Raw genomic sequence first — 44,987 nt, 5'->3', positions numbered from 1 at the left:
GAAAGTTGGCAGCAAGAGCAGGCTTAGCTTGATAGGAAAAAATACAGCTCCCTCAACTTCTCTCATCAAAAGTTGGTCTAAGGCAAAAATGCTGGGTTCGATCGGATGCGAGGTGGGGTCTGTGGCTCAAAGAGCTGCGGCTGTTTTCAGCCGATGTGCCAGCAGGGTGTAGCGTTGCTGATCTCGAACTTGACTAATTGCTGTTGCGATTGCCTTTTGTCCGCCCACCAGAACGACCAGACGACGGGCACGAGTTAGCCCGGTATAGATTAGGTTGCGCGAGAGCATGATTTGATGCTGCGTGAAGATAGGAAGAATCACAACCGGGTATTCGCTGCCCTGGGATTTGTGAATCGTCGTCGCAAATGCCAGCGTGATTTCATCCAGGTCGGCGTAGTCATAAGTCACCTCCCGCTCTCCAAATCGCGCTAATAATTCCTGCTCCTCAGTGTCGATCGCGCTGATAATCCCCAGGTCGCCATTGAACACCTCGCGGTTGTAGTCATTTTTCAATTGCAGAATGCGATCGCCAACTCTCAGCGTCATGCCTCCCCGCACCAGCTCTGCTCTGCTGGGATGGGGTGGATTGACCAGTTGCTGGAGAACCTGGTTCAGGTTGCGGGTGCCCATCTCGCCCCGACTCATGGGACAAAGCACCTGGACATCGCGGGCTGGGTCAAATCCGAGCTGCGGAATGAGATGCGTCACCATATCTTGAATGCCAGCGACACCATACTCCGGGCTTTCAGCCACAAACCAGAGACAGTCGGATTTGGGCTGGTTGCATACTCGTTCTAGCTGTGGCAGGTCTCCTCCATTAATGCGGTGAGCGTTGGTGACGATTGCAGATTGCTGCGCCTGTCGAAACACCTGAGTGAGTCGGACGACGGGTATAAGTCCAGAAGCAATCAAATCATTGAGGACTGCACCAGGACCGACACTGGGCAACTGATCTGTGTCTCCCACAATCAAAAGATGAGCATTGGGTGCAACTGCCTTAAAAAGCGAATTGGCGAGGAACAAATCCATCATCGAAGCCTCATCCACCACGATCGCTTCAGCGGGGATTGGGTTGCCCTGGTCCCGCTTAAATTTCATTGTTTTGGGGTCGATTTCCAGCAGGCGGTGCAGGGTTTTCGCGTCCTGCCCGGTCATCTCACTGAGCCGCTGAGCCGCTCGTCCGGTGGGAGAAGCAAGCGTGATTGTCTTCCCCATCGCTCTCCAGAGGGCAACGATTGTTTTGCAGGTAAAGGATTTACCCGTACCGGGACCCCCTGTAAGGATCAGCACCCGATGGGAGGCTGCCATGATGACTGCCTGCCGCTGCTGCTGGGACAATTGAAGCTTAGTACTGGCAATAAAGCGATCGATCCAGCGCTCCACGCGCGGCACATCAACCGTGACAGGCTGGCTTAGCAAGTGCTTCACTCGGTTGGCTAAGCCCTGCTCAGTGTGGAAAAACGGCGGAGCATAGCAGAGGAATTGTCCCTGAAAATCAGCCGTTCCGCCCTGCATCATCAGTTCCCCATCCATTGCCATGTCGGTCGTAAGGGCAAGGATATCGCTTGCATCAATGCGATGATCCGGGAGAGCCAATCGTTCGACGGTGCGTTCCACCAGTTCAGATTGAGGCAAGAAACAGTGCCCCTCCTCGGCTGCTTCGCTCAGGATATGCAGCAGTCCGGCGCGATAGCGGAATTCGGAGTTGGGGTGAATGCCAAGATTCCGGGCGATCGCGTCAGCGGTGACAAAGCCGATGCCGTAGACATCAGTCGCAAGCCTGTAAGGATTTGCGGTAACAATTTGAATGGATTCATCGCCATAGTGCTTGTAGATCTTGACCGCATAGGTGGTCGAAACCCCGTGCGTCTGTAGGAACAGCATCACTTCTTTGATCGCCTTTTGCTCGACCCAGGCGGCTTGAATCATCTTGATTCTTTTTTTGGCGATGCCAGGAACTTCGACCAGGCGATCGAGATGGTGTTCGATAATGTCGAGTGTTTGTACTCCAAAGTGAGCAACAATGCGTTTTGCGGTAATGGGTCCAACACCTTTGATCAGTCCGCTGCCCAGATACTTTTCAATACCCGTCAAGGTCGCAGGCTTGGTTTCCTGGTACTGCGTCACCTGGAACTGGGGACCATACTTGGGATGCTCCCGCCAGGTGCCCTGCATTTGCAGCGTTTGCCCAGCCTGAAGGTTAGCGAAACTGCCAACGATCGTAACAAGTTCACTTGTGCGAGGTGCTTTCAGTCGCGCTACGGTGTAGCCTGATTCTGCTGAGTGATAGGTGATTCGTTCGACAACGCCTTGAAGTCGCTCTAGTGTCTGCTGTTTGTCAGGGGCAAGAGACTGCTGTATGGCATCAATTGTCATTTTTAGCTGTAGATAGCTTTTTTCTCTTGAACTCAGCGGTTATGGCTTCCGGTGGTTTTCTTCAGGTAACAATTCCTGAGTCAAATGCCTAATTAAGGTTTCAAATGCCACCCACTAAATATTTGCCAAGTAGCGATTCCTTTTCCTGAAGCAACTGCTTCAGTTCGGCGATCGTCGCTTCTAGTTGTTTCCTTTCCTCCTGAGATAACCCCTGGACAAATCCAGGATCATTCGGAATGAGGCTTTCAACCTGTTGCTTTGTCTTTGTTAGCTTTGATTGAATTTGGGCGACGGACTGGTGCTTAGTAGGTTTATTGGTTTTAACCAAGTTCCTGATTTGGCTGACGCTGAGATCTTCCGTAATCACCTTGTCTAAGAGTTCGCGTCGAGCTTGCTCATCCGTCACCTTTGCCAGTTCAAGAGCTTTTATCTGTCCAATTTGTCCCTTTTGGTACGCTTCCAGAATATCTGGGGGAAGATTGAGAAGACGTAGGCGATTCGCAATAAATGTAATTAGGGAGAGAGTGGGTTCTAACTCCTTGAAGCCCTCCTCAATAGCTTGCTTAATTTCAGGATCAATCGACGCTTTTCCTGCGGCTGCATTGCGATATTGATAGAGTGAAGCGATTACTTCCTCTCTCGTCTTTTTCAACATCAAGGAGAGCAGGTAAATGATCTCATTGGTGTCGTCCAGTTCGTTGAGATTCTGCCGACGATTGTTTTCAGCCCGACACAGCTTTGCAGCGGTCAGGTCATCGACTTCCATAATGTCCGCAGCGATCTCACTCAGCCCTGCTACCAGGGCTGCATCAGTGCGCGTTTCTCCACCAATGATCCAAAGTGAGCCATCGGGTTTCTTCTGAACCCAGATTGTGCCCCGAAAGCCATAATCTCGAATACTGGCTACCAGTGCTCCAAATTTCTGTGGATCGCGTTCGCTCCGTGACTTATAAGAGCGTCGTTGAAGCTCTGAGATTGGAATAGTGGCTTGGGAAATATTTTCTGGTGCAACTCGACTCAGAAGATCCTGTTTTCGCTGCGATAATTCCTGTTCTAGTTCCTGAATCTTCTGGGACATTTCAGCAATCTTTTGATCCTGCTGCTGACCCAATAGAGAACTTGAAAACAACGTGGAAGCACTGGTAGGGGGAGTTCGTCCCATTGCTGCTTATTCTCCTGCAAACTCTTGAATCAAAGTGGAAACGATTGGGGCGAAATCGCCGTTAGCAGCGTGTCCTGGGCGATAGCGAATTAAGGGAGCCACGCCACGATTCGCCGCATTTTCAAACTCTTTGGATTCTCTGACTCCTGTGAAACAGGGAATGCCTTGTTGCTCCAGGACAGGAGCGATCGTTGACGCATAGTATTTCTGGTCAGCGTTAGTCGCAACTTTCATCGGAACGCCCCCCAGAATTTTTGGAGCAGGTTCAAGATCAAGGGATTGCTCTGCATCACGTAGCCAAATTAGCAGACTATCCAGCCCAGCTGCTTTGACGCTCATTGGGAGAGGAAGAAAGATATGAGTTGCGACCGCCATCGCGCAATAGCTCATCAAATCCATTGAGGCTGGTGAGTCCAGAATGATCAGGTCGTAGTCTGGTGGATATTTCTTGAATGCCTTCTTCAGCACGTATTCCTTTGCTGGGCGAAGTGCCAGTTCTACCGAAAGCGAAATCATCGCGTCTCCGCCAGGGCAAATGTCAAATCTACCTCTGGAATGAGGAGTTCCCCAATCAGGCGTAAGAATGGGGTATGAACCGTTAAAGTCTTTGTCAAACAATACGGCAGTTGTCTTATCAGGCGGCTGAATAGGATTTTGCCCACAGAACCGAGCAGCAGATCCATTCGTATCTAGGTCAACCAGCAATACTCGTGCGCCTCTGAGAGCCAGCAGGTATCCCAAGTTCACTGCAAGCGTTGTTTTGCCAATCCCGCCAGCGTTGGCGACGATCCACAAAACGATTTGCCGATTAATTTGAATGCTGCCTTGCTGCCGTCCCGAATTTGTTGCAGGGAGGGAAGAAGTTGCCATCTGTATGTGATTAGGGAGGTAGAATTTTAGGCGTAACGTTACGCCTAACTGTAGCTACTAAGTTTAAGCACAACGTTACGCCTAATGATAGCGTCAAGCGCAACGTTGCGCTTAACATTGACAAAAGTTTTTAGGTGAAATCCTGGCTGGAAGAGTCTAAACTTACAGCTACGCTTAAAGCCTCAGTCAATTACTTTGAATGCCTAATGCAGCGCTCCATTCAGCTTCTTAGTGGCACAGGAGAGATTGTCGCTGGACTACTGTGTAGTATGAGCGATCGCCACTTGGAAGACTTCGAGACAATTTGGAAAGGAATTTTGAGAGCAACAGAGCAGCTAGATAGCTATTGGAGTTGGAACTATAAGCTACGGCAGAGCAAGCAGGATGCTCGTTATGAAGCCTATTCGATTGAGGTAGATAGTCTCACTCAAGGATTGATGTTTCTTGAAACCCAATGGCATCAGTCGCAACTGCCTCAACGTTACCCGCTGATCTATATAGAGGCATTAGCGGCAGCACCTTGGAATCGACGGCAACTGGAAGACCCGCCTTATTTAAGAGGAGTCGGGCGAACATTGCTGCTGTTTGCACGGCAGCGAAGCATGGAGTTGGGGTATGAAGGCAGGGTCGGGCTACACGCTTTGCTGAGTTCAGAAGGATTCTATCGCCGCAATCAGATGCTGGCGTATGGCGCAGATCCAGAAAAAGAAGGCTTGATATACTTTGAGTACGGCGTATTGCGTCGAACGACTTACCCCTGACGCTCTAGGAAAATCTAATGGACGATTCCACCCTTGCCGCACAATATGCTCAGAGCGGTGACCTGATGGACCTATGTAGCAACGAGGCTTGGCTGAGGGATTCCGCCCACGTTGAAGATTCGGAGCAGGCGGAAGCGGGACTGGCGATGAAAGAGTATAGCGAGTCAGTTCAGGCACTCACGGTTGAGCAAATGCAGCAATTACGCCAGCAGGTGAAAGTCCAATCGATTCTTTTCGTTGCTCTGCGGGAGTGGATGGAGTCGTGGGATCTAGGAGCAGGGCTAGAGGCTACTTATACGATCGCTCGCCGCTTGGTTCGTACTCGCCTAGCAGATTTAAATCCGCAGCAACAAGGAGCGATTGAGGAGCTATTGTCAAGAGAAACCATACCGGGAAGTATCAGCAAGGTTACTAGACAGCAGACCGTAGCAATCTTATCTGGGATATTTACACAGGAGGATTGGCAGGCAATGGCAGAAGCCGCATCGCACTCTATCTCATCGCGAGTGCTGAAAGCAGGACAAATACAAACTGAGACAGCAGCAGTGTGAACTTTGGATCTTCCAAGATTCAGGTCTACTATTATCTTGACTCAGATAGATCTAAGACAACTGTTGTCTTAAAGAATGCTCAAAGCTGGAAAGCTTGCTGACGAACATCAAAACACTATTGACGTAGTAATCAACGATCGTCAGCCAGATGCAGTCGATCGCCAAGCAGTGCATTGCTCGATCTGGAATTCGCTAGAGTTAAACCTTGTATCGCGATTTTGAGGTTCGGCAAATGGTGCGTGAACAATTTCCTCAAGCGCAATCGACTCCAGTGCCGGATTGCCCACCTTTGCAAAGCGGCGACCATCTAACGCGCCCGGAATTTGAGCGACGCTATGCCGCAGCCCCTCATATCCGAAAAGCAGAACTGATCGAAGGCATTGTTTACGTAGCATCCCCTTTAAGGCACGAGCAGCATGGCAAACCCCACAGTCGCATCATCACCTGGCTCGGTGTCTATCAGGCAATGACTCCTGGCATTGACCTGAGCGATGCGCCAACTGTGAGGCTCGATCTTGATAATGAACCGCAGCCTGATGCAGTACTGTTTATTGAGACAGCGGCAGGGGGGCAAACTCGAATCAGCAGTGACGGCTATATTGAGGGAGCGCCCGAACTTATTGTCGAGATTGCAGCCAGCAGTGCTGCTATCGATACGGGCATTAAAAAGCAGGTGTATCGGCGCAACGGGGTGTTGGAGTACATCGTTTGGCAGTCCTACGAGAACCAACTCGAATGGTTTGTTCTCACGGAGGGGGAGTATCAACGGCTCCCCGCAGATTCAGTGGGGAGTATCCGCAGTCAGGCGTTTCCAGGATTGTGGTTAGCCGTGTCAGCCCTTCTAAGCAATCAGATGGCACAGGTGCTGGAGACGCTACAAAGGGGATTGCAGTCGCCGGAACATCGGAAATTTGTAGAGCGACTGGAAAAAGCGAAATAATGTCTTTCAGTTTCTGTCCCTACATTACAACTATCCAAATGCCAGCCGTATACGCACTAATAAATTATTCAACGCTGTTTTTGTAGAGGGAGCTTCCGGCAAATGACTGCGATCGCTCTCTGCTTTCAAAGTTTCTACCAGCCGCTGATACTCCTGCTGGTGGAACGCCAGATCGGCTTGACTCAGAAGTGCTTTTTCGCTGCTGCTCAGCTTTCGGGCAATCAGATCGGCAAGGTAAGGAAGCTGAAACTTCTCATTCAACTTCACCAAATTTGCCTCAATCTCGCCTGTTTGCATCAGGTGAATGCCTGTCAGCAGAACACGATAGAGATAAAGTAGCGGTTTGACACGGTGGGGTGTTTCCTTCTCAAATAGCCGCCACTGCGTTTGAGCAAACCCCAGGTAGTGATGGCTGTGATGGCGCGTGATGCAGCCTTGGGCGATCGCCTTCAGTTCCTCATGCTCTGCGATAGCGTAGACAACGTGCGGCGAGTAAAGCTGCTCCAGGACATAGCCGTTTCGCTTCAATAGCAACCCACAAAACTTCTTGAGGTCATGGGTGACGAGATCAAGCTGTAATCCGTCTTGAAGCTGTGAAACCTCGGTCGTTTCCTGTCCCATATCCAGTCCAATTACCTGCTTGAGCGGCAGAATGTGAACGCTTCGCAGATCATAGTCGGAGTCAGGCGAGGGAAAGCCATAAAGGTGTGCGCCGCTAATTGTGGCAAATAGAAGCGGATAGGGTTGTTGTGTCGCGGTAGTGAGCAGTTGGGCTGGGAGTGAGTTCATGGTTCAGTGGCAGCCATGCTGCGACGTGCTTCAATCAAAAAGGCATTTGCCTTCTCGTAGTTTGGACGTTCGGGAAGTTTCGTGTTGGCAAAGGCGCGATCGAACGTTTGATGCAGCTGAAGCCGCCATTCGTTGACTGCATCCCACGACATCTCCTGATGCCGGATGGCTAAAAGCTGCGATCGATAGTCTTCAACCTGCACCGGCACAAACCCTTCTTTGAGTACAGTGATGCCAGAGAGCAAGAGACGAATCAGGTGCATTGCGTGCTTCCAGCGAATCTCGCCTTTGCTGCGGAGATCCTGCTCCATCTTCTTGAACTGCGACAGCACATAGCTGTTATAGGTCTGATACACCAACTGTGACAGGAAAATTGCCCGGATCTGCAACAGTTCTGTCGCGATCGAGGTTGCTGTTTCAACCAGGGGCGTGTAGAGGCACTCCAGCACATTTGGATTTGCCTTCAGTGCCAGGATCAAAAACTTTTGGAGTTCCCAGTAGCATTCCTGGGTGGCAGCGTTTTCTAGCTGCTCTGGAATGCCGTAAAGTGACCAATGCAAGGTGGCAGGGGGTAAATAAATTCCCCGACGATCGATGTCCGAGGCTTCGTTGTCTAGCCCATACGCCCTGGAACCGACGATACAACGATAAATGACAGCATTGTACAGGTTATAGTCGTTCAGCACTGCCTCAGAAGTCTGTAATCCCTCATTCTGGTAGTGTTTGCGGATGCTGAACTCATGCCGTCGCAAATTGACAGTAGACCCATCCGTCAGTTGAATTTGATAGGCGTGGGAGTTATCGGTGGGGGATTTGACGATCGCGCCTACTGCTCCCCGCAGACAGACGAGTTTTCCGGTCGAGGTTTTAACCTCCACACGGGCGACGACCTGCGTCCCCACAGGCAAGATCAGATTGTAGGCAGGAGTCCCCTTTTGCATCATGCTGCCTTTCTAGTAAATGATGTTTGTAGTATATTGTAGTATGTCGTTTGGAAACAAACTCATCAGGCAAATAATGCTTCCTGCATCAATATGCCCATTTACTAATCAAAACTGCGTTGCTTGCCTGTGTTACGCAGTGGCGGATTGCTGCGATCACCAAAGCAGTTCATTCAGTACAGGCAATCCTGGTGCGCTAGTGGACTGTGCGAAGTGGGCTGGTGATTGACTGTAGAACTACAGGTGTCTGCGTGCAGATAAGTCGCAAGGAATTGCCAAAGGGTTTGTATGCCTCATATCACTGTCAAGAATCTCAGCAAGACTTTCTTTGTGTCTCAGCGAGCCTCGGGTCCTTGGGGTTCAGTCCGAGGCTTAATGCAGCGACAAACAAAACCGGTTCAGGCATTAAGAGGCGTTTCATTTTCGCTAGAACAGGGAGAATTGGTGGGCTACATTGGTCCGAATGGAGCCGGTAAATCGACCACGATTAAAATTCTCAGCGGCATCCTCGTGCCCTCCAGTGGCACTTGCGTGATTAATGGACGAACGCCCTGGAAAGACCGGATTCATCATGTCGGGCAGATTGGCGTTGTGTTTGGGCAGCGGACTCAGCTCTGGTGGGATTTGCCGGTGATAGAGTCTTTCGACTTGCTACGGGACATTTATCGGGTACCTCACGCGCAGTACCGACGGACCCGCGATGAAATGATTGATCTGCTGGATCTAGAGGACTTGCTCTCGACCCCGGTGCGGCAGCTCAGCCTGGGACAGCGAATGCGGTGTGACTTTGCTGCTGCCATGCTGCATCGACCGGACATCCTGTTTCTGGATGAGCCGACGATCGGACTGGACGCCGTCTCCAAGCTTGCCGTGCGGAAATTTATCAAAGCTCTGAACCAGAGCCAACAGGTGACGACGATCCTGACAACTCACGATATGGATGACATTGAGGCGCTGTGCGATCGCGTCATTATTATTGGGAACGGCGAGATTCTCTGTGACGGTTCGTTGACAGCTTTGCGTTCCCAGGTGTCCTCGCGTCGATATTTGAGAATTGATTTGAAAACGGATGAATTCAAGTTTGAATCAGCCGGAGTGCATCTTCTGACTCGAGTAGGGCGAACTGTCACCCTGGCGTTTGATCCAATTCAAATCTCTGCTGCCGCCCTGATTCGTCAAATTACGGCTCAACATGACGTGGAAGACCTTTTTGTGGAGAATCCACCGATCGAAGAAATTATTGCCGAACTATATGCAAAGACAGGAGGGGGATAGGATGCAAGCTTACCAGTCGCTATTTTATGCTCGATTGGCCTTGCTGCTGCAATATCGAGCGGCAGCGTTTGCGGGAATTGCAACGCAGCTTTTCTGGGGTGTGGTGAAAGTGATGGTGCTCGCTGCATTTTTTAGCCATAGCACTGTAGCTCAACCGATGACCCTGCCGGAGGCGATCAGCTATGTCTGGCTGGGACAGGCGTTTATCATGGCGATCGTCCCTTGGTCCGGCGATCGAGAGGTTCAAGAATTAATTCGCTCTGGCGCGGTAGGATACGACCTGCTGCGACCGATCGATCTCTACAACTTCTGGTTTACCCGTGCCCTGGCAATGCGGACGGCACCCCTGATTCTGAGGGCAATTCCGATTTTGAGCTTAACCCTGCTAATTCTGCCGCTGGTCGGGTTAGCTCAATGGGCGCTGGCAACACCACCCTCGCTGGCAGCACTGGCTGCGTTTGGGATGTCTTTTACGGGTGCAATCCTTCTATCTGCTGCCCTAACGATGCTGCTCACTGTCTCGATGCTGTGGACGCTCTCTGGAGAAGGCATCAATACGATTGTGCCAACTCTCGTCATTATGCTGTCTGGCATGATTGTGCCGCTGCCGCTGTTTCCCCAGTGGGCTAAACCACTACTGAATTTCCTGCCTTTCTCTGGATTGCTCGACCAGCCGTTTCGTCTTTTTACAGGCAACCTTCCCCCCGATGCCTTGGGGCGTGTGCTGATGCATCAGACAGTCTGGATTGTCATCGTGATTGGGTTTGGGCGGCTTTTGGTACGTCGAGGCGTGAAGCGATTAGTGATTCAAGGAGGCTAACTTGTGAATTCACTGCGTCTCTATTTGCGGTATATCTCGGTCTCGTTCAAGGCGCAAATGCAATACAAGGTGTCTTTTGTGCTGCAAACGGTGGGGCATCTTTTCGGTACCGCGATCGAGTTTTTTGGCATCTGGGCATTGTTTAGCCGGTTCAACAGCATTGGCACCTGGACGTTAGTGGAGGTGGCACTCTTTTATGGCATGGTTAATGTTTCCTTTGCCTGTGCTGATGCACTGGGACGCGGGTTTGATACGTTCGCCAAGCTGATCAAAAGCGGTGAATTCGATCGATTGCTGCTGCGTCCTCGCAGTACGGTTTTACAGCTTTTGGGAACTGAATTCACGCTCAGACGCATGGGGCGGTTCTCCCAAGGGCTGATGGTTGGGGGATGGGCACTGGCAACGCTTCAGATTCCTTTAACGCTGCAAACTGCCTGGTTACTGAGTGTGTCATTTGTTGGCAGCGTTGCGCTGTTTCTGGGGATCGTGATTGTGCAGGCAACGCTCACCTTCTGGACGATCGAGTCACTCGAAATCATGAACATCCTCACTTATGGAGGGGTTGAAACGGCTCAATATCCTTTTTCGATTTATAGCCAGTGGTTTCAGCGATTCTTCACCTTTTTGATTCCGCTCGCCTGCGTCAGCTATTTCCCCATCCTGGCAGTGCTGAATAAAGCCAGCGTCTTCTCAGTGCCTTTATGGTTTTGCTTTATTTCCCCGATTGCAGGCGTTCTATTCCTGCTCATGGCACTGCAACTTTGGAAGACAGGAGAACGGTATTATTGTTCTACTGGAAGTTAAGAAGCAGCCATTTGATCCTGGGAAGGCGATCGTTCCCTTATATCCTACCCTTAAAGAATTATTTGAATTAGCGGTGTGGAGAATGGATTGGCGATCGAGTTTTGATGTTTACCATGAGTTTGGAGCTTGCTGCACTACTCCAGCTACACCTTCGATCGGTTCTGGGGATGTTGTTGCTCTAGGTAAGAATCCTTTCCCAGAACTGGTGTGAGAATATGGTTAAGCTGGGAAAGTAGAAACGGCAATTTATTCAGAACTTAGTCAACAATGGCAGTTGCGATAGAACCTCTAAGAGGCAAAGCTCTTTTGAGCAAATTAAAGGAAATTCCAACCCTTTCCAAGTCAGAGAAGGCAAAAGCCTGTGGCTATGTCACGAGAGCGAAGGATAAGGAAAGGGCGAATTTATCAGAGTTTATCGAAGCGATCCTGGAGGCTCAAGGCTTAACGGTAGAGCCAGAGCAAACAGGAGGAAGGGGTAGAACTCCGACGTATCGCGTTTCTGTCCATGCCAACGGACAGATTGTGATTGGAAAAGCCTACACGGAGATGATGGGTCTAAAGCCAGGGGACGAGTTTGAGATTAAGCTGGGCTATAAGCACATTAAGCTCGTTCAGATTCAAGCCGAAGGGGACTTGACCAATACCGAGGTTTGATTTCCCAAGTCATAGATAAACCGTACACAGGCTTAATCAGCAAAAGAGGTAGAGGATTGGTCGTTTGGTCTTCGTCGATCTTTTGGTCTGGATTATTCTTTAACCTCTACAGGCTACAAGAAACCCAGAGCAGACCTGAAACTCAAGGGCATTCTGACTTCTACTATCTTAGCTAGAGAGAATAATCCATGATGCAGGGCGATCGGGATCAGCGTTAAACAAGCAAAGCCGATCACGCCGACAGCTCCCTGCGCGACACAGCACAGTCCATAGCTAAACAGCTCAACGCTAGAAACAGTCTCAGTCGTGTCAGCATCGATCGCAGTCAATGCAGCAGTAGCAGGCAACTTTTCTACCTCAGTTGTAAGGATTGGGCTGCTACTTTCGCCACACCCGCACCATGATTGTGATTCGACTGGTCAGGATGACGCGAAGTTGTAATGCCTGCAGCAATTACGGGTAACAGTTGCCGATGGTTGACAACTTCACTAGCATTGCGTAACAAACTCCAACTGCTTGCACTCGTCGCGCTCTAGCGGTGAGATCCTCCATGCCATTCAGCGGAACGGACTTAATCTGGAGCAATCTATCCGCATCGCGGGAGATTTGGAATTGGAACCCGAATCTGCCCAGCGAGGAATTTTCTCTTTTTGCAAATTGCTGTAAGTTTCAGGGATAAGTCGCTTTGCCGTTGCAACCGACGGACACTACTCCCCAGGCTCAACCTCCCTCCCACGAAACCAACGAAAATACGCCGGACATTGGTGGTGGGATTCCAGTGATTGAATATTGGGCAAAGCATACGCTATTCCCGGAGGGACCAAAACTCTGGAAAACGCTGTTTCATCACAGTGCTTGCTTGTCATGCTCCTGGGGCACAGGGGGACAGAAGGGCGGTTTCACCAACGAGGAAGGGGAAAAACTGCAACGCCGTATGAAAAGCGTGGAAGCGATTTCCGCTGAAATTCAGCCCCTGTTCCAGCTCACTTTTTTGACACCCACTCAATCGCCCAGCTGCAAAAACTGTCATCCCTCGAAGCCGATCGTCTGGGACGGCTCAGTTTTCCGCTGATTCGGCGAGCAGGCAGCGATCGCTTTGAACGGATTTCCTGGGATGAGATTTATGCGATCGCCACCGCTGCATTTCAGAAATCGCCAGAGCGAGTTGCATCCTACGGTTGTGTCGCAAAAACGGGTCAATGGTAAGGTAGGACAAGCCCGACTCCCCTGACTCGCTCTCCAATGTCTACGTCCTCCCTGTTCAAATGGCGGCACTTTTTGCCTGAAATCATCCTGCTGAATGTGCGGTGGTACTGTCACTACTCCCTGAGCTACCGCGATTTAGAGGAGATGATGCAGGAGCGAGGCATGGGAGTAGATCATTCGATGATCAACCATTGGGTGTTGAGGTACACCCCAGAATTGGACAAACGCATTCGACCGCACCTGAAACCGACGAACGATTCGTGGAGAACCGACGAGACGTATTTCAAAGTCAAGGGCGTATGGAAGTATCTGTATCGCGCGGTTGATTCAGCAGGTAACACCCTAGACTTCAGGTTGAGTGCGAAACGGGATGCGAAAGCTGCCGCACGCTTCTTTCGCAAAGTACTCAAGGGTCAGCACACCCAGTCTCCACGGGTCATTACCGTAGACAAGAATGCCGCTTATCCAGTGGCAATAGACGCTCTCAAAGCAGATGAAACGATTGAAAAAGAGACTGAATTAAGGCAGAGCAAATATTTGAATAATGTGATTGAGCAAGACCATCGGCACATCAAGCGTATTGTAAAGCCGATGATGGGATTTAAGACGTTCAACAGTGCGAGAAGAACGTTGAGCGGAATCGCAGCGATGAATATGATGAGAAAAGGACAAGTGAAAGGAATCGAACCAGGAGATATTGCCTCTCAAGCGAAGTTTATTGAAGCAATCTTTGGAATTGCTGTTTAAGGGAATGCAAACGTTACCGATCGGTTGTCCTTTATAAGTTTTTGCGACACAACCTTGGCAATCTAGCTCGTTATCTAGATGTAGAGAAGGGGGAAGCTGACCAAGCATTGCTATCTGTTTGGGGTTAAGCCAAAAGATTACTCAGATTTGTTTTCACTCAATTTTTAAGGTTAGGAATTGCTTGAACTTCATGGACAGTTTGTTGCTGGCATAGGTATGTTATCAACACAAAGGCAACACTCTAAAACAACAGGTTCTTCTACTGTTTGGGAACTGGCTGTTTGAGAATCATTGACGATCGTTGAATCTGCATCTTCCCTCGCTTCTGCTTCGATAATTTTCTGAATCAATCCAGGGTTGCAGTCTTCAATTGCTTCTTTCAAGCCACGAATTAGGACTACGGCTGGATCGCTGGAGCTTTGCTGTTCCTGAGCTAAATTACCTGAATTTTGTCGTGCTTCGTTAATTAAATATTGTGCTACCTTTGCTGGGTCTATAGTTACCCCAAACGGCTCAAGAGTTAAATTAAGAAATCTTGCCTTTTCAAGCAACTCACTCTGTGACTTGACCACTTCCTCAAGGCACTTACTTAAACTCTCCTCTAAGTCAGGAGGTAGTCGGTTTACATTACGATCAGTTGTGCTAGTAGAACGGTTTAATTGCTGATACTCAATCTGTGTCGTCTGGGAAGGTTGGAAAGGTGCAGTAGAGGGGGCAAAGCCTAAAAAAACAGCTACATCTGCTGACCAAATCGCTGCTGCTGTTACAAGAACCGCACCTATAAGAATTGGTTCTGGGACAGAGGATTCAGGTCTATCATCTTGCCTAGACTGTCCTGCTTTATTGACTGCCCCTAATTCAGAAGATGAGGAGCCTATAAAGAAGATTCCTACATAAAGGTCATTCTTTTCATTAATCAAATTGTGTTTTGAAGGATTCTCATCAATGTACACATGTCCACTAGGAAGAATGCGATCAACAATGTACTCTCCTGGAGGTAAATCTCGAAATGTATGTTCTCCAGGGGTATCAGTGGTGGCGACAACAGTGGCAGAATCAATCTTCTTGCCCATTTTTTCCTGTAAAATGATATCAATTGAAACTTCTTCATTTGGCATCATATTGCTGAGGTTAAATAGGATCGAGCTAAGTTTAGTCTTATTGATTATTCATAAGAAGCTAGTCTGCCGCTCCGCCCGTTCTGCCTTAGTAAAATAATTGAAGAGATGCCATCATAATTCTAACTACATCTACTTGAACAGTTACTTCAACAACTTCTTTCACTTATAAAAAAGGAAGCCTACGTGCAATCTGAATTCCTGTTGGTAAGAATCCTTCTAACGCATATTCAGCCGCAGCATCTGCATAATAGGTTGTAATAGGAAGTCGTATAGTTTGAGTCGATCCAATATGCATCTCGCTCAACCAGTAGACCTGAGCGGCAAGAGTGCCCGGAGTCGTGTTTCCCATACGACGACGGATCGTAATGGGACGAGGAACAAAGTTAGTTCCACCCTTAATCTCTTTAGCTCCGGTGGTCATGAGAGCAACTTCTTCATCTGAGAGAGACCAACCCCAACCCCGCTGGGGGTTCTCCCACATCTCGGTTCTGTCGTTATATTGGCCTGCTCGGTCATAGCCCGATTTCAGCACCTCGACGACATCAACCTCTTTTACTCCGTTAGCGTGTAGCTCAGGCATCAATTCTGAGAAAAGGCTAAACTCGTCATCTTGAAGAAGTCCGTCGCGGTGGATTACCAGATGTTCTAGCTGCTTTTGTTCGTGTTGTTCAAACAGGTTAATTAAATCGAAAATAATTTTTCGCAGGGAATTGGAGTCAAAAGTTTCTCGATGAGCCTGAAAGTCGGCTGCTGACCAACCAATCACCCTCCCTAGCTGGTTAACAACGAAAGCTGCTGCACCAACGGCTCTGCCGTCTTTTCGTCCTACATCTAACCCGACAAAAGCCTGAGCATTACCTGGCATCTGCCGCAGTTGCCAGGGAGAATGCCCCAATTTACCAAGCACTCCAAGCAGCAAGTTGTTCCCAGTACTGGGTTTGAAAGGACTATGGATTGTACTAAGTTCAATTCCCTGAGAGGGTAGCATTGCCTGAACAAACTGACGTTTTAGAACAGGGTAAGGATCAGCAATGAGATTATTACGATAGCCTTCCTTATCTGGAACGCACATTAAAACTAAATTAGCCTCCTGTAGATTGCGGCATTCCCTCTGGATTCCTAAAGTATTTCCCAATGGATACGGACGATAACCTATCAGGTCAACACCAATATCAAAACTTTCAATATATTGAGTAAAGCTTTGGCACCAAGCCTTCACGTTTTCTCCTTCAGGATGAAAAACAATTGCTTTAATTTGAGCAGGCTTGTCTAAAAGCTGTTTCCGATTCAATCCTTGAGCAGGGAAGCTTCCTATTACGTTGTTACCAAAATCGAGATTCCGTTCGTAGTTCTTTTTCTTAGCAAGCTCTACAAAATTAATCTGCCGCTGCGGGCGATAAGGAGAATCCTCAAAGGAGATTGCCTGTTCAAGAACTATCAAACCACCAACTTCGTTTAGCTTCGCGATAATTTGAATGGCTTCTTTAAACCTTTGGTCGATCGTCCAGACCTGCTCATTAAATCTCCGCGCATCTACATCATCCCTGGAGAATGCCTTTTTAAGAAGTTGAGGAATATGAGGATAAATTACATCCCTGCCCTGAGAGCCATAGTTAGCCCAAATTGCTCTAGTCTGTGTAGGAATTGCATTTAAGATACTGGGCGAGATTATTCCTTTTCGTCGATGGTATTCTACAAGGCTAATGTTGCCAAGGCTTTCTAGTGGCTCAGAGACAGTGAAGTCTGAAATACCCGAAAAGCGGCAACCTGCACCATCATAGGTATGGATTAAAGGCTGATTAATAGAAATTGTTTCAGCACCTCGCTCGTGAACAGTCAAGCGATCGTTATATTCGCTGCTGTAATCAAGGGAGAGGCAAATGTGATTTTCGCTGTCAACGCGAACATCCCACTTTAAGTATCGTTGTGCCTCAATATCATTGGAGATAGGCACTGTCTTCCTAGCAAACGCTTCGCGGTGGTAAGCGTTGACCTTTAAGTTTCGACCTTGAAAGTATCGAACGACCGAGCGGTTAATGACTTGCTTTAGTGAGAAGCTATGTTCTAGTGAGGTGAGATCAATCCTTTCTGTTTCAATTACTCGAAAATCTAAACAAGTCTGTAACGGAGACGAACTGAGTAAGCTTCCACGCCTTCCGGCGACAACTTCATAACCTGTATCTTTACGCAATTGATTTGCCAATTTGCCTAATTCACTGGGCAAATCTCTGGGCTCGATCGCCCGTAGAAGATCGACTTGGTGGAGGTTGAATAGGATACTTCGGATCGCAACCGTGGAGCGAAAGCTAAGTTCGTAGATTACCATTAAGTTTCCACCTGACCAGTGCATTTAGCGTACTGCACACTAGGTATAGAATTAATCAGTAATTCTATCACTACACCTAGCAATTAGGGGAGTACACTAAATGTTTTATCCGCCCCTGGTAAGCTGCGGTTGCACGAATGTCTTCTAGAACTGAGATTAATCCACCTACCTGCTCTGGGTCGAACACACCTTCTGGTCCTTCAGGGCAGATGTTTGTGAAAGGAGATTCGTAAAGTAAAGCAGGCTCCATAATGCCGTGGTGGGTTAGGTAGTCGATGATCAGGTTGATGAATTCAATCTGGTTTGCGGACGTGGCAGAGCCGGAGAGGAACTGCCCAAAGGCTTACTTTGCAGCTTCCCGGTTTAACCCTACTAGCGATCGAATAAACAGACCTAATCCTTGGCTAGTCTCTTTGAGATATCCCAGATGCTCTAATGTGCCGAAGCAGGATTCTAGCAGAGTACGCTCCAGCTCACTCAGGTCGGTTGGGGTCAGGGGTTGGTTAAAGCAGAGTTTATGGATCGTGATGTGATCCTCATATGTTAGGGAGAACTACCTTACTTTTGCCCGGGAGGATCGAACTCAGTGCCGAAGCTGAAGATTTTGATTGAATGTGCTGAATCAGCACTCGCTCATTGTGCATCTAGGCAATCTCTATTTGGCGGAAGCCGTGCGTACCGGCTCCCTCAATTCTTAACCGCTTGGAGCCTACCCCTAGAATGGCTTCGGCAGAGTCCAGGCAAAAGTGTCCTCTCGCCTAGCAACATAAAAATAGACAGGGACGGTTGCTCCAATCTCCTTTCAGCAGCTACTTCAACTCCAGTGACACCGGGGACCGATCGCGTCTCCTGATTACCTTTCGTCATTCTCCGTTGGAAGGTAATGCGATCGCGTATTCCCCCACCTACCCCATACACATCAGCGATATGCAACGAACACGCCTCATTGATCCGCGCAGTGGTGTAGAGGCATATGTCAAACAATGCCTGATCGCACTCCGCTAGCAAACCCTCTACATAAGAGAGCAATGACAGGGAGGCAATCGCCTCCACCCCTTTCCTCCATCCCAGTCAAAGCAGCAGCCAAAATAGCTTGAAATTCGATACCGGTCCAAGTGTTCCGTTAAACAACCAAGAGAGTTCCTGCGGCGAGAGGAGCTTGGCTTGGTCATGACGACTGATTTTCACAAGTTGAGCAGTACAAGTGTTCAGACGATTTACACTAGGAAATACCAATTTCCTCACCTAATAGCGCAAACCCTTGCTCAACGGTTGTTTTTAGCTACCATGATGAGTAATTAACTGCACTTATCTCTATCTGACAATCCTAAGACAACTTTTCCTCCCAATTCTCCCAAATTCCCTCTAATCAAGCCTTTGAAGGCGATCGGGATCCTGCTAAACCTCAGTTCAACTTGATGCGTGTCAAAATAAGGTCAACCATTATGAATCTGACACGCATCAAAACTGAAATACCCAGAACTGAAAGCCAGACTCGCAGAGCTAGAAATAGAGATCGCTGCCCTTCAAGCAGCGGGAGATGTTTTGCTCAATGCGCGGATTGACTCCTCAGTGCTAGGCGGAACAACCGTGCGAGGGTGTCCTTCTGTGCAGTATCAGCTGAGAGTTCAGGGGCAAAAGGCGCGCTACTTGAAAGCTGCCCAAGTGGCAGAAATGCGAGCGGCGATCGAGCGTGGCAAGCAGCTCAAGCAATTAGAGCGAGAACAGCAAAGACTGAGAGCAAAAATGGCGCAATTAGTAGCAAACACAGCGGAGCTAGGGTTGGAGCTACCCGATTAAGCTTAGCCTGCATCATCGTTTTGATGCGTGTCAAAATCTGACTCAATGCTTTCAAACTTGACACGCATCAAATTTTCCTCATACTTGCGCAAGTGATCGAGCATCCTCATTTTGTCAGTCCTGACCGATTTACATCATTGTCAGCCTGACACCACTAATCGTATTTCCAACATCGCCCATCGTTTTCTGAATCCCTTCTTCTTCCGTTGACTGTAGCGATCGCACAGATAATTCACTTTGTCATGCAGCGGCAAAGTAATTGTAAAGCTCTTCCATCACATCCACTACCCGATCGCGGTACGGTAAATCCTTCGCCGTCTTCATGAAACTCCTGATAGGCTTTTGCCACCGACAAGTAGTTGGGAATCGTGAACATCCGCACCCAGCGTCCCAGAATCCTCATTGTGTTAACCGTGTTGAAGGATTGCGAACCCGACTGACCTGCATCAATGCTAGCGTTCTGCTCTATGTTGGTCTAATGGCTCTAAGTCCGAGGGGAATCTAGTCAATTTGATTTTTCATCATGCTTCATTATCATTAACAGCTTGTCGAGTCGGTCATTTGCCTCACGAGCAAATTTCAAACAGCTAATAAGCGGTGCTGTTCCGCCAGCAGTGGCAATTGCACCTTCAGGAATTTTTCCATTTGCAAGAAGAATTCCACCTGTAATAGCAACGGCCGAACACACTGCTGTCATCGTAAAAGCTAAGTTATAGCCGTGTCTAGCTTGTCGAATACGTTCATGTGCAATCTCTAGCTCTATAGCTTTAGATACCAATTGGGTGTGCCATTGCCAAAGTATCAGATTCTTCTCGAAGCCGTGCTGACTAATAATCTCATTGTGGATGTTCATGGTTTGTATGACTTTAGATTTACAATGTCATACAATTTTAGTGAACTCAATTTCTTGTAGTCTGTATTGAAAGATACAGAATATGCTAGAGAAGTCTTTGATAGTGGTCAAAGATAAAGGACTCTAGTATTTCATGAAAAACTCTTTGCGGATTAGCCACACTGTGTTTATATTTATACAGAAGATATACAAAACTCATCTTTTGTATAGCATTCTAGATCTCTAATCTCGTAGAACTACCCAGTAAACCTTAGTAAGCCAATGTCAGACAAAAACAAAACAACAAAGCTCTTCAGCTTTCGCCTTGATGTAACACTCATGGAAAAAGTTCGCCAAAGGGCTGAACAGGAGGAGCTTACAGTCACTCAATTGGTACACAGATACTTGAAGGCTGGAGTCGGCGAAGCTCCTCAAAAAACGAATTCTGTCCATTCAAGTAAAGCTGCGATTTTGACCCAGTTGGTGAAGTTGCTCTCGGACGGTGAAGGAGCGGTACCGGATGAATACTCTCCAAAAATTCAAGGTGAATTAGAAACAATTACTCAGCAAATTGAAAATATTGGTCAACAAATGAATTCTTTGAGCCAGCAAGTTGCACAGTTAACCGCCAGCGCAAACTCTAATGAGTCTCCTGACCTGTCATGTCAACCAAACTCCTCATCACACCAAATGCTTTGATTAACATTTATGTCTCAGCCAGGAATCCATATAGGACTTATCTCCACTCCTTCAGACGCCTGGTTGAACAAATCGAAAATCAAAGAGTCAAGCTGTACATGACGGAATTTGACTTCGTTCTCTCATTTATCTTGCCAAGAATTTTTGGATACGATTCCACGGAATACGAACTGGAAAGAATCATACAAAGCATTACAATTCTTTCAATTAATGAGGATGTTCTTGATACTGCATCTAAGCTCACAATCAATCCATCAGATGCTGTGAGAATAGGTGCGGTCATAGAACACTGTCTAGATGGGGTGATTACTTGGGAACCAGATCATTTCCTTCCTTCCTTTGGAATGAATGGTATGAGCAGTTGCTGTTGCTATCACAGAATTAAGTATGAAGAACTCTCTGCAGAGAGTGGAGACCAAAAAGCCGAAGATATCCCTAGCAGTATTGAAATCGATGTATTTTCTGTCAGCGCATTTTTGTTGTATTGTACCAATGAGAATTCCCCAGAATTGAGTTTTATAAATTATCAAGAATATCAGGCTAAAATTCCTGTCTGGCGTATCGCTGAATTCCACTACTCTGGTAGATCGTCCCGTAGGGCTGAGTTAATAAGCTATGTATCCGTTGAAATAGAGTTCGATTGTGGAAGATTTGAGAATGGTGTTGTGGAAGGAACTGAGGGCTTGATAGAGACAATTATCATGGCTATCAATGGTTGTGTAACTCAATATTTAAGCGGTTCTTGGAATTCAGAATCTATTGCTGCAATTGAGATAGCTGTTCCACCAGTATTACTTACTGACAGTTGGGGAGAAGTTCTCATAACCCTTGCCACGGAGGAGTATAAGTTTTTTGGCAGAGGATACCAACATGATTTTCCTAGAGCAGTAGCAGATGCTTATCTAAACGCATTAGCTGCCATCATGAACAGTCGTATTTTTCAACCCTAACTCTTGAACCCGTCACGAAGTGTGTAAAACAAAGGGTCGGATACTGTTGGCGAACCTCGATTGAGATCACATCAGCTATCCTGAAAACAAATCTCTATATTGCTGAGGGTGACTTGCCATGTCTCTCGCGTTTGAGCCAATCCCTCCCGTTCCTCCTGAAACAGTGCGTGTCGCTAAAGCTGCATTCCCAAAAGGTAACTTGTACATAACGCTGAGAGACGAGTTAGGTCCTATTTTCGGGGATGCAGATTTTGCCCACTTGTTTTCCAAAACTGGACAACCCGCGATTCCGCCCTGGCAACTGGCACTGATTACGGTGATGCAATTTCGAGAAAACCTCTCTGATCGGCAAGCCGCTGATGCCGTCCGTTCTCGAATTGACTGGAAATATTTGTTGGGTTTGGAGTTAACGGATGCAGGATTTGACTTCAGTGTATTGAGCGAGTTTCGTCAGCGCTTGATTGAGGGGCAAGCGGAGCATCTGTTACTGGACCGATTGTTGGAACACTGCCGTATCTTAGGGCTGGTCAAAGCTCGGGGCAAGCAGCGGACTGATGCCACTCGTGTGTTAGCCTCAATCCGAGCCCTCAGCCGATTAGAGCTAGTTGCAGAAACATTTCGAGCTGTTTTGAATGAACTCGCAACGCTGGTTCCTGAATGGACAGCACAAGTTGCTTTAGAACCATGGTATAAGCGTTACGGTCGTCGAATTGAAGATACTCGATTACCGAAAAGTACAACAGAACGAGATAAATATGCACAAACAGTAGGCGATGATATTGACTATCTATTGAAGTGCCTTGAGGAGTCTAATCTTTCAATTGATTGGGAGAACCTACCGAGCATTATTGCTCTAAAACTGATTTGGCAACGGCATTATGAAGTGATGACCGATGATCAAACAGGATTTAAGCAGGTCAGATTCAAACCTAAAAGTGAATTAACCAAGGCGGCTGAGGCAGTTGAATCGCCCTATGACAGGGATGCACGTTATCGCAGCCGGCATAGCCTTCATTGGACTGGATATATGGTGCATTTCAGTGAAACCTGTGACGATGAGGATTGCCATTTGATGACTCAGGTCATGACAACACCTGCAACGGTGCATGAGGTGAACTGTACCGACTCGATTCATCAAGCCTTGATTGATAAACAATTGCCACCCGATGAGCATTTTGTCGATTCAGCTTATGTCGAAGCTCATTTACTCGTGGAGGCTCAAGCCCAGGGTATTACGATGGTTGGACCCGCTCGTCCCAATCCCACTTGGCAAACCAAAACAGAGAATGCGTTTGACTTCACTCAGTTTGTGGTGGATTGGGAACATCAGCGGGTCACCTGCCCACAGGGCAAGCAGTCTATTTCCTGGTCCCCTTTGATTGGGCAGGATGGGCATCTTGTTTTCAAAGCCAAGTTTTCGACGCTGGACTGTGGACCTTGTGCCGCCCGTTCTCACTGTACTCGAGCAAAACCGCCTGCTGCGCGCAGTGTCCTGCTGATGCCACAGCCGCAGTATGCAGCGCTCAAGGCGGCAAGAGCGACCCATGCCAGTGCTGAAGGACAGCAACGGTACAAGCGTCGCGCTGGGATTGAAGGAACGCTCTCTCAAGGAGTTCGAGCGTTTGGACTCCGGCAAACCCGATATCGAGGACTAGCTAAAACCCATTTGCAAAATACTGCGGTCGCCACTGCAATGAACTTTGAGCGCTTGGTCAACTGGGTGACGGGTGTGCCAAGAGCAAAAACTCGGGTTTCTCGTTTCGCCGCTCTAGCGCCAGATTAAGGGAAGTGTGATCCTCGTCGAGCTTCGCCAACAGTATCGGGTCGTTTTATTTACAAACCCAACTGGCACACCGCAAATCGTCACTTCGCCAACAATAAATCCTAAAAGCTTCTGCCGCGATCGCAGAAGCTCCTACCAACAGCACGTTGCAGAAAGACAAGAGAATTCAACATTGCCGAATTTAGTTATCTTCGGCGATTGTAGAGGTGGCAACGGTTGTGTTCAGCGGAGGCAAATAATCTTTAAACTCGGCACCAAGGTCTTTGTTCTGTCCGCTGCAACGCGCTGGTTAGGCGAACGCAGTCGACCACCTTCGAGAATGGATAAGATCCGCGATCTACAACTGTTTGTAGGAGCGAGCCTGCGGTTAGCTGGAAAGTACTGGGTAACCGAGGTTGCGCACTAAACTCTCCAGAACGTCCCGCGTGCCCGCATCAAGTTCGCCCGTTTCGCCGACGAAATCCGACGTGGTTGCCTGATTCCAAGCACGTTGGAACTTCAGGATAGCGTTTTGGGTGAGCCGCCCGTTTCGCCCGTCCGCGGGTCCAGGGTCAATGCCGACCACGATCAGCGCACGCTGCACGCCGAGCACAGTGTTGATGTCCAGCGTCGGCAGTGGTACGGCCGTGGCCAGTTCAATGAACTCCGCTTCTTCCTTACGGCGTGACCCGAACGCGTCCCCGAAATTCCGGAACTCATGGACTGCCTCCGCCCAACGCTGCTCAGTCAGATATTGCCAGACTCTGGGGGTTCGAACCGGTAGGTTGGGACCGTACTGGTAGGCGAGATCGATGATCGCCGTTCTGACCAGATCCGGCAGGCGCGAAAATTCGCCCGGCGTACCGCGCGCCGCGTCGTAGCGCTGCTCCACTGTAGAGGCGATCCGCGCAAGGGCATGCTGGTTCAGGAGGTCGGCTTCATGGGAAGTGATCGTCACGCCCGGCACGATCGCCACCTCCTGCTTGGCCGCGTCCCCTGTCTTGCCCAAGAACCGCCGGAGCTTGTCGATGGTTTCCTCAGAAAGGCCCGCGGCGCGAAGGTCTGCCTCCGAGTACGCCCCGAGATCGACGCCGCGGGCGACGGTCGGACCCGTACTGCTTTGCGCGTTACTAGGAAAGTAGACGTTGGTAAGCGACCCACCCTCTTGTCGATCAATGACATCGATGAGGTGTTGACTAAACTGCATTAGTATCTCCTTGCGATCAACTCGTTTTGCTCTCGTTGTTTTAGCATCGGATTTCAATCCGGCGCGTCCTCCGGTTCATGATCGCCACATCGAAACCGGCGGTATAAAATCACCACGGCACTGTTCCGGCTGCTTTAAAGGGCGCTCATTGGGTCGGTTTTTAGCGACGAAGATCAAAGAGATCACTGTAGTCTGGCCTGATCCTATTGCTAGGCACCCATTGAATCGACGGATCGATTTCCGAGCGGCTCACCCTCAGCCGGACGACCGCGGGCCTGTCAGTAATTTCGCCAGGGTTCGGACTTTGGGACTCGATGTCGCAAACCGATATCGAGAACAAAGCACCAAGGTCACCACCCTGTTCGTCGCGCAACAGGACGTTGTGCTCTGTGGCGAGTTGCAACAGGGCATTGCCGGATCGTCTTGAGCCAGTGAAATCGGGAATCACGACCCTCCCCGAATCGGCACGCAGTATTGGGCGGGGAGTGAAATCCGGTACGTCAACGTGGACAAAGCGACAGGCCAGCGGATCGCGGGCGCAAGCCTTAGCGTTGTCCGTGAGGGTGTTGATGTTTTGAGTAAGCAGTTCGTGCAATGCGTTGAGCCGCGGCACATCGACATCGACGAACTCCGTCTGATGATTGAGCACGTACTTGATGCTGTTGCGCAGCTTCGTCTGCCGAGCGATGTTATCCAACGTTTCGCGCATTACCTGGTTGGCGTTCTCCATATCGATCCAGGTGAGGTCATCGTACGGCAGTGCCAAGATTTGATACGGCTGCGCGACGACACCAAAGGCGATCGGGGCATCACGCGCAATGATCGGCATTTCGCGTGCGCGCTGGAACGCCTGTTCGACCGTTTGTGGTTCTTCACGTCGGTTACCACCTCGCGTCCACGACGTGACCCTCATTTCATTGGTAGCGATGCTCCGCATCCAGCCTTGGAATGAGTCGAGAGTTACGTTCGCCGCAAAGACCCCGGCATCGGCCCCGGCTCTGATGCTCGTTTTGGTGGATTCCATCTCTGCGCTGTTGCGGGCACGGAACTCGAACACCGCGGTGTATTCTCCGCCCGTGATAATCGTCGAGACAAAGACATGGCCGAAGCGTTCGTGGAAGCGCGATAGGTTGCGCTGCTCCAGAAGGTGGCGGGCTTCGTCGGTCAATTGAGGATTATTCAGCCGGGTCGGGGCGTTAATGGTGCGTTGGTAGATCGCGACGAAGTTTGAGTACTCATGAATGTTGACCGACTTCGTGAACTCCACTTTAGCGCTGGCGCTGAAGATGAAGTACCGGGCCTCGACGCCGGCACTGAATTTGGTGATCTGGTTGAAGTCGGTTTCTGACTTGATGTGGCTGGCAGTGAGGAAGCTGTCTTGACCTGGAGCAACCTCCAACGGTACGGCTTCACCCACAACACCGACGCTCAGCGGTGCGCTGGTAACATAATCGAGACCGATGCCGAGGTCCATCGACGGGTGAAACTCATAATTCTCAGTTAGTGGGATGCCAGGCATGACAGCTTTCCTCCTTTTCGTTGCTTAAGATGAACTGCAAATGCACTTACGACCGCTAGCCGTCAAATTTTCGACAACAAGCTAGTTCTCCTGGCGGCGGACGTGGGTCAGCTATGCAACTGGAACGCAAGAACCAGCTTAAGCCAAGCCAACAACTGCGATCGGTTTGGGATTTCTCCGCCGCCTAGCGACGAAATTGAGCGGCTGCAAGCATTATTAACGCACTAAGGAGAACTGGGTCAGTCTGCTCTAATGACTTGTTAGCTGAATAGAGCTAGAGATCGCCTCAACTACGACCTCATCGACGACCTTCCCTCATCCTCTCAACCTTCAATCCTCTTCAAACACTGACCTCACCAGACATCTCCTGGACGATAACTTGATAGTGCATCAAATTAATGTGGGATAGGTGGCAATATCATGCCAATTCCATGATCGTGTCGCTAATCCTGCACGTTGAGCAGCAGTTGTTTTGAAACGGCTATGCTGCCAAATCCAGTTGAAATAACTCACCACTAATCGAGTTGTCACCTTCGTTTGCTCCCAGACTTTGCCAAACTTGTTTTGTCTGCGATGCCACCTTCCGGTTTGTTGTCTGACAATTCCGTTAGTTCGCTCTAATCGTTGCGTTTTGTCTTTGCCGATATGGTGCAGAATCTCCGGAGGCAAGACTCGTTCATAACCTCCCCAATCATCACTGTTGAACCGTTTACAAGCCGTTTTCCCCTCACTACTAACGATTAATTCCTCAATTAACTCATCCGTATGCTTTCCCAATCGTGCCGCCAAAATCAGTCCACTTGAATCAGCTAAACTCACAGCAATCCAGCAATCCCCCACGGTTAATTCCTCTGGGAAGCACTGCTTTTGTTTTTTGCGACAAATGACCACAGCTCATCCGCACTCACTTCCTCAGTTAGCACAGATTGAACTTCCGCATTGTGGACTAATTGTGCCTGCACACTGGCAGCACGAACAATACTCACGACGGTGTTGTAGGCAAGTCCACTCGTCCTGCTAATGCCCCTCAAACTGCTTCCTTCGCTATGCGCCTGGAGTACTTGTCGAATCTGTTCGGGTGTGACGTGGCGATGATAATACAAGGTGTCAAACCGTTCATTAAACGTTTGCTTGCATTGGGGGCAGAAATACCGTTGGCTCCCATTCGGAGCTTTACCATGTTTGTGAGTGCTGGGATGACCGCACAGGCGACATTCCATAGGTCTTGCTGGGGAGTAGCTGTCCCTCTAGTTTACCTAACCCACTACAACTTGATGCACTACCGACTAACTCTTCATGGCTGTCTGAAGAAATTGGAAAATGCTTGCCCAAAGTATTATATGCATAAAAAATACGACTTGCGATTCCAGTTACCCACTCTGAAGCCGTTTGCTGTTCACTCATTGCGGTCAAAGCAAGCAAGCCAATTGCAATATCAATTGCATGATTATCATAGAGTGGTGTCCAAGCCGATGGATTATTGTTGATCAGAACTGCGAGCATCTTGGCGATCGCAGTGCACTGTTGTAAGTAAGCTTGTTTGGCTGCATCCTCTCTAAACGCCTGCGATGCATACCAATAAGCTAAGCCAATGCTTCCTAATATTCCGATTGTCTCGAAAGTTCTTAAGGGATATTCCACCTCATCTGCCATGTTGTAGCCAAATAAACCATCGCGGATATAACAGTAAGGCTGGAGTTTTCCTGCGTACCGATCACCAATTGTTAAGTAAGTGGATAATAGAGAGCCATATCCTGCTACCGTTTTTTTACACTCAAACAAGTTATTCTGCCTTAGCCAGTCCCAAGCTCGAAGAATCAAATATTCAGCACTTAAAAGTGCGGGACGGAGGTTATCGGCTTCCTCGCTCCAATGAAATACAATGTTCAGGCTGAGATGCAGAAGGCGTAGAACCTTTTGGCGCTTCTGCACCGAACCTGGTTTCTTATCAGTTGGCAAGTTGTCATCGAATAGGGTTTCGTCGATCAATTGGTAAAAATACTTCGGCTGATCGTCATTCTGGTCAACCAATGCGATCGTCTTTCGTAGATTTTTCCGGGATTTTTCTTGAAATAGATACTCATCCAGTAAATACTCTTCAATCAGGGGCGCTAGCTCTTCGCCACCCCAGAAAGCAAACTCAATCTCCCCATATTTAGGATGGATTCGCGTGTGTTCGTGAACATAGTTAGTCCAGTTCTGAGCAACATTCTGCTTTAAGGCTCCACCTGTCACTAAAACAATTTTCTTCGGAAGTTTTGCGTGTCCTGGTCGAACACGAGTTCGTAGGTAGCCTTCTAGTATTTCATTTAAAGATGCTCTGATTCCATTTGGAGACGCATCCCACTCCTGCCGTGTGATATCTCCACACTTTGCTGTAAATAGAAACAGCTTCCGCCTTCCGTCCTCAGGATCGTTCCCTATAGCAGGAATATCAACACCATCCTGCCTGCCCCCACTTTCAGCCCGATTCAAAGGGATAATTTTCATGTTCATGAGTAGGTCGAAGAGCAACGAATCGAGTTCGCCTGCTTCTTTCAACATACTTAGATACTCACGAATCACTAACTTCATACTTCTGGCTCTGCCGAATTTGTTTCAAAAGTATCCGTAGCTTGCTCAAACCCTACTAACCTCCATCGCCAACGTTGATAAGCACGACCAACAGGATCAATAGCATCGCTTTGGGGCACATCATATCTGTAAGACAGGGGTGCAAAACGCATAGGTTCAGAGACTTTTTGGGCCGCTTCATCAAAATGAGCAGATGCCTTTCCATATTTGATTGGGATTTCCCGTCCAGCGAATATAGTCCGGAAGATTGAGCGTTCTTTAGCCTGTTCTACAATGTCTGCATTTTGTTTCCATTGGGCTTGGTAATAAGCATAGATTCTACTGGGAGGTGCTTGTAGTTCCTTTAGAGGAGGCAATGATTGCCGAGCTTGGAAATAGCGATCAAACCGCTTCAATGATGCTTGAATGATCTGCCTTTCTACTTCTGTAGTTGTCTCTTCACTAAGCCGATTGTTTAAATACTCCTTTGCTCTGACTGGATAATCGTAGACAACATAATCACCTAGCAGTATTACAATTTGCTCTGCAAGCGATCGAGAAATAGGCTCCCGCCGGGCGGCAGATAAAATTAAAGCAGCAAGTGAAATTCCACCTGTAACATAGCCTGCAATACGAGATAGTATCTGTTGAACAGTGAGTTCATCAAGGGAGTCGAGTACAGGTTTGCTAAGTAGAATTGATGGCTTTAGATTGTTATCAGCACTTTCACTGGAATTGTTTGATGGTATTGATGCAAAGAAATGCTCAATCTCAGATGCAGCATGATGTAAACGAGGGATTCTTGAGGCGAACCACTGGGTTAGTGCAGAGTTTAACTCATTACGGTAATGGTTGAATAACTCTGTAAGTGTATATCGCGTAATGTCAGATAAAGTATTGTCAGTATTGTTGGTGTAGTCCCAATTTAGTGCAAATACCTCAATAACTCGGATTGCAAAACCAGGTTCATTGTGAACATAGTGGCGAATTGCAAAGTCTAACTGCTTTAGAATTTCTAGATGCAAGAGTGGTTTTTGTAGAACTGCCAAGAGGGCTTGCTTATACCAATCTTTCTGAAAAGATTCCTCCGCTCGGCGAAATAGAACTTGGGCTGCTTCCTGACGGATAGTCAAATCTGATCGAGAGGATAATTCTACAAATTTAACGATCGCCTCATCTGAGTGGTCTAGCAGGTCTCCGTAAGCTTTGGTCAATATCAAATCTAACTCGGTGTTCTGTTGTAATAGGAATTCATTGAAGCGATCGAGTGTTTTAGCCAGTAAATCTGATTGTCCAGCAGCACTATAATTAAGCCGTCCCAATACAGCGATTCCTAAATTAGCTTCTACTGAATCACAAGAGCCAGTGAGTGACAATGCTCTCTGGTGAGCCGTATAGAAATCAAACTGACTTAGGATAAGTAGCGTTGTGAATATGAATTCAATAAAGAGTCGATTGGAGCGGCTTGTAAATTCTTGGTAAAATGCCTCAACAATTTCTTGCGATTGCTTCAGTAAACCCTGTATCTCATATTGAATTTTTCCGGCTCCAAGGTTAATGCTCGCAATAACTTCCAACGCATCAACTAAAGGCTTTGGTTCGGGTCGAAGGTCAGGTAATGCTGCACAAAATATCTCGTACAAGTGCCAGAAACGATCATGAGAAATATCTTCTGTGCTTCTTAATGTAGCAACTTCAATGATACGGGTAATTAAATCCTTACCATGCTCGTGCACTAGACTGCATATTGATCGTGAGCCAAGAGCGAGATTGTAGTTAAGTAGAATACTACAGCGATAAAGATGAGAAATATTCTTTAAAAAAACGTCTACATTATCCCAAGCCGCGACCAATTCATTAACAGCATATTCGACCAAATAGTCAGCTTTTAGGGCTGATTCGACAAAAGTAACTTCGTCTTCCTGTTGTTTTAAGAAACCGAGGGCAATCGCTCTTTCAACTTGAATTTTCTGTTGGTCTATAGGAACAGCTTCTTTTGCTTCTATATAAATAGCCTTGGCAACTTGTTGTAAGATCTCGTGAACTTCTGGTAAATCTGCACTAGTGGATTGCCAAGAACCTGGTATATTACTGTTTTGCGTCATAGCTTTGCACAGAAGCTGTTGTCAGGAGTTCCTTGATGATTCGGTTTTCCTTGTTATACCAATCGAAAATGAGCTTGAGCAGAATTAACCCTTATTGGGCAAGACTTTCAGGTGTTTAGTTATACTCACCTTCATATTGGATTGGTATTAGGCACAATAGTATTCATCATTGAATTAATTTCTGATTATGAGCAAATAGTGGAACAGTATGTGCAAGGTAGAACAACAAAACTTTCTCCTGCTTGATTTGAAGCTGAGAGTATGAGCCAGTAGTAGGGGTGATTGAAGGGTTCCTGTCATGAAGTGCAACTAGACTGAAAACATTTCCGAGCAAGAGTTTGGAAATGTAGCTATTGTACTAAAAATTCTGTTGCACCCTCAAATTGCCTCTACTGGTTAACAAATTTACGTTGTTTCGGGCTTCGGATTAGCTCTGATTGCATCTCATGACAGGAACCCTTCAATCACCCCTTTTAGAAGAATTCTTTATTGACAAGGCTTTCAGGAATTTTTTGCACTATTAAGGCTAACTGAGAGAGAACGGGCACTATTCGCTGTCCGCTTCCCCAATCGCCTTGAGATATGCCTCAGCCGCCGCCTGCTTAAACACGCCTTTGGTGTACCGCTGAAAGACTCGATCGCTCTTGATCCCCATCAACTCCTTCCCAAACAAAGGATCAACGCCCCGCCGCGTCACTTCCGTACCAAACGTATGACGGAAGCGGTGCGGATTAATGTCTTCCACCCCAGCGACTGCTCCCAGCTTTCGCACCATCTTATGCAGCCCCTTGTAACCTAAACGCTTACCCTTATTCTTCGGGTCCTGCGCCAGAAACATGGGACTTTCTGACAGTGGTTCAAACACGCCTCCCTGCTCCCGTCGCCATTCTAGATAAGCTTCCAGATGCGATCGCGCCTCTCGGCTCAACGGCACTTCACTCACGTTCTGCCCCTTCGATCGGCGCACCTTCAGGATTCTGCCGTTCCAGTGCTCCATATTGAGAGCAGAGGCTTCTGAAGCTCGCAGTCCATGACTTAGCACCGCCACGATTGCTCGGTCGCGTACCCGTGTCGCATCATCAAAATTCAATGCTTCCCATAGCTGACTCAAATCCTCCGTCTCCAGATGATCCGCTTGGGGTTCCTCCTGTCGTTCGAGATCGATCGCATCCGTGGGCAGCGGTTGATTCATTGGATAGCCGTTACTCCGGCGCAGCCAACCGTAGAACGATCGCAGCGTGTTCAGCACATGGTTAATCGATGTCGGCTTCAACCCCTTCGACTTTAGCTCTCGCCGATACTTGCCGATGTCGCTGGGAGTGACATCCAGCCAAGACTTGTCGCACCAGGCAGCAAAACGGATCAGTTGTCCTCGGTAGGTGCGCTGGGTATTCTCCGCTTTCCCGGTCTGCCGCAAGAACTCCTCGATTTGCCAATGGCGTAAGTCTGGTGGTTCTGATCGTCGAGGTTCCTGCTTCTTGCCGCCCTCAATGGACACGATCGCGAGTGGGGAAACGGGGTCAGTGGGGGAATCAGGCATGGTCAATCGGCAAGTTGTGTTGATTTCAGGTAGAGATAACGTGACTTATCTCTACCTGACAATCCTAAGACAACTTTTCTTCCCAATCTTCTCAAATTCCCTCTAATCAAGCCTTTGAAAGCAATCAGGGGATTGGAACAGGATACGTGTAAAAACCTGCAAGATAGCCCTCTAAGCCTTAATTGTCATAACTTTTAGCGATTCAGCATTAGATGGAATGAACATCCGGTGTAGCTGCTATGTAATGCAACTATTCAACGAGAGAATGAGGGTTTCAGGCTCTCTAAGGGCTAGTAAAGGCAGGGTGTACTAGCAGTTTTCGGGTAGTACGCATTCCAGAAGTAGTTCAAACCTATACTACTGCAAGGTTTCAAGGATATTGTTTGAAGCAGCAAAACCTGGAACATAGATATGGCAAGCATTTGAATCTTATCTTACAGGTTTTTACACGTATCCTGTCGCTATCCCCGCTAAGCCTGTAACCCTTGCAGCGCAGTGACTTTACCAGAGTTCAGGATACGTGTAATTTAGTGCTACCAAACGAAAAACGCTCACTAGGCAAGCGATCGAGGCTATCTTGGAATTTATTACGCTTATCCGATGCTGATATCACGTCTCAGGCTTTTCGTCCTCTTACACAATTAGGTGACTTCGGAGCTGGAAACTTCTTGGAGCTTTGAATTTACGTTGAGGTTTTCGGAAATCGCCCCCATTCACCAAATCTGCGTGAAACCCCGTTTATCGAGAGACGCGACAGCACGTCAACATCGTTTGTCGAGAGATGCGACAGCTTTTCTGACTTAAGGCAGATTGCCTCTTCATCTAAATCAATCAAAAGTGGGAAAATTAAAGGACTTTATAAAGTGATATATGCCTTTCCACCAAGACTATGTGCGTGTTGAACAGCCTGCCTTTGGGCAACTGATTCGGGAACTCCGGCACACGCTGAAACTGACCCAGGAGCGGTTCGCAGTTCAGCTTGGGGTTACATTTCCCACAATCAATCGCTGGGAAAACGGTCATGCCACTCCTTCACCCCTGGCACTGAAGCAAATCGACCTCCTGTTGAATCAGATGGCTCATTCTGACGATGCCACACTCCAGCGATGCAGTCAGGAGATTCGCAGCAAATACTTCTTCCAAAGGAACTAAGAGCGTGAGAGCAGAGGATTACGAAACGGCTGAAACTCTGTTTAGGGGTGGCGGCGAGATGGGTGCGTTGCTCCGATCGCTCGATTGGTCCCAAACGCCTTTAGGGACAGTTGAAGCTTGGTCAGACAACCTGAAGACAGCCGTGCAAATCCTACTGACCGAACTCGATCGAGCAAAGCCGACCGAAACAACGACGCGAGAGGCTGACCCGCAACCGGATAGCTCTGCCCTAGTCACTGTACACCTAGCGGCCCAACTCAATGCCTTCTGCATCAAACTGACAGATGCGCTTCGTCCATTGACAGATGCAACAGAGATCCTGGAAGTCGCTGCTCGCATTTTAGGGGAAGCTTTAGAAGCCACTCGTGTCATTTATACCGAAGTCGTGTCCGGTGAGCAAGAGGTTATTGTTCATTGCAACTACACCAATGGGGTTGCTCCATTGAGTGGGCGATACCGTTTGGAAAACTATCGCCGCAATTTGACTGCTGACCACCAATCTGGGCGCACTCAGGTTGTCACTGACATTCCGAATAATCCTGGTTATACGGATGCTGAGAAGGCGAAATATGACGCGATCGATATTGCTGCCCATATCGATGTGCCGCTGATCAAAAACAATCAATTCGTTGCCCTGCTTGCCGTTCATCAGTCCACACCGCGTCAGTGGACAGAACTTGAGGTTAAACAAGTTGAAGAAACCGCAGAACGGACGTGGGCAGCCGTCGAACGTGCTCGCGCTGAAGCCGCCCTGCGCGACTCCGAAGCAAAGTACCGGATGCTGTTTGAGTCGATCGACGAAGGCTACTTTATTGCCGATGTCATTTTCGATCCAGACAATCGCCCGATCGATGTTTTCTATCTTGAAGCGAATCCAGCCGTTAAGCGCATTACCGGACTCGACCTGGCTGGACGATCGCTGCGGGAGATTGACCCAAACTACGAATCTGCCTGGTGGGAAGCCTATGGTCGGGTGGCTCAAACCGGGATTGCTGAACGACAAGAGCTATACACCGAGCCGCTCGATTCCTGGTTTAGCTTCTACACCTTCAAAATTGGCGATGCAGACAGCCGCCGGGTCGGTTGTGTTTTCCAAAACATCACTCAGCGCAAACGCACCGAACAAGCTCTGCGGGATAGTGAGCAGCGATATCGCACGCTGTTTGATTCGATCGACGAGGGGTTTTGCGTGTGCGACCTGCTGGTGGACGAAACGGGTAAACCTTACGACCATCGAGTTCTTGAAGTCAACCCCGCCTTTGAAATCCTGACCGGATTACAGCAAGTCACCGGTAAAGCCGTGAGCGAACTCATTCCCACGCTCGAACCTTTCTGGCTTGAAACCTATGCCCGCGTCGTCAGAACGGGTGAATCGACTCGATTTGAAAGCTACTTGCAGGCGTTGAATTGCTGGTTTGACGTTTATGTGACACCGATCAATGCTCCCCAGGGTCAACAGTTTGCCGTCTTATTTAGGGATATTACCGATCGGACACGGGCAACCCTAAACGCTGAATTCCTGGCAACCGTTCGCGATGGATTGGCTGAAATTACAGAAGTGGGCGATATTGTGCAAATGGTGGGCGATCGCCTGCATCGCTATCTCAACATTTCAAGCTGCGCTTTTGTTGAAATTAATGAGCGGGCTGACGAAGCTGTCATCCACCATCACTGGCATCAAACCGACATACCAAGCTTGGTTGGTGTGTATGCCCTGCCCCAATTTGTCGCCGAGGAATTTCTGCATATGGCCCAAGCCGGACAACCGATTGTGGTGCGAAATGTGGCTACCGACTCCCGCATTGTTGATTCAGGGAAATATGCTGCCCTGAGCATTGGGGCAGAACTGAACATTCCGCTCATTCGGGACGGCGAATGGGAGTTTTCGCTCACGGTTTTTCATCCGGTTCCGTATGATTGGCGCGATGACGAGATCGCCTTGATGCAAGAATTGGCAAGCCGCATCTGGACAAAGCTGGAACGCGCCAGGACAGAGGCAGCCTTACGCAAAAGTGAACAGCGGTTTCGATTGATGGCAGATGCTGTGCCGCAGATCGTCTGGATCACCGATACAGAGGGGCGGGTTGAGTTCTTCAACAGGCAATGGAGCGACTACACCGGCGTTCCTTATGAACCGACAACTGCCGCAGAAGTCGCTGCTAATTTCGTTCATCCAGACGATGGCGATCGCACAATCGCAGCATTCAACGAAGCGCGACGGACAGGGGGCGTTTTCTCGGTCGAACACCGGATTCGCTCCGCGGCAGGAACCTATCGCTGGTTTCTGGTTCGCGCTGAACCCTACCGGGATTCGCAAACGGGAGAGATTATTCGCTGGTTTGGCGCATCCATCGATATCCACGATCGCAAACAAGTCGAAGACGCACTGCGCCAGAGTGAAGCCCGCTTTCGCCGCATTTTTGAGTGCGAAATGGTGCCAATGGGTATTTATACTCCAGCCGGTGACATTGTTGAAGCCAATAATGCCCTACTGAATCTCATCGGCTATACGCGGCAGGAGTTAGAAGCGGGGCAAATTAACTGGCAAGCCCTGACTCCACCGGAATACCAAGCACTGGATGGAATTGCGGTCAATGAGGTCGTAACCAAGGGCGTGAGTACCCCTTATGAGAAAGTCTACCTTCACAAAAACGGCAGAAAAATTCCGATTCTCATCGGTGCTGCATTGCTGCTTGAGGATGGCAGCAGTGGTGTTTTCTTTGCCATTGACCTGAGCGAACGCAAACGAGCCGAAGCAGAACTCCGTGACAGTGAGACCCGTTATCGGCTCTTGGCAGAAGCGATTCCGCAGTTTGTTTGGATTACTGATGCAGCAGGACACAATGAATACGTCAACCAGCGCTTTTGCGACTACACGGGCTTAACCGCTGAGCAAATGCACAGCTTAAACTGGCTATCCATTATTCATCCCGATGACTTGGAGAGGACCCACGATCGTTGGCTGGCAGCCGTGGACAGTGGTCAATTCTACGAAATTGAGTATCGCTTTCGTCGCCATGATGGGAGTTACCGCTGGTTCTTAGGGCAGGGGATTCCGCTCAAAGATGAGCAAGGTCGCATTCGTCAATGGTTTGGCACTTGTACCAATATTGAACCCCAGAAGCAGATTGAGCAAGCCCGTTTGCGGCTCCTTGAACAGGAACAAGCTGCCCGGGAGCAAGCCGAGAACGCCAATCGCATCAAAGATGAATTTCTCGCTGTGCTGTCTCACGAACTGCGATCGCCCCTCAATCCTATTCTGGGTTGGTCAAGGCTACTCCGCAACGGCAAGCTCGATTCCACCAGAACCGCTCATGCCCTGGAAACCATTGAGCGCAATGCCCAGCTACAAGTACAGTTAATCGATGATTTGCTGGACATCTCTCGGATTTTGCGCGGCAAATTAGTTTTGACCGTAGCACCCGTTGATTTAAGCTTCGTCATCTCTGCCGCATTAGAAACCGTTCGGCTCGCTGCTGAAGCAAAGTCACTGCAAATTCATACGTTCATTTCACCTATCATTGGCACTGTAAATGGCGATGCTGGACGGTTGCAGCAGGTTGTCTGGAACCTGCTGTCTAACGCAGTCAAGTTCACGCCAATTGGAGGGCACATCACCATTGACTTGTCCTCAGTGGGTACAAATGCACAGATTCAGATTAAAGATACTGGAAAAGGCATTAAACCAGACTTTTTGCCCTACATCTTCGAGCATTTCCGCCAAGAGGATGGAGCCACCACGCGCAAGTTTGGAGGCTTGGGGCTGGGGTTGGCAATCGCTCGTCAAATCGTGGAGCTGCACGGCGGTCAAATCAGCGTAGACAGTCCAGGAGAAGGACAAGGGGCAACCTTTACCGTTCAAATTCCCCTCGCACCGCAATCAAATGAATTACCTTCTCCTAAATCTGCCGCAGTTGCAGTTGAGGGAGGCTTGCAGGGTATCCGTATCCTGGTTGTGGATGATGAATTAGATTCACGCGAGTTTGTGGCATTTGTGCTAGAGCAGGCAGGGGCGATCGTGACAACAGCCGCATCGGGTCATGAGGCATTACAAACACTGACCCTGACCAAGCCAGATATTTTGCTCAGTGATGTGGGAATGCCAGAGATGGATGGCTATACGTTGCTTCAGCAAATCAGAGCTTGGGAAGCAAAGCAAGGAGAAACGGAAACGCCCATCCGAGCAATCGCCCTCACAGCTTATGCAGGTGAAGTCAATCAGCAACAGGCATTGGCAGCCGGGTTTCAATCCCATCTCTCTAAACCCGTCTCACCAGAGATATTGATTGATGCAGTTAATCGTTGCAATTAGTGAACCCAAATCACTCAGGGGTTGCAGTTTTGTTCAGGCAAAAACATTGCTGTAAACAGAGACGTGCCACGCAGGGTAACCATCCAGAACTACAAAGCCCTGAAGTTGCTGGAACTGCGAGACGCGATCAGCTCGGCCTTGGGCGCTAGCTAAACCACTAAAGGTCGGAGAAAGTTGAACCTCAGTTTTCTCCGAGTTTCAATCAAGATCGCAGCACAATATAGAGCTAGTGTCCATAACGTACAACATGAAAGGCTTTCAGCGTTTCGTGGCACTAAATTACACGTATCCTGATTACACGCACTAGTGTTCTTCTCTTGCCATCAATAGGTGTGGACTGAATTTGGATTAAATTACCGTTGAGTTATGCTCTGAAATCCTTGATTTCTCGTTGAGCTGATAGTCAAGAACTACGTAAAATCGGTTAAATAGTTGCTAGGTCCGGCAAATAATCAATTCCCAGGCACTTCTTGAAAGTCTTGTGTATTCAAGGTTCTAGCCTTAGCGTTGTTTATTGTTCCAATGCTATCTAAACCCGATGTACTGCTGCTATATCAGAACTGGTGAAAACTGCTGCATTTTGAGACATAGATTTATTGACGGGTTTATTTACAGTACCAATGGTGGAACAAGGGCAGCCGCCCTTGATAGGGGCAACTGTAAAATAGGGGACCGTTTCTGAGACACTACCAACTGTCACACCGTAGATCGCTACTTTGCCAAAAACAGATACTGCACCTTCAAAAAAATTTTCTTCGTGGCTGTTGAGAACCTTGCAGCATCCTGATCAGTTGCGATCAATCAACTGCACTAGAGGTTATCTGAGATGACCTGTATAGTTTGAAATATCTCATCCAGCATTCATGACCCGTCTTCCCAACTTATGTCTTTATCCTTTGATGCTGCCCCTACCGAAGCACGGGTCGAACAATGTTGGCGGCTCTCCGCCAGTTTTGGAATGGAGCGCAATGCTTACCATAATTATCTCAATGAAATTGTCCGAGATCGCTACACGCTCATCAAAGGGCTGCAAATCTTGCGGGATGAACTTCAACTGGCTGTCTCTAGTCCTACAAACATAAACACCTGCGGCGCTGACATGACCTTACCCAGCGTTGTGACCACCCTGGCTTATACCAACTGTGGCGATCGCATCCATCAAGGCGAGGCGACCAAACGCTATCGTGATGTCGTCGCCTCTCGATTTGCGACGCTCTCTGAAATTGGAGAACTCAAGTTAGAAGCTTTTTTCCCAGCAGGTGGAGGCACTGACAACGGGGCGACCTTAGCCCATGTCACCGTGGCGCATGAGTTAGACGAATCCTTAAAACGACAAGTGTATGCAGGCAATCCTCAATCGCTTTCGCTTGTGGCGATCGATCTGAAGACTCATGTGGGGCGATTACGCCAGGATGGGCAACAGATTTACGGCAAAACCCGTGAATCTCCTTGGCGAGAGCCGCGTGCGGCCTGTGGCGCGATTGTGGGAACCTTAACTCATTACCATCCCGACAATTTAATTCATCGCCGCATTCGCAGTGACTTGGGAGAACTCAATTTTCAATTCTTATCCAACAACTCGATCGTAACGGATGATGGTGTAGACATCACTATGGCCGTTGCCGCTAACATTGTTGCGATTAGCGGCATTCGCAACACGGCCATCGCCTTAGCTCAAGAAATGGATGAGCGAGGGTTAGCTCACTTGACCGCAAGTACCACTGTGAATCGTCCTTCCCGAGATGACCTGGTAATTTACCTCGCTCGCGCTACTGTCTTCAACGGTAAAATCCGAATTCAAAGTCTAGGGACTGAGACCAAGCTGTATGGTGGAAGGTTAGTGGAATATGCAGGGGAGCAGCGGTTACAGCTTCGTTATAGTGACTGGGACTGCAATGATTTGCCCATCGAAGAAATTCCTTATAAAGTTCGATTATCAGGATTATAAAGAGGCGAGAGCTAGCGCCCTTCAAAAGGTGCAAGCAGTCTAGAGATACTGTATCAAAACTCGTCGAACTGAGGATTTTGAGACATCGAGAGCCAGTAGAAATCCTGATAGTTCTGGTTTTCAAGCCGCAAGCCGTTCTCCAGCAATTTGTCAAATAAAAGGTCATTTAATTTACACTTTCCCACTCGTTCTTTGATGGGAAGCGAATGGCAATAGCAAAACGCAGCCGGTTGTGATTCCGACTGCGCTGATTTGAAGAGGATGAATTCTTAGGCTGGATAGATTCTGAGTCTGCGATCGGGCTCGTCACCGACACTATGAGAGTTTAAGCGATAGCGTTCCACTAGTTCATGCTGCAACTTCCGCAGCCAGCTGGAACGGGGCAGGAGTTCCACCGGCTGCTGCTGAGGAATGACCACTTGTTCCACCGCTAAGCGGGCTTCCTCCAGCGCCGTCAACTCCTCATCTCTACCACTGACTTCATTAACATTCATCTGCCAATCTCCGCTGTCATCCCGCTGATCCATTCCTAAAATCTGACGCAAGGTACGCGTCATGTGTGGGATGGTATTCGCTTTGATGACATACAGGGGAATCCTCTGGTTCTTTGCCAATCGCTGCAAGTTGTCGTGCTTGCGAGCATGGGAACGGAGAGCAACGATCGCATCGGCATCGCTGACGTGCTTCACCAGGGTGAGCGGCAGATGAAGTGCATCAATCACCTGTTCGAGCTGATAGGTGCTGATGGCATACGGATAAACACGCATCTTGGGATCATCTTGCCCCTGTGCCAACTCATCATCCTGATCCAGGTAGTCGAATGCGTTCCACCCTGCATCGATCGCCGTCTTAGTCAGTGGAGCATCCCACTGCCGCTTGGGCTGTGCCTTGGGGAAGGGAAGCACCTGTGCGGGTCGATGAGGTCTGATTAGAGTCGTCCCCGAAGCAGATGTAGTCTCCTTGGTAATCACAACCTGTCCCTGCTCATTTAGCATTCGCTGTTGAGGCTGGGGTTGCCGTCCCCGGAGGAGGGTATCAACAGTTTCTGCCACGTTTTCATGCACGATCCAGCGTTGCCGCTCCAGCATTTCAACCGCAATCTGAAAGGTGGGGGGTGCTTTGCGTTCCAGCACGCTCTTCTGAGAGCCGCGACGCCGCGCTTCTTCATCGCCCAACGTGACTGACTCAATGCCACCGACTAAGTCAGAGAGGGTGGGGTTCTTGATCAGATTCTCAATTGCATTGCCGTGAGCCGTTCCCACTAACTGCACACCACGTTCCGCGATCGTTCTGGCGGCGAGTGCTTCAAGTTCCGTGCCGATTTCGTCAATCACAATCACTTCGGGCATATGGTTTTCCACCGCCTCGATCATGACCTGATGCTGTAATTCAGGACGGGCAACCTGCATTCTTCGGGCACGCCCGATCGCCGGATGAGGAATATCGCCATCGCCCGCAATCTCGTTCGAGGAGTCAATAATTACGACCCGCTTGTTCAGGTCATCTGCTAAGACACGAGCAATTTCTCGGAGTGCCGTGGTTTTGCCCACACCCGGGCGACCGAGCATCAGGATAGACTGTCCCGTTTCCACCAGATCACGGATGAGGGCGATCGTCCCATGGATGGCGCGACCCACCCGGCAAGTGAGACCAATAATTTCGCCCTGGCGATTGCGAATGGCACTAATCCGGTGCAGCGTTTGCTCAATGCCCGCACGGTTATCGCCTCCAAATTGACCGAGGCGACTCACACAGTGCTGCAGCTGCTGGCGAGTCACAGGCTGCTGGGATAAATACTCCGCCCCACCCGGAAAGCGAGCTTCGGGGCGTCGCCCAAAGTCCAACACAACTTCCACCAAGACATCGTGATGGAAATGGTGTTCTAATCGCTGCTGAATCTCTTGGGGCAGGATATCGAGCAGCTGCTGGAGATCGTTGTGGTTTTGCATCAAGAGGGATGGCATGAAGAATGCCAGTGAGAAGACTAAAGCCTAAAAAGAGGAGAGATCGCTCGGTTTTATCATCGAGTGAAGAAAACAGAGCCAGATTAAACCGAGTAATTGAGTTTGAAATACTGTTAATTCTTATTCCACAGCGGGAATTATTTGAATCAATCTTAATGTAACAAAACCATTCAGAAGATAGAGTCTAATAAACCGTTCTAATCTTGTGCGGATTCTACCTCAAGTAATTTGTGGAAAAGACAATCTAATCTAGCTATTTAGCGGGAGCAGTACCCCATTAGCTGAGTTCGTGTGGCTTCTATCAGAGGTATCCCGATCGGAAGAAAAATACTTTAATTTAATTAAATAAAAGTCAGTTTTATCAGCCTCAAGGAAATCAAAAGCCACTTGGTTTGTCATTCTTTAGATGAACTAGGCAGCAGCGAAGATCGGACTAAAGTGAGTGCTCAGCTTAGGAGGGAATTGAGTAGGATTAACGCATTCAGGATGTATCAGTCAGCGAGGTTAATCCAATGTCTAACAAGATTCCTTACCAAACAGGTGCTAAATCTCCTCACGCCAAATCTGCGCTTGTGCCAAAACCTATCGTTGCAAGCAAGCCTCAAGGTATCCAAGGGGTGAAGTAAACCAGACTGAGTAAATTGAACTCTCAAACGGTTAATTAGAACCAGGAGATCGCTTCATGTTTAGTGTCCTTGCCTTGGGGTTCTGGCTTTTATTACTCACTTTGATGCCTTCACTGCCAAAGCGTTACCCAACTCCCTAATGCTCTGCGCTCAATTCTTCTTAATTGTCTTCTTGATCGAGAAGAATGAATCTGATCAGTTTGAGGACAAGAATGATTTGTAATTGGATTGATGTTTTGATTGGCTGATAATACTGTAATTAAATGACCTGGAGTAAATCGATGCCACAAGAAACAGAAGATGAATCGCTTGGAGTTGACCAGCTACCCCAAGACGAATTAGAAGCAACCCCTGCTGAGCACAGTGGACAACCGTCGGCAGAAGCGGACAACAAAGGCGTTGAAGCCGGGAGCGAAGATGCTACCTCGTCCGAGCGTGACAAATAGTTCTAGCACTGGGAAGTGTCAGACGAATTCTGGAATTCGTGGTGCCATTGGTATTATCGTTGCGATCGATTGATCGACCGCTCGGGTCATACAGCTCAGGGTAAGTCTCAAACTCACGACTGGTCAGCGCGATCATAGTGGTTTGATTGGCTTCGCCCCAAAACTCGTGAGCCTGATATCTATTTGGACGAAGACATCCATTCTCTGCAACGTTCACACCTTAAGAAGTTAAAGGGCGAGTTTGAGCGAGAGAAAACGAACTGAATGGAAACTTGAATCAGCCCAATAATTGAGGCTAAAGCAAAACCTCCCCTGGTTGCACAGAGGAGACTTTCACTGTAAATATTGTCCTGGTATTAGAGCTGATTTATAAAGAGAATCTGAAAACTGTTTAACTGAGCTGAAGAAGATTTTAGGCTAGAACCCGTTGCATGATTGACTCGCCGATGACTCGTCTGCCTGAGATTGCAAACCCTAGCCGCAAACCCTATCCCAGCGATTTGAGTGATGCGGAGTGGGAAATCTTGAAGCAAGTATTGCCTAAACCTAAAGGCTTTGGACATCCTGTGGAAGTTAATTTCAGGGAGATTCTTAACGGCATCTTCTATGTCCAGCGCACGGGGTGCCAATGGGAAATGATGCCTCACGACTTGCCACCCTACAGCACGGTATACCATTACTTTCAGAAATGGCAACGCAAAGGAATTTGGCAACAAATGCATGACCAGATCCGAGAGAAACTGCGGACACAATTGGGCAGAGATGAACAATCAAGCGTTGCCATTGCCGATTCTCAATCGGTGAAGACAACGGAAAAAAGGGGGAGGTCTACGGGTTCGATGGTGGCAAAAAGGTTAAGGGACGTAAGCGCCACATCGTTGTCGATGCACAAGGGTTGTTGATTGGAGTCCTCGTGAGTGAAGCTAATGCTTCAGAGCGGTTAGGGGCAATCGTTGTTCTGGATGCAGCAAAGGAGAAGTTATCTAAATTAGAGGTTGTTTGGGTAGACCAAGGATATTCGGGTAAGACGTTTGCCCACACTGTGAAACAAGTGTGTGGAGAACAGGTTCGGGTAGAGGTAATTGAACGCACTGCAAGCACATTCGAGCAACTTCCAAAGCGGTGGATTGTGGAGCGTACATTTGGCTGGCTTAATCGTTTCCGACGCTTGAGCAAGGATTATGAACTATTCGTGATGCGCAATGTCGGTAATATCATTCCGTCGTATGGTGCCGCCAGTAGTGCTGAAGCCGCCGGCGTAGAGTATGCGGTAGCTGGAGTCGGTGTGCGGGACATCATTGTTTGTGGTCATTCCCACTGTGGGGCAATGAAGGGGTTGCTGCAAATCGGCAATTTGAGCGAGCAGATGCCGCTGGTCTACGACTGGTTGAAGCGACATGGAGAAGCGACGCGGCGATTAGTGTTGGATAATTATGCGAACCTGCAGCCCGAGCGATTGCTCAAGATCGCGATCGAGCAGAATGTGTTGACGCAGATCGAGAATTTAGAAACGTATCCTGTCATTCGGTCCAAATTGCATAGTAGGCAGCTGAGTTTGCATGCTTGGATGTACGAAATAGAAACAGGTAAGGTATTCGCTTATGATGCCGGATTACGACAGTTTACGCTGCTAAGGCAGCGCTCCTTTCCGGTACCCGACCCCTTGATTACAACTATTTCAGAGTAATCAGAGAAGCCATGTCGTTTCATTGGAATGGTCATTCAGCTGGTGGAAATGTGTTTGTTAACGCTCTTAAGGTTGAACCGTTACCAACTGGAGTCTCATACTTGCAGACCTTCCCTTTTTGGTCCACCCTAGGCTGACCGAGCTTTGCCTGCCAGCAGGAATCGTCTTCATTCAGCAGCAGTGCTGCGACCGTTGCGATCGGTTTATTGTCCCAGTTCGCTAGTCGTTCACCAAAGGAAGTTTACCTAGTTGGGACATTATATAGAGTCAGCTTTTGGCTGTCTTCAATGTATTTGACGTAGGCAGAATCCGGGTTTCTAATTCATCAGAGACGCCTTATATTGAGTCTGTCTCTAACGTAGGGGAAGCCTTTATAGAACCTCTGCAATGAAAGTACAACGCATCCGCCTCCCTGATCAGACTCAAAGCGGTTGTGTCGCAAAAACTGGTCAATGGTAAGGTAGGACAAGCCTAACTCCCCTGACTCGCTCTCCAATGTCTACGTCCTCTCTGTTCAAATGGCGGCACTTCTTGCCTAAAAT

At 48.6% G+C, this 44,987-nt stretch carries 34 protein-coding genes and 4 pseudogenes; 20 read left to right on the top strand and 18 right to left on the bottom strand.

Annotation, left to right across the window (positions count from 1 at the left end; translation table 11 throughout):
• Positions 1-126 precede the first annotated feature (126 nt).
• From NDI45_RS24830 to NDI45_RS24820, 3 genes are all read right to left on the bottom strand, one after another.
• Positions 127-2,376, bottom strand: coding sequence for an ATP-dependent RecD-like DNA helicase (locus tag NDI45_RS24830; protein WP_190791304.1), 2,250 nt, complete (start codon positions 2,374-2,376; stop codon positions 127-129).
• A 100-nt stretch (positions 2,377-2,476) separates the two neighbouring features.
• Complete coding sequence (locus tag NDI45_RS24825) at positions 2,477-3,538, bottom strand: ParB/RepB/Spo0J family partition protein (RefSeq protein WP_190791303.1); 1,062 nt, start codon at positions 3,536-3,538, stop codon at positions 2,477-2,479.
• Positions 3,539-3,544: 6 nt separating this feature from the next.
• Positions 3,545-4,408: a ParA family protein gene (locus NDI45_RS24820; protein ID WP_190791302.1), complete on the bottom strand. Its 864-nt coding sequence runs from the start codon at positions 4,406-4,408 to the stop codon at positions 3,545-3,547.
• A gap of 206 nt (positions 4,409-4,614) precedes the next feature.
• Here NDI45_RS24820 and NDI45_RS24815 point away from each other — a divergent pair, with 206 nt between their 5' ends.
• The 3 genes from NDI45_RS24815 (at position 4,615) to NDI45_RS24805 (ending at position 6,660) form a co-directional block, all read left to right on the top strand.
• On the top strand, positions 4,615-5,169 hold the full coding sequence (locus NDI45_RS24815; protein WP_242067254.1) for a hypothetical protein: 555 nt from the start codon (positions 4,615-4,617) through the stop codon (positions 5,167-5,169).
• Positions 5,170-5,186: 17 nt separating this feature from the next.
• A complete protein-coding gene (locus tag NDI45_RS24810) occupies positions 5,187-5,720 on the top strand; it encodes a hypothetical protein (protein WP_190791301.1) in 534 nt (177 codons plus the stop codon).
• A gap of 232 nt (positions 5,721-5,952) precedes the next feature.
• Positions 5,953-6,660 carry a Uma2 family endonuclease gene (locus NDI45_RS24805; protein ID WP_190791299.1) on the top strand — a complete coding sequence of 236 codons (708 nt, stop codon included), beginning with the start codon at positions 5,953-5,955 and terminating at the stop codon, positions 6,658-6,660.
• A gap of 30 nt (positions 6,661-6,690) precedes the next feature.
• Here the strand turns inward: NDI45_RS24805 and NDI45_RS24800 are convergent, their stop codons facing one another.
• Both NDI45_RS24800 and NDI45_RS24795 read right to left on the bottom strand, forming a co-directional pair.
• On the bottom strand, positions 6,691-7,449 hold the full coding sequence (locus NDI45_RS24800; protein ID WP_348249275.1) for a nucleotidyltransferase domain-containing protein: 759 nt from the start codon (positions 7,447-7,449) through the stop codon (positions 6,691-6,693).
• Positions 7,446-8,393: a nucleotidyltransferase domain-containing protein gene (locus tag NDI45_RS24795; RefSeq protein WP_348249274.1), complete on the bottom strand. Its 948-nt coding sequence runs from the start codon at positions 8,391-8,393 to the stop codon at positions 7,446-7,448. The genes NDI45_RS24800 and NDI45_RS24795 overlap by 4 nt, the downstream gene beginning before the upstream one ends.
• A 285-nt stretch (positions 8,394-8,678) precedes the next feature.
• Between NDI45_RS24795 and NDI45_RS24790 the strand changes: the two genes are divergently transcribed.
• The 4 genes from NDI45_RS24790 to NDI45_RS24775 all read left to right on the top strand — a co-directional run bounded on the left by NDI45_RS24790 (position 8,679) and on the right by NDI45_RS24775 (position 11,943).
• Positions 8,679-9,665, top strand: coding sequence for an ATP-binding cassette domain-containing protein (locus NDI45_RS24790; protein WP_348249273.1), 987 nt, complete (start codon positions 8,679-8,681; stop codon positions 9,663-9,665).
• Between the two features lies 1 nt (position 9,666).
• Positions 9,667-10,485: an ABC-2 family transporter protein gene (locus NDI45_RS24785; RefSeq protein WP_190789735.1), complete on the top strand. Its 819-nt coding sequence runs from the start codon at positions 9,667-9,669 to the stop codon at positions 10,483-10,485.
• 3 nt (positions 10,486-10,488) lie between these two features.
• A complete protein-coding gene (locus tag NDI45_RS24780; protein WP_190789736.1) occupies positions 10,489-11,289 on the top strand; it encodes an ABC-2 family transporter protein in 801 nt (266 codons plus the stop codon).
• A gap of 267 nt (positions 11,290-11,556) precedes the next feature.
• Positions 11,557-11,943 carry an AbrB family transcriptional regulator gene (locus tag NDI45_RS24775; protein ID WP_190792345.1) on the top strand — a complete coding sequence of 129 codons (387 nt, stop codon included), beginning with the start codon at positions 11,557-11,559 and terminating at the stop codon, positions 11,941-11,943.
• 113 nt (positions 11,944-12,056) lie between these two features.
• Here the strand turns inward: NDI45_RS24775 and NDI45_RS24770 are convergent, their stop codons facing one another.
• Positions 12,057-12,290: a hypothetical protein gene (locus NDI45_RS24770; RefSeq protein ID WP_190792344.1), complete on the bottom strand. Its 234-nt coding sequence runs from the start codon at positions 12,288-12,290 to the stop codon at positions 12,057-12,059.
• 344 nt (positions 12,291-12,634) lie between these two features.
• Here NDI45_RS24770 and NDI45_RS24765 point away from each other — a divergent pair.
• Both NDI45_RS24765 and NDI45_RS24760 read left to right on the top strand, forming a co-directional pair.
• Positions 12,635-13,119 (top strand): annotated as a pseudogene (locus NDI45_RS24765) (oxidoreductase); the annotation flags it as partial.
• Positions 13,120-13,185: 66 nt separating this feature from the next.
• The gene (locus tag NDI45_RS24760) at positions 13,186-13,896 is read left to right on the top strand and encodes an IS6 family transposase (protein ID WP_190792343.1); all 711 of its coding nucleotides are present in this window, start codon (positions 13,186-13,188) and stop codon (positions 13,894-13,896) included.
• 188 nt (positions 13,897-14,084) lie between these two features.
• On the opposite strand, the gene NDI45_RS24755 is transcribed toward NDI45_RS24760, so the two are convergent.
• From NDI45_RS24755 to NDI45_RS24745, 3 genes and pseudogenes are all read right to left on the bottom strand, one after another.
• Positions 14,085-15,017, bottom strand: coding sequence for a hypothetical protein (locus NDI45_RS24755; protein WP_190792342.1), 933 nt, complete (start codon positions 15,015-15,017; stop codon positions 14,085-14,087).
• Between the two features lie 163 nt (positions 15,018-15,180).
• Positions 15,181-17,343, bottom strand: coding sequence for a Piwi domain-containing protein (locus NDI45_RS24750; RefSeq protein ID WP_348249272.1), 2,163 nt, complete (start codon positions 17,341-17,343; stop codon positions 15,181-15,183).
• A gap of 76 nt (positions 17,344-17,419) precedes the next feature.
• A pseudogene (locus NDI45_RS24745) lies at positions 17,420-17,872 on the bottom strand (type I restriction-modification enzyme R subunit C-terminal domain-containing protein).
• Between the two features lie 257 nt (positions 17,873-18,129).
• Here NDI45_RS24745 and NDI45_RS24740 point away from each other — a divergent pair.
• Positions 18,130-18,348 carry a hypothetical protein gene (locus NDI45_RS24740; protein WP_190792340.1) on the top strand — a complete coding sequence of 73 codons (219 nt, stop codon included), beginning with the start codon at positions 18,130-18,132 and terminating at the stop codon, positions 18,346-18,348.
• A 603-nt stretch (positions 18,349-18,951) separates the two neighbouring features.
• Entirely contained in the window at positions 18,952-19,143 is a 192-nt protein-coding gene (locus tag NDI45_RS24735; protein ID WP_190792339.1) for a hypothetical protein, read from the top strand.
• Positions 19,144-19,283: 140 nt separating this feature from the next.
• Here the strand turns inward: NDI45_RS24735 and NDI45_RS24730 are convergent.
• Together NDI45_RS24730 and NDI45_RS24725 are read right to left on the bottom strand one after the other, a co-directional pair.
• A pseudogene (locus NDI45_RS24730) lies at positions 19,284-19,668 on the bottom strand (arsenical resistance protein ArsH); the annotation flags it as partial.
• Positions 19,649-19,840 (bottom strand): hypothetical protein, encoded by a 192-nt coding sequence (locus tag NDI45_RS24725; RefSeq protein ID WP_347277884.1) that lies wholly within the window; start codon positions 19,838-19,840, stop codon positions 19,649-19,651. The gene NDI45_RS24725 and the pseudogene NDI45_RS24730, both read right to left, overlap by 20 nt.
• A 417-nt stretch (positions 19,841-20,257) precedes the next feature.
• Here NDI45_RS24725 and NDI45_RS24720 point away from each other — a divergent pair, with 417 nt between their 5' ends.
• From NDI45_RS24720 to NDI45_RS24710, 3 genes are all read left to right on the top strand, one after another.
• Entirely contained in the window at positions 20,258-20,674 is a 417-nt protein-coding gene (locus tag NDI45_RS24720; RefSeq protein ID WP_348249271.1) for a hypothetical protein, read from the top strand.
• Entirely contained in the window at positions 20,638-21,624 is a 987-nt protein-coding gene (locus NDI45_RS24715; RefSeq protein WP_348249270.1) for a hypothetical protein, read from the top strand. The genes NDI45_RS24720 and NDI45_RS24715 overlap by 37 nt, the downstream gene beginning before the upstream one ends.
• Before the next feature lie 118 nt (positions 21,625-21,742).
• A complete protein-coding gene (locus tag NDI45_RS24710) occupies positions 21,743-23,407 on the top strand; it encodes an IS1182 family transposase (RefSeq protein ID WP_190791661.1) in 1,665 nt (554 codons plus the stop codon).
• Positions 23,408-23,774: 367 nt separating this feature from the next.
• Here the strand turns inward: NDI45_RS24710 and NDI45_RS24705 are convergent, their stop codons facing one another.
• From NDI45_RS24705 to NDI45_RS24680, 6 genes are all read right to left on the bottom strand, one after another.
• Entirely contained in the window at positions 23,775-24,593 is an 819-nt protein-coding gene (locus tag NDI45_RS24705; RefSeq protein WP_190791660.1) for a pesticin C-terminus-like muramidase, read from the bottom strand.
• Positions 24,594-24,753: 160 nt separating this feature from the next.
• Positions 24,754-26,112 (bottom strand): hypothetical protein, encoded by a 1,359-nt coding sequence (locus NDI45_RS24700; protein ID WP_190791659.1) that lies wholly within the window; start codon positions 26,110-26,112, stop codon positions 24,754-24,756.
• Positions 26,113-26,502: 390 nt separating this feature from the next.
• Positions 26,503-27,332, bottom strand: a protein-coding gene (locus NDI45_RS24695) for an IS1 family transposase (RefSeq protein ID WP_190791658.1) whose coding sequence is annotated in 2 segments (ribosomal slippage) — positions 26,503-26,988 and positions 26,991-27,332 — 828 coding nt in all. Because the reading frame shifts where the segments join, the coding sequence is not laid out codon by codon here.
• A complete protein-coding gene (locus NDI45_RS24690) occupies positions 27,286-28,686 on the bottom strand; it encodes a hypothetical protein (RefSeq protein ID WP_190791657.1) in 1,401 nt (466 codons plus the stop codon). Before NDI45_RS24690 ends, NDI45_RS24695 begins: the two co-directional genes overlap by 47 nt.
• On the bottom strand, positions 28,683-30,770 hold the full coding sequence (locus NDI45_RS24685) for a hypothetical protein (protein ID WP_190791656.1): 2,088 nt from the start codon (positions 30,768-30,770) through the stop codon (positions 28,683-28,685). Before NDI45_RS24685 ends, NDI45_RS24690 begins: the two co-directional genes overlap by 4 nt.
• Before the next feature lie 547 nt (positions 30,771-31,317).
• Entirely contained in the window at positions 31,318-32,310 is a 993-nt protein-coding gene (locus NDI45_RS24680; RefSeq protein ID WP_190791655.1) for a tyrosine-type recombinase/integrase, read from the bottom strand.
• Between the two features lie 870 nt (positions 32,311-33,180).
• Here NDI45_RS24680 and NDI45_RS24675 point away from each other — a divergent pair.
• The 3 genes from NDI45_RS24675 to NDI45_RS24665 all read left to right on the top strand — a co-directional run bounded on the left by NDI45_RS24675 (position 33,181) and on the right by NDI45_RS24665 (position 39,722).
• Positions 33,181-33,462, top strand: a complete 282-nt coding sequence (locus NDI45_RS24675; protein WP_190791654.1) for a helix-turn-helix transcriptional regulator — start codon at positions 33,181-33,183, stop codon at positions 33,460-33,462.
• 4 nt (positions 33,463-33,466) lie between these two features.
• Positions 33,467-37,774, top strand: a complete 4,308-nt coding sequence (locus tag NDI45_RS24670) for a PAS domain S-box protein (protein ID WP_190791653.1) — start codon at positions 33,467-33,469, stop codon at positions 37,772-37,774.
• Between the two features lie 883 nt (positions 37,775-38,657).
• Entirely contained in the window at positions 38,658-39,722 is a 1,065-nt protein-coding gene (locus tag NDI45_RS24665; protein ID WP_190791652.1) for a hypothetical protein, read from the top strand.
• A 269-nt stretch (positions 39,723-39,991) separates the two neighbouring features.
• Here NDI45_RS24665 and NDI45_RS24660 read toward each other — a convergent pair whose 3' ends face one another.
• Positions 39,992-41,671: a R3H domain-containing nucleic acid-binding protein gene (locus NDI45_RS24660; protein ID WP_190791665.1), complete on the bottom strand. Its 1,680-nt coding sequence runs from the start codon at positions 41,669-41,671 to the stop codon at positions 39,992-39,994.
• A gap of 922 nt (positions 41,672-42,593) precedes the next feature.
• Between NDI45_RS24660 and NDI45_RS24655 the strand changes: the two genes are divergently transcribed.
• From NDI45_RS24655 to NDI45_RS24645, 3 genes and pseudogenes are all read left to right on the top strand, one after another.
• Entirely contained in the window at positions 42,594-42,758 is a 165-nt protein-coding gene (locus tag NDI45_RS24655; protein WP_190791651.1) for a hypothetical protein, read from the top strand.
• 446 nt (positions 42,759-43,204) lie between these two features.
• Positions 43,205-43,950 (top strand): annotated as a pseudogene (locus NDI45_RS24650) (IS5 family transposase); the annotation flags it as partial.
• Between the two features lie 3 nt (positions 43,951-43,953).
• Positions 43,954-44,445 carry a carbonic anhydrase gene (locus NDI45_RS24645; protein WP_190791664.1) on the top strand — a complete coding sequence of 164 codons (492 nt, stop codon included), beginning with the start codon at positions 43,954-43,956 and terminating at the stop codon, positions 44,443-44,445.
• Positions 44,446-44,987: the final 542 nt, after the last annotated feature.

The sequence above is a fragment of the Leptolyngbya sp. GB1-A1 genome (assembly GCF_039962475.1).
In the GTDB taxonomy this organism is placed as follows: domain Bacteria; phylum Cyanobacteriota; class Cyanobacteriia; order Elainellales; family Elainellaceae; genus Leptolyngbya_A.
The sequence above is the reverse complement of the archived record's forward strand: the minus strand, read 5'-3'. Positions and strand labels throughout refer to the sequence as shown.

Coding starts and splice junctions, on each gene's coding strand:
- NDI45_RS24830 (WP_190791304.1), bottom strand. CDS start 2,376: ATGACAATTGATGCCATACAGCAGTCTCTTGCCCCTGACAAACAGCAG.
- NDI45_RS24825 (WP_190791303.1), bottom strand. CDS start 3,538: ATGGGACGAACTCCCCCTACCAGTGCTTCCACGTTGTTTTCAAGTTCT.
- NDI45_RS24820 (WP_190791302.1), bottom strand. CDS start 4,408: ATGGCAACTTCTTCCCTCCCTGCAACAAATTCGGGACGGCAGCAAGGC.
- NDI45_RS24815 (WP_242067254.1), top strand. CDS start 4,615: ATGCAGCGCTCCATTCAGCTTCTTAGTGGCACAGGAGAGATTGTCGCT.
- NDI45_RS24810 (WP_190791301.1), top strand. CDS start 5,187: ATGGACGATTCCACCCTTGCCGCACAATATGCTCAGAGCGGTGACCTG.
- NDI45_RS24805 (WP_190791299.1), top strand. CDS start 5,953: ATGGTGCGTGAACAATTTCCTCAAGCGCAATCGACTCCAGTGCCGGAT.
- NDI45_RS24800 (WP_348249275.1), bottom strand. CDS start 7,449: ATGAACTCACTCCCAGCCCAACTGCTCACTACCGCGACACAACAACCC.
- NDI45_RS24795 (WP_348249274.1), bottom strand. CDS start 8,393: ATGATGCAAAAGGGGACTCCTGCCTACAATCTGATCTTGCCTGTGGGG.
- NDI45_RS24790 (WP_348249273.1), top strand. CDS start 8,679: ATGCCTCATATCACTGTCAAGAATCTCAGCAAGACTTTCTTTGTGTCT.
- NDI45_RS24785 (WP_190789735.1), top strand. CDS start 9,667: ATGCAAGCTTACCAGTCGCTATTTTATGCTCGATTGGCCTTGCTGCTG.
- NDI45_RS24775 (WP_190792345.1), top strand. CDS start 11,557: ATGGCAGTTGCGATAGAACCTCTAAGAGGCAAAGCTCTTTTGAGCAAA.
- NDI45_RS24760 (WP_190792343.1), top strand. CDS start 13,186: ATGTCTACGTCCTCCCTGTTCAAATGGCGGCACTTTTTGCCTGAAATC.
- NDI45_RS24755 (WP_190792342.1), bottom strand. CDS start 15,017: ATGATGCCAAATGAAGAAGTTTCAATTGATATCATTTTACAGGAAAAA.
- NDI45_RS24750 (WP_348249272.1), bottom strand. CDS start 17,343: ATGGTAATCTACGAACTTAGCTTTCGCTCCACGGTTGCGATCCGAAGT.
- NDI45_RS24725 (WP_347277884.1), bottom strand. CDS start 19,840: ATGACAGCAGTGTGTTCGGCCGTTGCTATTACAGGTGGAATTCTTCTT.
- NDI45_RS24720 (WP_348249271.1), top strand. CDS start 20,258: ATGTCAGACAAAAACAAAACAACAAAGCTCTTCAGCTTTCGCCTTGAT.
- NDI45_RS24715 (WP_348249270.1), top strand. CDS start 20,638: ATGTCAACCAAACTCCTCATCACACCAAATGCTTTGATTAACATTTAT.
- NDI45_RS24710 (WP_190791661.1), top strand. CDS start 21,743: ATGTCTCTCGCGTTTGAGCCAATCCCTCCCGTTCCTCCTGAAACAGTG.
- NDI45_RS24705 (WP_190791660.1), bottom strand. CDS start 24,593: ATGCAGTTTAGTCAACACCTCATCGATGTCATTGATCGACAAGAGGGT.
- NDI45_RS24700 (WP_190791659.1), bottom strand. CDS start 26,112: ATGCCTGGCATCCCACTAACTGAGAATTATGAGTTTCACCCGTCGATG.
- NDI45_RS24690 (WP_190791657.1), bottom strand. CDS start 28,686: ATGAAGTTAGTGATTCGTGAGTATCTAAGTATGTTGAAAGAAGCAGGC.
- NDI45_RS24685 (WP_190791656.1), bottom strand. CDS start 30,770: ATGACGCAAAACAGTAATATACCAGGTTCTTGGCAATCCACTAGTGCA.
- NDI45_RS24680 (WP_190791655.1), bottom strand. CDS start 32,310: ATGCCTGATTCCCCCACTGACCCCGTTTCCCCACTCGCGATCGTGTCC.
- NDI45_RS24675 (WP_190791654.1), top strand. CDS start 33,181: ATGCCTTTCCACCAAGACTATGTGCGTGTTGAACAGCCTGCCTTTGGG.
- NDI45_RS24665 (WP_190791652.1), top strand. CDS start 38,658: ATGTCTTTATCCTTTGATGCTGCCCCTACCGAAGCACGGGTCGAACAA.
- NDI45_RS24660 (WP_190791665.1), bottom strand. CDS start 41,671: ATGCAAAACCACAACGATCTCCAGCAGCTGCTCGATATCCTGCCCCAA.
- NDI45_RS24655 (WP_190791651.1), top strand. CDS start 42,594: ATGCCACAAGAAACAGAAGATGAATCGCTTGGAGTTGACCAGCTACCC.
- NDI45_RS24645 (WP_190791664.1), top strand. CDS start 43,954: ATGCGCAATGTCGGTAATATCATTCCGTCGTATGGTGCCGCCAGTAGT.